50 protein-coding genes, 1 rRNA gene and 2 pseudogenes are annotated in these 48,680 nt (G+C 39.8%); 22 read left to right on the forward strand and 31 right to left on the reverse strand.

What is annotated here, in order from left to right; all coding sequences use genetic code 11:
- The 5 genes from FTV03_RS08295 to ftsY form a co-directional block, all read right to left on the reverse strand.
- Window positions 1-113, reverse strand: a 16S ribosomal RNA gene (locus tag FTV03_RS08295); the annotation flags it as partial.
- Between the two features lie 511 nt (window positions 114-624).
- Window positions 625-1,302 (reverse strand): DUF2057 domain-containing protein, encoded by a 678-nt coding sequence (locus FTV03_RS08300; RefSeq protein WP_180041014.1) that lies wholly within the window; start codon window positions 1,300-1,302, stop codon window positions 625-627.
- 182 nt (window positions 1,303-1,484) lie between these two features.
- The gene (locus FTV03_RS08305) at window positions 1,485-2,078 is read right to left on the reverse strand and encodes a nitroreductase family protein (protein WP_180007270.1); all 594 of its coding nucleotides are present in this window, start codon (window positions 2,076-2,078) and stop codon (window positions 1,485-1,487) included.
- A gap of 214 nt (window positions 2,079-2,292) precedes the next feature.
- Window positions 2,293-2,979: a nitroreductase family protein gene (locus tag FTV03_RS08310; RefSeq protein ID WP_180027252.1), complete on the reverse strand. Its 687-nt coding sequence runs from the start codon at window positions 2,977-2,979 to the stop codon at window positions 2,293-2,295.
- Between the two features lie 175 nt (window positions 2,980-3,154).
- Complete coding sequence (gene ftsY / locus FTV03_RS08315) at window positions 3,155-4,261, reverse strand: signal recognition particle-docking protein FtsY (RefSeq protein WP_180040974.1); 1,107 nt, start codon at window positions 4,259-4,261, stop codon at window positions 3,155-3,157.
- Window positions 4,262-4,502: 241 nt separating this feature from the next.
- Between ftsY and FTV03_RS08320 the strand changes: the two are divergent.
- Together FTV03_RS08320 and FTV03_RS08325 are read left to right on the forward strand one after the other, a co-directional pair.
- Window positions 4,503-5,825, forward strand: a pseudogene (locus FTV03_RS08320) (M16 family metallopeptidase); the annotation flags it as partial.
- A 126-nt stretch (window positions 5,826-5,951) separates the two neighbouring features.
- Window positions 5,952-7,520 carry a pitrilysin family protein gene (locus FTV03_RS08325; RefSeq protein ID WP_180040977.1) on the forward strand — a complete coding sequence of 523 codons (1,569 nt, stop codon included), beginning with the start codon at window positions 5,952-5,954 and terminating at the stop codon, window positions 7,518-7,520.
- Here the strand turns inward: FTV03_RS08325 and FTV03_RS08330 are convergent.
- Together FTV03_RS08330 and FTV03_RS08335 are read right to left on the reverse strand one after the other, a co-directional pair.
- A complete protein-coding gene (locus tag FTV03_RS08330; protein WP_180011239.1) occupies window positions 7,444-7,767 on the reverse strand; it encodes a hypothetical protein in 324 nt (107 codons plus the stop codon). The two genes, FTV03_RS08325 and FTV03_RS08330, sit on opposite strands and share 77 nt — an antisense overlap.
- Before the next feature lie 109 nt (window positions 7,768-7,876).
- A complete protein-coding gene (locus FTV03_RS08335) occupies window positions 7,877-8,236 on the reverse strand; it encodes a hypothetical protein (protein WP_180040979.1) in 360 nt (119 codons plus the stop codon).
- A 222-nt stretch (window positions 8,237-8,458) separates the two neighbouring features.
- Between FTV03_RS08335 and FTV03_RS08340 the strand changes: the two genes are divergently transcribed.
- From FTV03_RS08340 to FTV03_RS08350, 3 genes are all read left to right on the forward strand, one after another.
- Window positions 8,459-8,692 (forward strand): hypothetical protein, encoded by a 234-nt coding sequence (locus tag FTV03_RS08340; protein ID WP_078188494.1) that lies wholly within the window; start codon window positions 8,459-8,461, stop codon window positions 8,690-8,692.
- A 139-nt stretch (window positions 8,693-8,831) separates the two neighbouring features.
- The gene (locus tag FTV03_RS08345) at window positions 8,832-9,209 is read left to right on the forward strand and encodes a DUF2750 domain-containing protein (protein ID WP_078188495.1); all 378 of its coding nucleotides are present in this window, start codon (window positions 8,832-8,834) and stop codon (window positions 9,207-9,209) included.
- A gap of 106 nt (window positions 9,210-9,315) precedes the next feature.
- Complete coding sequence (locus tag FTV03_RS08350) at window positions 9,316-9,747, forward strand: CBS domain-containing protein (RefSeq protein ID WP_078193901.1); 432 nt, start codon at window positions 9,316-9,318, stop codon at window positions 9,745-9,747.
- 508 nt (window positions 9,748-10,255) lie between these two features.
- Here the strand turns inward: FTV03_RS08350 and trpB are convergent.
- The 10 genes from trpB to FTV03_RS08400 form a co-directional block, all read right to left on the reverse strand.
- Window positions 10,256-11,464, reverse strand: a complete 1,209-nt coding sequence (gene trpB, locus FTV03_RS08355) for a tryptophan synthase subunit beta (protein ID WP_180041016.1) — start codon at window positions 11,462-11,464, stop codon at window positions 10,256-10,258.
- A 131-nt stretch (window positions 11,465-11,595) separates the two neighbouring features.
- Window positions 11,596-12,783, reverse strand: a complete 1,188-nt coding sequence (locus tag FTV03_RS08360; RefSeq protein WP_180040981.1) for a VWA domain-containing protein — start codon at window positions 12,781-12,783, stop codon at window positions 11,596-11,598.
- A 202-nt stretch (window positions 12,784-12,985) separates the two neighbouring features.
- Window positions 12,986-13,438 (reverse strand): hypothetical protein, encoded by a 453-nt coding sequence (locus FTV03_RS08365; protein ID WP_180040983.1) that lies wholly within the window; start codon window positions 13,436-13,438, stop codon window positions 12,986-12,988.
- Window positions 13,439-13,517: 79 nt separating this feature from the next.
- Window positions 13,518-14,369: a MoxR family ATPase gene (locus FTV03_RS08370; RefSeq protein WP_180011248.1), complete on the reverse strand. Its 852-nt coding sequence runs from the start codon at window positions 14,367-14,369 to the stop codon at window positions 13,518-13,520.
- Between the two features lie 21 nt (window positions 14,370-14,390).
- Window positions 14,391-14,774, reverse strand: a complete 384-nt coding sequence (locus FTV03_RS08375; protein ID WP_078193907.1) for a hypothetical protein — start codon at window positions 14,772-14,774, stop codon at window positions 14,391-14,393.
- Between the two features lie 21 nt (window positions 14,775-14,795).
- Window positions 14,796-15,104: a YcgL domain-containing protein gene (locus tag FTV03_RS08380; protein ID WP_078188503.1), complete on the reverse strand. Its 309-nt coding sequence runs from the start codon at window positions 15,102-15,104 to the stop codon at window positions 14,796-14,798.
- Window positions 15,105-15,228: 124 nt separating this feature from the next.
- Window positions 15,229-16,371, reverse strand: coding sequence for an HRDC domain-containing protein (locus tag FTV03_RS08385; protein WP_180040985.1), 1,143 nt, complete (start codon window positions 16,369-16,371; stop codon window positions 15,229-15,231).
- A gap of 201 nt (window positions 16,372-16,572) precedes the next feature.
- Window positions 16,573-17,169: a recombination mediator RecR gene (gene recR, locus FTV03_RS08390; protein ID WP_180040987.1), complete on the reverse strand. Its 597-nt coding sequence runs from the start codon at window positions 17,167-17,169 to the stop codon at window positions 16,573-16,575.
- A 12-nt stretch (window positions 17,170-17,181) separates the two neighbouring features.
- Window positions 17,182-17,511: a YbaB/EbfC family nucleoid-associated protein gene (locus FTV03_RS08395; protein ID WP_078188506.1), complete on the reverse strand. Its 330-nt coding sequence runs from the start codon at window positions 17,509-17,511 to the stop codon at window positions 17,182-17,184.
- Window positions 17,512-17,543: 32 nt separating this feature from the next.
- Entirely contained in the window at window positions 17,544-18,731 is a 1,188-nt protein-coding gene (locus tag FTV03_RS08400) for an O-succinylhomoserine sulfhydrylase (protein ID WP_180040989.1), read from the reverse strand.
- 142 nt (window positions 18,732-18,873) lie between these two features.
- On the opposite strand from FTV03_RS08400, the gene FTV03_RS08405 reads away from it, so the two are divergent.
- The 10 genes from FTV03_RS08405 to FTV03_RS08450 all read left to right on the forward strand — a co-directional run bounded on the left by FTV03_RS08405 (window position 18,874) and on the right by FTV03_RS08450 (window position 26,928).
- A complete protein-coding gene (locus tag FTV03_RS08405; RefSeq protein ID WP_180011252.1) occupies window positions 18,874-19,968 on the forward strand; it encodes an alpha/beta fold hydrolase in 1,095 nt (364 codons plus the stop codon).
- A gap of 18 nt (window positions 19,969-19,986) precedes the next feature.
- Window positions 19,987-20,859: an NAD(P)-dependent oxidoreductase gene (locus FTV03_RS08410; RefSeq protein WP_180040991.1), complete on the forward strand. Its 873-nt coding sequence runs from the start codon at window positions 19,987-19,989 to the stop codon at window positions 20,857-20,859.
- An 88-nt stretch (window positions 20,860-20,947) separates the two neighbouring features.
- The gene (locus FTV03_RS08415) at window positions 20,948-21,217 is read left to right on the forward strand and encodes a YARHG domain-containing protein (protein WP_078188510.1); all 270 of its coding nucleotides are present in this window, start codon (window positions 20,948-20,950) and stop codon (window positions 21,215-21,217) included.
- Window positions 21,218-21,248: 31 nt separating this feature from the next.
- Window positions 21,249-21,662 (forward strand): HIT family protein, encoded by a 414-nt coding sequence (locus tag FTV03_RS08420; protein ID WP_078188511.1) that lies wholly within the window; start codon window positions 21,249-21,251, stop codon window positions 21,660-21,662.
- Between the two features lie 312 nt (window positions 21,663-21,974).
- Entirely contained in the window at window positions 21,975-23,054 is a 1,080-nt protein-coding gene (locus FTV03_RS08425) for a porin (RefSeq protein WP_180040993.1), read from the forward strand.
- Window positions 23,055-23,576: 522 nt separating this feature from the next.
- Window positions 23,577-23,768 (forward strand): cytochrome oxidase putative small subunit CydP, encoded by a 192-nt coding sequence (gene cydP, locus FTV03_RS08430; RefSeq protein WP_078188513.1) that lies wholly within the window; start codon window positions 23,577-23,579, stop codon window positions 23,766-23,768.
- A complete protein-coding gene (locus FTV03_RS08435; protein ID WP_078188514.1) occupies window positions 23,768-25,354 on the forward strand; it encodes a cytochrome ubiquinol oxidase subunit I in 1,587 nt (528 codons plus the stop codon). The genes cydP and FTV03_RS08435 overlap by 1 nt, the downstream gene beginning before the upstream one ends.
- Window positions 25,351-26,496 (forward strand): cytochrome d ubiquinol oxidase subunit II, encoded by a 1,146-nt coding sequence (gene cydB, locus FTV03_RS08440; RefSeq protein ID WP_180040995.1) that lies wholly within the window; start codon window positions 25,351-25,353, stop codon window positions 26,494-26,496. The genes FTV03_RS08435 and cydB overlap by 4 nt, the downstream gene beginning before the upstream one ends.
- A gap of 24 nt (window positions 26,497-26,520) precedes the next feature.
- Window positions 26,521-26,622, forward strand: coding sequence for a cytochrome bd-I oxidase subunit CydX (gene cydX / locus FTV03_RS08445; protein WP_002120988.1), 102 nt, complete (start codon window positions 26,521-26,523; stop codon window positions 26,620-26,622).
- Window positions 26,623-26,625: 3 nt separating this feature from the next.
- Entirely contained in the window at window positions 26,626-26,928 is a 303-nt protein-coding gene (locus FTV03_RS08450; RefSeq protein WP_078188516.1) for a cyd operon YbgE family protein, read from the forward strand.
- Window positions 26,929-26,948: 20 nt separating this feature from the next.
- On the opposite strand, the gene FTV03_RS08455 is transcribed toward FTV03_RS08450, so the two are convergent.
- From FTV03_RS08455 to FTV03_RS08485, 7 genes are all read right to left on the reverse strand, one after another.
- Window positions 26,949-27,620, reverse strand: coding sequence for a hypothetical protein (locus FTV03_RS08455; protein ID WP_257220720.1), 672 nt, complete (start codon window positions 27,618-27,620; stop codon window positions 26,949-26,951).
- 68 nt (window positions 27,621-27,688) lie between these two features.
- Complete coding sequence (rodA, locus tag FTV03_RS08460; RefSeq protein ID WP_180007840.1) at window positions 27,689-28,825, reverse strand: rod shape-determining protein RodA; 1,137 nt, start codon at window positions 28,823-28,825, stop codon at window positions 27,689-27,691.
- A gap of 85 nt (window positions 28,826-28,910) precedes the next feature.
- On the reverse strand, window positions 28,911-29,636 hold the full coding sequence (ispD, locus tag FTV03_RS08465; RefSeq protein WP_180040997.1) for a 2-C-methyl-D-erythritol 4-phosphate cytidylyltransferase: 726 nt from the start codon (window positions 29,634-29,636) through the stop codon (window positions 28,911-28,913).
- A complete protein-coding gene (locus FTV03_RS08470; protein WP_078188520.1) occupies window positions 29,599-29,991 on the reverse strand; it encodes a septum formation initiator family protein in 393 nt (130 codons plus the stop codon). Before FTV03_RS08470 ends, ispD begins: the two co-directional genes overlap by 38 nt.
- Window positions 29,992-30,007: 16 nt before the next feature.
- Window positions 30,008-31,297, reverse strand: a complete 1,290-nt coding sequence (gene eno / locus FTV03_RS08475; protein ID WP_180040999.1) for a phosphopyruvate hydratase — start codon at window positions 31,295-31,297, stop codon at window positions 30,008-30,010.
- Between the two features lie 64 nt (window positions 31,298-31,361).
- Window positions 31,362-32,219, reverse strand: coding sequence for a 3-deoxy-8-phosphooctulonate synthase (gene kdsA, locus FTV03_RS08480; protein WP_078188522.1), 858 nt, complete (start codon window positions 32,217-32,219; stop codon window positions 31,362-31,364).
- A gap of 31 nt (window positions 32,220-32,250) precedes the next feature.
- Window positions 32,251-33,891, reverse strand: a complete 1,641-nt coding sequence (locus tag FTV03_RS08485; RefSeq protein ID WP_180026261.1) for a CTP synthase — start codon at window positions 33,889-33,891, stop codon at window positions 32,251-32,253.
- A 229-nt stretch (window positions 33,892-34,120) separates the two neighbouring features.
- On the opposite strand from FTV03_RS08485, the gene FTV03_RS08490 reads away from it, so the two are divergent.
- Complete coding sequence (locus FTV03_RS08490; RefSeq protein WP_180041001.1) at window positions 34,121-34,534, forward strand: internalin; 414 nt, start codon at window positions 34,121-34,123, stop codon at window positions 34,532-34,534.
- Between the two features lie 112 nt (window positions 34,535-34,646).
- On the opposite strand, the gene FTV03_RS08495 is transcribed toward FTV03_RS08490, so the two are convergent.
- Window positions 34,647-35,531: a LysR family transcriptional regulator gene (locus FTV03_RS08495; protein ID WP_180041020.1), complete on the reverse strand. Its 885-nt coding sequence runs from the start codon at window positions 35,529-35,531 to the stop codon at window positions 34,647-34,649.
- Between the two features lie 107 nt (window positions 35,532-35,638).
- On the opposite strand from FTV03_RS08495, the gene dkgB reads away from it, so the two are divergent.
- Complete coding sequence (gene dkgB, locus FTV03_RS08500; RefSeq protein ID WP_180041022.1) at window positions 35,639-36,448, forward strand: 2,5-didehydrogluconate reductase DkgB; 810 nt, start codon at window positions 35,639-35,641, stop codon at window positions 36,446-36,448.
- 1 nt (window position 36,449) lies between these two features.
- Window positions 36,450-37,625, forward strand: coding sequence for an MFS transporter (locus FTV03_RS08505; protein ID WP_180041003.1), 1,176 nt, complete (start codon window positions 36,450-36,452; stop codon window positions 37,623-37,625).
- Window positions 37,626-37,663: 38 nt separating this feature from the next.
- On the opposite strand, the gene FTV03_RS08510 is transcribed toward FTV03_RS08505, so the two are convergent.
- From FTV03_RS08510 to FTV03_RS08520, 3 genes are all read right to left on the reverse strand, one after another.
- Window positions 37,664-38,755, reverse strand: coding sequence for a YheT family hydrolase (locus FTV03_RS08510; protein WP_180041005.1), 1,092 nt, complete (start codon window positions 38,753-38,755; stop codon window positions 37,664-37,666).
- Between the two features lie 203 nt (window positions 38,756-38,958).
- Complete coding sequence (locus tag FTV03_RS08515) at window positions 38,959-39,363, reverse strand: nuclear transport factor 2 family protein (RefSeq protein ID WP_180041007.1); 405 nt, start codon at window positions 39,361-39,363, stop codon at window positions 38,959-38,961.
- A gap of 122 nt (window positions 39,364-39,485) precedes the next feature.
- Window positions 39,486-41,510, reverse strand: coding sequence for an NADPH-dependent 2,4-dienoyl-CoA reductase (locus FTV03_RS08520; RefSeq protein WP_180035779.1), 2,025 nt, complete (start codon window positions 41,508-41,510; stop codon window positions 39,486-39,488).
- 181 nt (window positions 41,511-41,691) lie between these two features.
- On the opposite strand from FTV03_RS08520, the gene FTV03_RS08525 reads away from it, so the two are divergent.
- Together FTV03_RS08525 and FTV03_RS08530 are read left to right on the forward strand one after the other, a co-directional pair.
- Window positions 41,692-42,231, forward strand: coding sequence for a PadR family transcriptional regulator (locus tag FTV03_RS08525; protein ID WP_078189188.1), 540 nt, complete (start codon window positions 41,692-41,694; stop codon window positions 42,229-42,231).
- A 25-nt stretch (window positions 42,232-42,256) separates the two neighbouring features.
- Window positions 42,257-43,165, forward strand: coding sequence for an alpha/beta fold hydrolase (locus FTV03_RS08530; protein ID WP_180041009.1), 909 nt, complete (start codon window positions 42,257-42,259; stop codon window positions 43,163-43,165).
- A 133-nt stretch (window positions 43,166-43,298) separates the two neighbouring features.
- On the opposite strand, the gene FTV03_RS08535 is transcribed toward FTV03_RS08530, so the two are convergent.
- A complete protein-coding gene (locus FTV03_RS08535; RefSeq protein WP_078188530.1) occupies window positions 43,299-44,210 on the reverse strand; it encodes a LysR family transcriptional regulator in 912 nt (303 codons plus the stop codon).
- A 279-nt stretch (window positions 44,211-44,489) separates the two neighbouring features.
- Here FTV03_RS08535 and FTV03_RS08540 point away from each other — a divergent pair, with 279 nt between their 5' ends.
- A complete protein-coding gene (locus tag FTV03_RS08540) occupies window positions 44,490-45,404 on the forward strand; it encodes a LysR substrate-binding domain-containing protein (protein WP_180041011.1) in 915 nt (304 codons plus the stop codon).
- A gap of 321 nt (window positions 45,405-45,725) precedes the next feature.
- Here the strand turns inward: FTV03_RS08540 and map are convergent, their stop codons facing one another.
- Entirely contained in the window at window positions 45,726-46,520 is a 795-nt protein-coding gene (map, locus tag FTV03_RS08545; protein WP_078193926.1) for a type I methionyl aminopeptidase, read from the reverse strand.
- A gap of 349 nt (window positions 46,521-46,869) precedes the next feature.
- Between map and brnQ the strand changes: the two genes are divergently transcribed.
- On the forward strand, window positions 46,870-48,162 hold the full coding sequence (gene brnQ, locus FTV03_RS08550) for a branched-chain amino acid transport system II carrier protein (RefSeq protein WP_180041013.1): 1,293 nt from the start codon (window positions 46,870-46,872) through the stop codon (window positions 48,160-48,162).
- Window positions 48,163-48,569: 407 nt separating this feature from the next.
- On the opposite strand, the pseudogene FTV03_RS08555 reads toward brnQ, so the two are convergent.
- A pseudogene (locus FTV03_RS08555) lies at window positions 48,570-48,680 on the reverse strand (IS701 family transposase); the annotation flags it as partial.

Here is a 48,680-nt window from a genome sequence, read left to right on the forward strand (position 1 = left end):
ACTCACCCGTCCGCCGCTAGAAATCGGTAGCAAGCTACCTATTCCCGCTCGACTTGCATGTGTTAAGCCTGCCGCCAGCGTTCAATCTGAGCCATGATCAAACTCTTCAGTTTAAAATCAATAGTACCTTAAAGGGTACCAATCTTGGCTCATCAATTACTGACAAAAATTTGCTCAAATAAACTTCGAGTAATTTCTACCATTAATCAATGAAAATAATTTCGATCGATCAATCAGTAAAAATCCACACAAGTTGTTCTTCATAATCTCTTAATGATCTTCTTAATGCTTCGTCAGCAAATAAGAAAACAACATCAAACAACTCAAAACCTTATGTTTATAGCTGTCTGCGTCGGTATGCAGCGTATTCTATAGAGTTTCAAAACAAACACAAGCCCCTATCATAGAAATTTCTACGATATTGCGCTTGAATGTATATTTTTTAAACTAAAAGCAATTTATTGCTTATTTAAAAATCAATATATCCGTATATTTTGCTTTATGAAAGACGAATTTTATAATTCTTGGTGATTTTTATATTCTTCAATCTAAAAAGCCCGTAATTCAACGGACTTTTCAAATAACGCGGATTTCAAGAAAACTAATAAAGTTACGAAAGTAACTTTAGTTTGCTTGCTCAGCCAACCAACTCATGAATTTTTGTCGTTCAGCTTTACTAGCCTTCTGCCAAAGCTGAATTAATTGTTGATCTACTCCATTTTGATGAACAGCTATATTTTTTGGAGCAGCTACAGGAACGGCTACGTTCGTTGGCTTTACTGTTACGGATTGTGCATAAACAGGTGCCGGTTGATTTTCTGGCACAGCTTCTTTCTTCGTAAAATCTACGGCATTACCCAATACACCATTGGAGAAAATCGATTTTTGTTCTTTCTTTGCCCCAGCTTGCTGCACAAGTAATTGATTAGATTTGTCATACAACCCAAATATTGGTTGGTCTTTATATTTTTGCGCAGCATCAAAATCTCTTGGTGCATTGACTAGACCTAAACGGTACTCTTGACCATCAATCAGTGCTGGAGTGCGAATAGCAGCAACTCCTGATTTTAATATATCGTGCGAATTATCAGCATGTTGAAAAAATTCGCTATAACGTACAGTTAATACGTTTTCACCTGCATCTAGCTTATATTTCTCTGTAGATCGAAATAAACCACCTGTAACTTCTTGATCATTAACTGCAACTATTTTGATTTCTTCCGGAACAGTCAAAGTTACAGCTGCAAATCCGGCACTACTTAACATCAGCGCTGCAGCAGCAACAGTTAATCTTAAAGTCATCATTATCACTCTTTATCAATTATTTAGTTTCGAATGCACTATGCAATGCATATATGACAATCTTATGACATCTAACAATCACTGTATATTTTGTTTCAAGACATTATTTTGATATTCATTCAAGAATTTTGCATATAAAAAAAGGATGCTCAAAGCATCCTTTTTAATTCATCACACCATCATTACTTGAATGTTTTGAATCGTTCTTCATCTGCAATAAAGGTTTTTTCACCTGCAGGTGCTTCAATCGAACCAAAAACAAGCTGTGCGCGTAGTTTCCATTGATCTGGCACATCAAATGCCGCAGCTGTTTCAGCATCAACAATTGGATTGTAATGTTGTAATGACGCACCAATATTTTTTTCAGCCAAAGCCGTCCAAGTAGCAAATTGAGCAATCGCTGTTGAGTGTTCAGACCATACTGGGAAATTATCTGCATAAAGTGCAAATTGTTCTTGGAGGGCTTTTACTACAGCCTGATCTTCATAAAATAATGCTGTACCAAAACCTGCTGCAAAACTATTAATCTTGCCATTGGTTCCTTCAAATGCATCTGCAGGTACAATTTTACGTAAAGTTTCACGTACGATATTCCAGAATTTTTGATGTGCATCACCAAACAGAATAACGACACGAGACGTTTGAGAGTTAAATGATGACGGACTTAAACGTACTGCATTTTTAATGGTTTGCTCAATTTCATCTTGCGATAAACTCACGTTATTACCAATAGAATAGATTGTGCGACGTTGTTCGATTTGATTCAAGAATGACATTACAAGACCTCTTTTTATTTTCAATTAGCTGACTAAGTTGAGATTTATAATAGGTGATGTTTTTAACAGTTGCATGACTATATTTACAACATTGTGTCTTATTTCTAGAACAATCAGTTGCAAGCATCTAAATACCTACAACCCACTTACATTCAAATATTGGTTCACAGTCTTTAGGACAGCAGAAATCAAAGCAACCTACAGAACATAGAAATTACTCATAAATTCTAAACTGATCTTGATCTTCTGGTTCTAAACGTTCAGGCGCTTGACCTTCAATTGAACCAAAGACCAACTGCGCACGTAGCAGCCATTGTTTTGAAATATTAAAGTGTTCGGCAACGGCATAATCAATGTGTGGATTATAGTGTTGTAAACATGCGCCTAAACCTGCATCTGCGATCGAAGTCCATACTGCGAATTGCGCCATGCCAGACGTTTGCTCCGACCACACTGGAAAATCTTCTGCACTTAATGGCACTTTCTTTTGTAATTGTTGAATCACAACTTGATCTTCATAGAAAAGTACAGTTCCCAGGCCAGCTGCACACTGATCTATTTTGAGCGCCACACCTTCAAAAATATAACTCGCAACATTCTTGCGTTGTACGTCTTTTACAATGTCCCAAAATTTTTGATGAGATTCGCCAAATAAAACTACAATACGTGTGCTTTGCGAATTATATGCAGATGGACAACTTCTTACGGATTCTTGAATCAGTTCCGCCAAATAAGCCTGACTGTAATGCACCTTCTTTCCAAGCTCGTAAATACTGCGACGTTTCTTTAATTGATCAACAAAGGACGCTTCTATTTCTTGGTCGGTATTTTTCTTTTTTAATTTAAAATCTTTAGTGATATCCGCAGTCAATACATGACCAATTTTATCGAGTAACGCCACCCTAAACACCCCAAAGCAATTTTTATATATAAACAACAATTCCTTACTTATTCTAAGGGTATATCAGGCTGAATTTTGATTATGATTTATTCACATGTTGCTTTTTAAATCAATCAGTAAGCTCAAAAACAAAAAACTCCGCATTTTGCGGAGTTTATGTGACATTTAACGCAATTTATTTATCAGTTTCAAATAATGCTGCGACAAATGATTTAGCTGAGAATGGACGTAAGTCATCAATTTTCTCACCTACACCAATAAAACGAATTGGCACATGGGTACGGCTTGCAATATTAAATAACACACCACCTTTCGCAGTACCATCCAGTTTAGTAATGGTTAGACCTGTAAGCCCTACTGCCTCATCAAACATTTCAACTTGGTTAATGGCATTTTGACCTGTACCTGCATCAACCACCAACATCACTTCATGTGGAGCTGTAGCGTCAATTTTTTGCATTACACGTTTTACTTTATACAACTCTTGCATGAGGTGTCCTTTGTTATGTAAACGACCTGCGGTGTCTGCAATCAGCACGTCTACGCCTTTTGCACGAGCACTTTCAAATGCATCAAAAATAACTGAAGCAGAATCTGCACCATGACCTTGAGCCACAACGGCAATATTATTACGTTCACCCCAAATTTGTAATTGTTCTGTGGCTGCTGCACGGAATGTATCACCAGCAGCCAACATTACTTTTTTACCTTCACCTTGTAAGCGTTTCGCTAATTTACCAATCGTGGTGGTTTTACCCACACCATTCACACCAACAACCAAAATCACATACGGATTTTTATTGCTGTCGATATGTAGTGGTTTAACACGTGGTGCAAGTAATGCCACCAGTTCTTCTTGAAGCGCTTTATATAAAGAGTGCGAGTAAATTAAATCGCCACGTTCAGTACGTTCAGTTAAGTTCGCAATAATCGTTTTGGTTGCATCGACACCAATGTCAGCAACCAAAAGTTGCTCTTCAACTTCCTCTAAAAGTTCATCGTCAATTTCCTTCCCACCGATCAGGATATTCACCATGCCGTCTGCCAAGTTCTTACGTGACTTTGCTAGACCTTCTTTCATACGACTAAAGAAGCCGCCTTTCACCTTCGAGTCTTCAGTTTCTGACTCTGTTTCTTGTAATGGTGCAGCAACTTCTTGCTGTACTTTCGGTGTCTCGATAATCGGCACATTTACCGCAGGTAAACTCGGTAGCGTGACATCGTCATCACCGATATCAGCATCAATCAAAAATTTATTCTGCCCATGAGATTGCTGTTGCATGCCGAATCCTTGAAAAGCACTGCGTTAAAAAAACCGATTCTATCATAAGTTATCTTAAATTGAGTCGCTACACGCCTGTCAGAGCGAAGCACACTAAAAAACAACATGTTGAACTTGCAATCAAAATTAACTTTAGGAAAACTAGATAACTATAAAATGCATTTTAATGGATTCCTTTGTGTCCCATAAAAACAGATTTTCTCCTTGTTTTTTTAAAACTTTATTTCGCTCTGCGCTTCCTATCTGTGTCATCACTAGTTGCTTTTGGTGTGCACCCAATCTACATGCTGACACACGCACCCAATTAACGCGAAGCACCTTTGAAACCACACTTAAAAATGGCTTAAAGGTCATTATCCGTGAAGACCACCGTGCGCCGATGGTAATGACCCATATTTGGTATCGTGTTGGCAGTAGTGATGAGTCGGGCAATCTATTAGGGATCTCCCACGCGCTCGAACATATGATGTTTAAAGGAACCACCAAAGTTCCTAATGATGAATTTACACGTCTCAGCCGTATCTATGGCGGCAGCATCAACGCTGCAACCTTCACCAATTACACCAATTATTATCAGTTGTATCCTAAAGCCTATTTTCCTATGGCACTGGAGCTCGAAGCGGATCGTATGAGTAATTTACGATTGCAACAACAAGATTTCGAACCTGAAATTAAAGTGGTTATGGAAGAACGCCGACAGCGCACAGATGACAATCCTCGTTCTTTGGCTTATGAACGTTTCAAATGGATTTCTTATCCAACCAGTCACTATCGTCAACCCGTCATTGGACACATGAAAAATCTGCAAAACATCAAATTGGCAGATTTAAAACAATGGTATAAAGATTGGTATACCCCGAATAACGCCATTTTGGTGATTGTCGGTGATGTCGATGCCGAAGCAGCCATTCGTCAAGTTCAAAAATACTTTGGTGATATTCCATCACGCAAAACACCTGATCGTAATGATGTGATGGAATTCGAACGTGTGGGCTATCGTCATATGGAACTAAATTTACCCGTACAAGTGCCTAATTTGTATATGGCGTGGAATGTACGCTCACTGGCTACTGCAAAAAACCCACAAGATGCATATGCTCTCAATATTATTCGCAACATTTTAGATAGTGGTATTTCATCGCGCCTACAAGACAAACTGGTACGCGATAAAAAATTACTCACCGCTGTAAGTGTTTCTTATGATCCATACAATCGTGGTGATAGCTTGTTTACCATTTCAGCACTCCCTGCCGATGGCGTCAAAATGGAACAAGCTCAAAAAGCCATACAAGATGAAATCGAAATATTAAAAACAGAATTAGTCAAAACACCTGAAGTTGAACGTATCACCACACGTTTTGTCTCCAATTTAGTCTATAACCAAGATGACATCAGCAGCCAAGCCAAGACTATCGGTAACTTAGAAGTCAATGGGCTCAGTTTCAGGCTAATGGACGAATTACCAAAACTATATGAAAACGTCAGCGCACAGGATATTCAACGTGTCGCCAATGCGTATTTTGTCCGAGAAAATTTAAGCACCATGTATTTACTTCCGGAACAAACGGAGACCCCTACAGCTGCAAATAAAGCAGATCAAACTACAAAACCTGCAAAAACAGAAGTTGTTATTCCAGAGCAACAGACCAGCTCAACCCAAAACACAGATAGCGTCTTGTAAGGATTAGTGATGACTATTACGAAAATTTTATCCCTAAGCTTACTCACTGCGTTTGGCTCAATCCTCCATGCAGAAACATATACGGAAAATGTTCCTGACCTCAACGATAATCCGAGCCAATTACAATCTATCCCCATGCTGCAAAGTTTAAAGAATTTACAGATTGATAAAGACTACCGTGCTCCACTTGTTCAAGTACTGAAAAACCGAAATGGCGTAAATAGCCTGTTTGTTGAGTCACAAGATCTACCTATGGTGGATATTCAACTGACCTTTAATGCAGGTTCTGCTCGTGATGAAGAAGTCGGAAAAGGCTTGTATGGTGTTGCCAACATGGCTGCACGTTTAATCGATGAAGGCACAGAAAAATACAATGCAACGCAAATTGCCTCGGTTTTTGACCAAACAGGTGCTCAATTTAGCGTGCAAGCACATCGAGATATGTTTGTCGTTCGGCTACGCGTATTGTCAGACCCTAAAAAATTAGAACCTGCTTTAAGCATGATGATGGACGTGATTAAAAATGCGACTTTTAAAACCTCTAGTCTAAACTTAGCTCTCAGTAATAACCAAGCTGGTCAGAAGCAACTCCAAGAAAGCCCAAGTCGCTTAATGAATATTCGATTCTATCGGGCTGTATACGGCACACACCCTTATGCAGAACCGATTACGGGAACCAATGGCAGTATCAAAAAGATCACCCCAGACATTTTAAAAAAGTTTCGTGATCAATTTTTAGTTGCTCAAAACATGAATATTGCCATTACAGGTAAACTAAGCAAAAAAGAAGCACAAAACCTTGCAGAACGTATTTCTGGAAACTTAAACCAAGGTGAAAAAGCTAAGGCACTTGCACAACCAGAAGAAAAACAAGGCTTTGATATTATCCATCTTCCCTACAATTCCACCCAAGCCAACGTCATATTTGGACATTTAGGAACGACACGCGATAACAAAGATCGATTAGCCTTAGAAGTAGCCAATCGAGTGTTTGGTGGTGGAGGTTTTAACTCAGTCCTCATGCAAGAGCTTCGCGTTAAACGTGGCTATACTTATGGTGCCTATAGTGCATTTAGCTTTAGCCAAGCACCCGGTATCTTTAGCTTTAGCTATGGAACACGTCAAGATCAGCTTATAGATAGTATTCGAGTGGCACATAAGGCTTTTAATGATTTTGTCAAAATGCCTATTGATCAAAAACAAATGGAAGAAACCAAAGCCGGTATGCTGCGTGCTTTTCCAAATAATTACAGCAGTAATGCAACGATCAATGCACAGCTTGGTCTATTGGGCTTTTATCAACAAGACCCAGATTATTTGACCCAGTACCCTAAATTATTGGAAAAAATAACTGTAGCTGATGTACAAAATGCGGTTCGTACCTACATGCACCCTGAAAATATGACGGTGATTGTGGTCAGTAAAACCTTAGATAAAAATGAAGTACAGCAGATATTGGAGGAGAATGTACAAGCAGCTCCAACCAAGATAATCCCTGCGACTAAGGCTGTTCCTCTGCCAAAGCCGGAAGTTGATGTGCCCGCACAGACTCCATCTGATAAGCATGCATCAATTTAAGATAAGCACCCACACGGATGCGATCTTGCTGTCTCAGCAACATCGCCATTTCCTGAGTTTCAGGATAACTTTGCTGAAACGCAAGTCGTGATACGTTTTGGTATTGCTGTACAGAAATAGGACGATATAAGGCAATCACAGCCAATACCAAAATCACCACGATCATGACTGAAACAAAGATATTATAAATTTGCTCTAGCTGTATTTTAGATTTGAATTGAATAATTTTTTCTAAATCAATAGTCATACACTACCTCAGGTTCAAAGTAGTGTATGGCTGACGTTCAAGAAGTTCAAGTCACAGCGCTTAAAACTGCATCAGTCCACTGTTTCAGTCTGTGAGTTAGCTAAACAATTTACTGAATAATGGTACGTATCACCGCAAAATAAAGAATCAATGCAATAATCGCCAAAACGATAAATACTGCAAAAATACTCATTCCACCCTCTGCATGCGCAGGATGTAAATCATCATCATCGGCGATTTTGAGTAATTCACCATTGTATGCATTGTAAAATTCTAAGCGCTGTCCCTTATCTAAATCCCGTGTGAAATCATATACACGTTTGCGCTGTGCCAAACCAAAATCCCCTAAATGAATCTCCTGATGAAAAATTGCTTCATCAAGATTGCGACGATGTAGATGTGCCAACTCCACAATTTGCGCTAATGTCGGAGGATAATCTAAAGTTAAACCGTCTAAAACTCTTGTCATTTTACTTCTCCTTATTATCTACAACTTCTTATGATAGTATTTTACTCACGAAAACAATTGTCCATTGTTTAATCATGTAAACCATAGCAAATTAGAAATATTTACGTGAATAGTTGACAATTCAAGATAATTGTAATATTAGTTTAATAATACTTAGTTAAATTAGTTAATAGGGCTAAAGAATGGGCCCTTAATGATCATAATTAGAATAAGGAGTTAAATATGATTCAACAATTCTCTCAACATGAACTCGAACATGTATACGCAAATGCGGTAAACACAATTCAATCTCAAATGAACTTCAGCGATGCAGTTCACGAATTGGAAGATGCAGCTCGTGCTGGACATGGTAAAGCAGCGTTATTTTTGGCTGAACTTTATTATCAAGGCTTCCGCGTAGAACGTGACTCACTCAAAGCGCAATATTGGCAGAACATGGCCACCTTGCAAGCATAAAAAAACGTCACTAAGGTGGCGTTTTTTACACCCTTCAACTTTTAACTACATAAATTCTTACAATCCAGTTCAAAGCTTACACAGCTTTTTCATAAGAATTTCCTACAATAGGAGCAACATCAACAACACGCTGCATATGATGTCTAAATTAAAGCAATATAAACCTATTCCAAAAGATTTATTTTTCAAAATTAGTATTTTAAAAACCATGATGTACTGTGGAGTCCTTTGGGGTCTCTACCACCAACAAGGTTGGGCAATGACCAGCGATCAAGATCATATTATCTTCCCGTTTTGGCTAAATGGCATTCAAGCGCATAAATATGCCAAAAAGCATTGGCCCAACTACACTCCACGACGCATTACACCAGAAGATTTTGAGGCATCGCTATTACCGACATTAACACGCCTTAAAGTCATCCCTGCGTTGCATAGCTCTAGCCATATCCGTCTCAAGCTCACAACCTCGCAAATGCGTTTATTCTTTTTTAACCAAGATAAGATTCAAATGGCATAAAACCCTCAGTGCATGCTTGACCTCAGCATGCACTGAAAAGTATTTGCTTTTTTCAAATTTCGCGTTAATTTAAATTAAACAAAAACTACTATAAAGGAATGAAAATATGACTACAGTTGCCCAAGTACTTAAAGACAAAGCTTATCAAGAAATTTACACCATCACCCCAGATGCGACTGTACTCGAAGCCATTTCCCTGATGGCACAAAAAGGCATTGGTGCCCTCGTCGTGACCCATGAAGGCACAGTCGTTGGGATTTTGTCTGAGCGTGATTACACACGTAAAATCGCACTCATGGAAAGAACCTCTTTCGATACCTCCGTCAGTGAAATTATGACGGGTAGTGTCATCACTGTAACAAGTGCAGCGACTGTCGAAGAATGTTTAGAACTCATGACAGATCGCCATTTACGTCATTTACCTGTCGTTGAAGAACAGAAATTAACAGGCTTAATCTCCATCGGTGACCTTGTAAAAGCAGCAATGGATGATCAACGCAAACTGATCGAACAACTTCAACAATATATTTCTGGCTAAACTCAAAAATCCCCCTTAACAAACTTTAAGGGGGAATTCTAAATATCAATAATTTTATATAATTCATAATACGTAATGACATACACATTACATATTAATTACTTTTATCAATTTCTTTTCTTATGTTGAAGCCCGCTTTAGATAAATTAGACCAACTGGATGCCATCATTTTGGAATTAGAACGCTTGATGGTTTCGATGAAAGACGATGAGCTGCTGCAATACGAAAGACGATGAGCTGCTGCAATACCACCGACGTACGATCAATTTAGAGATTGCATCTTCTATCACAGAAATTTTAGATGCAAAGGCAATTATTTATGCACTACATCCTGAGTTAATTTCAATTTCATCAAGCTTTGACCATATTTTTTATAAAAATTACGTCAAAAAAAATATCCCAGTTAAAAACCTGGGATACTTCGAATATAGATCGGGCTATACAACTGCAAAAGATTTTTGCATCATCAACAGATGATGAGCAACTTAGTCTTTTTTAATGGTAGTAATTAATTTAAACCTAATTTTTCAGCCACATAGTCTGAGTCTTTATCGCCACGGCCTGAAACGTTAACGACAATCTTCACATCTTTAGCAAGATTTGGCGCTTCACGAATTGCCCAAGCAACCGCATGTGAACTTTCTAGTGCAGGAACAATACCCTCCACACGTGAAAGCGTCATAAATGCATCTAAACATTCTTGGTCTGTCGCTGTTGTATATTCAACACGGCCTAGGTCTTTTAACAAGCTATGTTGTGGCCCCACTCCTGGATAATCCAAACCCGATGCAATTGAATGCACTGGCAATGGCCCACCTTGTTCATCTTCAAGGACATAACATGCCATGCCATGAATTTGACTTGGCTTACCCAATGTCAACGTCGCAGAGTGCATATTGGTATCTAAGCCATGACCAGCCGGCTCTACACCTACGAGTTTGACATCTGTATCATTCAGGAATGCTGTAAATGCACCAACGGCATTGGATCCACCACCCACACATGCAACCACATAGTCAGGATTTGCACCAAAATGCTCGTTGGTCTGAACTTTAATTTCATCACCAATAATGGACTGGAAGTCACGAACCATTTTCGGGAATGGGTGTGGGCCAACCACTGAACCAATCGCATAAATAAAATTGGTTGGATCTTTTAAGTATTCTTCAAAAGCGCTATCTACTGCATCTTTAAGCGTAGCTGTACCACGAGTAACAGAGATTAGGTTGGCACCTAAAATCTTCATTTTCACTACGTTTGGATGTTCTTTTTCAATATCCACTTGCCCCATGTGAATTTCACATGGAATGCCCACCAAGGCACAAGCCGTTGCCAATGCTACACCATGCTGACCTGCGCCAGTTTCTGCAATCACTTTGGTTTTACCCATGTATTTTGCTAACAAAGCTTCGCCAAGGCAGTGGTTAATTTTATGTGCGCCAGTATGGTTAAGGTCTTCACGCTTGAGGTAGATCTGTGCCCCACCTAATTTGTCAGACAAGCGCTTCGCATAAAACAATGGGCTTGGACGTCCAACATAATGTGCAAACAACTCTTTCAATTCATTTTGAAATTCTTCTGTATGACGAATTTGCTCATAAGCAACATTAATGTCATCCATTGCCTGTTTTAAATCTGGTGGAATGAACTGCCCACCGTATTCACCGAAGAAACCTTCTTCATTAGGTAATGCGATACCATTAATTTGATGATCCATCATATTTCCTTCATGTTGTATGCAAAACAAAGACTTTTAAATATTATCCAATTTTAAAAATAAGAAACAATGCAAAATTGGAGTAAGTAATATAAACATCATTGATAAGAAAAAGTATCGTTTTTAACGCTTTAGCGCGCTAAATATTTCGTCATATCTTCCACTCCTTTTAGAGTCATCGGGAACATATGATCTTCAAAGATTTGTTTAATCGCAGCAATGGTTTGGGTGTAATGCCAATAACTTTCTTCTTCGGGGTTTAACCATGCTGTTTTATCAAAATGATTGCGTAAGCGCTGTAACCACACCTGACCCGCTTCATCATTCATATACTCCACAGAACCACCTACAGAGTTCAATTCATACGGTGCCATACTCGCATCACCGACAACGATGACACGGTAATCTCGCCCATAGGTATTGAATAGATCCCATGTATTCATACGCGTGCTTGAACGGCGAATATTATCTTTCCATACATAGTCATATAAACAGTTATGAAAATAGAAATACTCTAAGGTTTTAAATTCAGTTTTAGCCGCGGTAAAGAGCTTCTCACATTGGGCAATATGTGAATCCATCGAGCCCCCAACATCAAACAACATCAATACTTTAATGCGGTTACGTCGTTCAGGAACCAACTGTACATCCAAAATTCCTTGTTTGGCCGTTTCACGAATGGTTCCGTCGATATCCAGCTCTTCTGCTGCACCTTGGCGAGCAAATTTACGCAAACGACGCAATGCCATCTGCATCTGACGACTACCGAGAATCTGCTCATCATCTAGGTTTCGGTATTGACGTTGTTCCCAAACTTTCACCGCAGATCGTTTACGACCAGGCCCACCAATACGCACACCTTCAGGATGGTCACCATAGGCACCAAAGGGCGAGGTACCGCCCGTACCGATCATCCGATTACCACCTTGATGCTTTTTATGCTGCTCGCGCAAACGCTCTTCAAGCATTTTCATCAGTTCTTCTAAGGAACCAGCTTTTTTTAATTCTTCTCGTTGTTCCGGTGTTAGATGCTTTTCGATGAGCTCTAGATCAAACCAATCCTTTGGCAGTTTATGCACCTGATTTAATAGCTCGTCTAAATCAAAGGTCGATATACCGTCAAAATAGTCCTTCATTGCACGGTCAAACTTATCAAAGTAACGTTCATCTTTGACCATGACGGTTTTTGCAAGCTGATAAAATTCATTCTGATCCGCAAAGACTAGCCCTGCTGCCACTGCTTGGTTCAAGTCAATCAATTCACGAGTTGAAACAGGAACACCGTATTTTCGAAGGGTATAAAACAATCGCACAAACATAGGCGAATAAAATCCAATAAAAATTAAATATCAGGAGGTCAAATCCAGTGTTAATGCATGTGATCTTGTTATTTCATCTGCAACTGAGTCTTGCCTTACATCCACCATTATGAAAAATTGATCCCTACAAGTAAAGCCAAAAGCTTTTACTGCGTGTTCATATACGTTGCCCTACTACCCAAAGAAACACATACAGCATGATTTATTCGCAAGTCGCATTTCTATTATTAAGCGATTGTTTAAGAGTTTCATATTTGTGCTGAACATCGAGACGATCTTGCTGTAACTTTTCAATGGTTACGATTTTATGAAAACCTTGATGGTTTCTATAGCGGTTAAAGTCACTTAGATTCAAGATCACAAAATCATAGTATTTCAGCTCGAGTACAGTTGCAGCACAGGTCTTTTGTTGAATGGCTGTGTGAGTTTCGGGATGATCTGATTGATCGATGAGTTTTTCTTTAAGTTGATGTTCTGCAACTCGCGCCCAATACGCATCCTGGAGTAGCTGTTGATGCTGCTGTTCAAACTGAGCATCATCCATCGCATAGCTATACCCAGATAAATACAAGCTCGCAGCCAACAAGAGTACGGTCGGCTTTAATCTCTTAGTTACAGCTATGTGTACTTGAGATAAGTATGCGCTTGTCTGCATAATTCACCTTTATATTTTTTAGTGCTCAAAATAAAAGCCGGATAACCGGCTTTTAAATCTTTTAAAGAATTAATATCAATTAACGACGTGACATAAATGCTAGACGCTCAAGCAATTGCACATCTTGTTCGTTCTTAATCAAGGCACCATAAAGCGGTGGAATTGATTTTGATTTATCTGTGTTGCGTAAAATATCTTCTGGCATATCATCCGCCATCAGCAAACTCAACCAATCAATCAACTCAGAGGTTGAAGGCGGTTTCTTTAAACCCGGAATTTGACGTAATTTAAAGAAGATTTGTAGTGCTTCAGAGACCAAGGTATTTGAAATATTTTCAAAATGTACATCGATGATTTCACGCATGGTTGCTTCGTCAGGGAATTCAATATAATGAAAGAAACAGCGACGCAAGAAGGCATCTGGAAGTTCTTTTTCATTATTTGAAGTAATGATCACGATTGGACGTTGTGTTGCCGTAATCGTTTCACCCGTCTCATACACAAAGAAGGACATTTTATCGAGTTCGTGTAGCAAATCATTAGGGAATTCGATATCTGCTTTATCAATCTCGTCAATTAGAAGTACACAACGTTCTTCACTGGTGAATGCTTCCCAAAGTTTACCCGGCTTAATATAGTTTTTGATGTCATAAACACGGTCATCGCCCAACTGACTATCACGCAGACGGGATACGGCGTCATACTCGTACAAACCTTGTTGAGCCTTGGTCGTCGATTTGATATGCCAAGTAATGAGCTTAAGGCCTAAACTTTCAGCCACTTGTTCGGCTAAAAGTGTTTTACCTGTCCCCGGCTCACCTTTAACCAAAAGTGGCTTTTGCAATGAACGTGCAGCTTTTACTGCAAGTTTTAAGCTATCGGTCGCAATATATTGATCTGTACCAGTAAATTGTTGAGTTTCAACAGACATGACATAACCTTATTTTTTTATTTAAAGCGGTGAAATTTTCTTGTTTACAACGTGCTGTGGTTTCGCTGCATTGTATTTGGTCCAAAAATAACCGAGGACTAAACCAATACCCACCACAAAGAGAATCAACGATAGATTCAACCAAACCAATGGCTGATCTTTTGTTAATACACCAAAAATCAAACCAAAAATCGCAGGTGCGATTGCTGCATTTGAACCTTCAGAAACAGTTGGTGTTAATAAAATAGCAAATACGATAAGCCAACCAATGGCACCGATCGTTTTGGGTAAGCGCTTCATCAGCCCATACCAACACAACAAAGCAATTACAGCCCCACCTAGGTAAACCGTAATTGCAATACTGCTTTCAGGAATTGAGTCCAATACCGATACTACACCATTCATTTTCACAACTCCTGAATTAACTTAAGCGCCGCGCAAGCCTTCTGGCTCAACTGCATTTGGGTCAATTAAACCTTCTGGAGGCATTTGAATAAAGAACCCTTTTGTTTCAATTGAATCTAATACATGCAATACGTTCACACGTGCAAGTTTGCGTGATTCACTGAGTTCTAGATCCATGACAAATGTGGCACGACCAAACGCTGTACGTAATGCATCAGGCATTACTGCAAGCGGATCTGTCGCTTCAGTTTCGTTTTCATTAACTTCAGGACGAGCAATATAAAGATACATTTCATCTTTTTTGCTCGATTTGTAGATAGAACAGTACATAATTGAATCAATACTCATTAAACGCAAGGCAAAGGATACATCAAAAAAAAGACTGATACATTAGTGTTTATTAACGCATCAGTCGTGAATTTGTATAAGTGATAGTTCTTTAATCAATCAGAACTTATTCCAACACTTTCATTTGACCAGAAAGATAGCTTTCATCGGCATGCAGTACTTCAATTAAAGGCTTCGTCAGCAAATCATAGCGCCAGCCCAATAGGTAGCTCGGTAAATCCTGTTCATCATTATGAAAAACCACATGCTGATACAAGGCATTTAACCATTTTTTGCGCATTAAAACTTCTTTAGGCACAGAGGTTTCTTGTACTGCACGCTGAATAACGGTATCGACGCGCGAACCAATATCCTGAGAAGAATGACGAATTGGACGTGCCATACGCAGCGGCCATTCAGCTTGTTCTGGTAAAAACTTCAACAAATCTAAAATAATTTTACCATGCTCACGCACAATGTTCGGACGAATGTCTTTCACCGCGCTCAATTGAAAATTATTTTTTGGATTTTTTTCCACCATATCAATGATGGTTGAGTTTTTAAGAATAAAACTACGTGGCTGATTTAAGGCTTTCACCATTTGCTCACGCCAAACGGCCAATTGCTGAATTTGCATGAGCTGACGACGTGAATGTCGATAATTACCAACATCGTGATACAACAAATGGATCGGCGTTTCAGTGCCGATTTCATATGTTAAATTTTTGCAGTCCTCAAGCACACAATTTAATAAACTTTTCGCAGCCAACTCATTTTGAATCGTTTGGCTTAAATTCATTAAATAATGTACATCATTCGCTGCATAGTTCATTTGCTCGGCACTGAGTGGGCGAGCCAACCAATCTGAACGGGTCTGATCTTTATCAATATCGACATCGAGCATGGTTTTTAAGGCATTTTGATAGCTGACTTGTAAGCCATGCCCTAAAAATGACATCCCAACTTGTGTATCAAAGACATTTTCTAAAGACTTATGCTGTGCATAGTGATAAATCAGGTCGATATCTTCACTACAAGCATGAAAAATGTTTTGCTGGGCCACAAATAATTTTTGCCAAAATTGGCTTAAATCGAGGGTTGTACCATCAAGTAAATACACCTGATTTTGTACATTAATTTGGAAAAGTCCAAGTTTGGGCCACAGGGTATCTACTTTTATAAACTCGGTGTCGAGTCCGTAAATCGAGCTTTGGTCCATAAGATTTAAAACAGAATTTAAATCTGGCTGATTTTGAATGAATTGATACATAAGTTGCTGAGTCTAATTTTAGATGCTCTATGAGCTTATATTAACTGATATATATTATTTATCTATAAGGAAAAACGTTATTTTAGTGACTTATTTTCTTTATTTGGCTTTTTTATTCATTATAAATAAAAACTTTAATCGTTATTAAGTATAAATAATTAGGTGAAAATTATACAAAGCGAAACGAGTTTCGCTCTATAGTTACTTCATTCGCATTCGGTTATGCACGGCCTGACTTAAGGTATGACTATCCACATATTCAAGCTCACCACCCTGTGGTACACCCTGTGCAATACGGGTCATTTGTATTGGTAAATGTTTAGTCGCTTCAAGCAAATAATGTGCTGTCGCTTGACCTTCAACCGTTGCATTGGTCGCCAAGATCACTTCCTGCACTTTACCATCACTTAGTCGTTGAATTAAATATGGGATACCAATTTCGTCGGGGCCAATACCATCGAGTGGCGACAAATGCCCACCCAATACATGATATTTCCCTCTAAAACTGCCACTTTGCTCGATTGCCATGACATCTGCAGGAGATTCAACCACACAAAGCAGTTGATCATCACGCTCTGACGAGACGCATATGTTGCATACCTCATCTTCAGTCAATGAATGGCAAATGGAACATTCATGAATATAGTTGGTTGCTTCAGTCAAGGCATGTGCCAGACCAACAGCACCCTCCCTATTTTTCATGATTAAGTGCAGTGCCATACGTTGAGCCGACTTTGGCCCAACGCTTGGCAAAATACGCAATGCCTGTACAAGTTGATCAAAACGATCACTAAACATTCAACGTATTCCTTAGAATAAACCTGAAAGACCTGGTGGAAGCCCCATACCAGAGTTTGCAGATTTCAGTTTTTCTTCTGAAATCACTTCAGCTTGACGTGAAGCATCATTCATTGCCGCTGCAATTAAGTCTTCAATCATATCTGCATCATCTTGAAGTAGTTCAGGATTAATTTCGATACGTTTCACTACATGACGTGCAGTCATAGTAACTTTAACCAGACCACCACCTGCTTCAGCGTGAACTTCAACTTGTGCAAGCTCTTCCTTGGCTTTTTTAATGTTGCTCTCAACTTCTTTTTGCATGCGTTGAGCTTGCTGCATGAGCATATTAATGTTCATAAAAATCTCCGAACAAAACTGATGAATTCACTTTAGATAAGATCTAAACCGCGTGAAAGATCGCGAATAATATCATTAATATCTTCTAAACCAACAGATACGCGAATTAAACCTTCGCTAATCCCTGCTGCTTTTTTCGCTTCTGCTGACATTCTGCCATGAGAAGTCGTTGCAGGATGAGTAATTGTTGATTTTACATCACCCAAATTACTTGTAATAGAAAGGAACTTAGTATTATCAATCACTGTCCAAGCGCCTTCACGTTCGCCTTTGGCAACAAACGATACAACTCCGCCAAAGCCTTTTTGTTGCTTTTTCGCCAACTCATGACCTTCGTGATTTGGAAGTCCCGCATAGTACACTTTTTCAACTTTCGGGTGTGCATCCAACCATTCAGCTAAAGTCTGAGCACTGGCACAGTGGGCTTTCATACGTAAGCTTAAAGTTTCTAGGCCTTTCAGGAAGATCCATGCATTGAATGGGCTCATCGAGTTACCCAGTGTACGAATAACACCTGTAATCTCTTCCATCAATTTTGCACTACCAACAACTGCACCACCTAGCGCACGACCTTGACCATCAATATATTTTGTTGATGAATAGATCACGAGGTCCGCACCAAATTTAATCGGTTGCTGTAACACTGGTGTACAGAAGGTATTATCGACTGCAAATAATGCGCCATGCGCATGTGCAATATCGGCAATGGCTTGTAAATCACCTACTTGAGCTAATGGGTTTGACGGTGTTTCAATAAACAATAGGCGTGTAGTTGGACGAATCGCTTGTTTCCAAGCATCTAAATCTTCCAAATCAACAAAAGTAACATCAACGCCAAATTTGATGACATATTTTTCAAACAGAGAAATGATCGAACCAAAGACAGCACGTGAACACACCACATGATCGCCAGCTTTTAAATATGCCAAAGTGATCGCGTGTACGCCTGCCATACCCGAACTTGTCGCAACTGCGGCTTCAGCACCATCCAAAACAGCTAAACGTTTTTCGAAAGCTTGTACAGTTGGATTGGTATAACGTGAATAGGTATTGCCTTCAATTTGACCTGAAAATTTTGCTGCGGCATCTGCTGCACTTTCACAAACAAATGATGAAGTCAGGAAAATTGGCTCGCTATGTTCACCCTCAAAAGTACGAGTATGACCTGTACGAATCGCTAAAGTCTCTAATTGGTATTCGATGTCGTCTTGTTGGCTCATCTGTATTACTCAGTCGCGAAGAACTGCCTTTGTGAAGAATTGCCAATATTTTGAGCGTCTAAGCTATTTAAGGTCAAGGTAAAATACGAAATTATCGCTTAGACTTCGACCAATCCTACAAGGACTTAGGCAATTGACAGTTATGCATCCTTTCAAACAGAAATTTCTGGCGCAGCAAAAGAAAATTAAACACCTGTCTACACGTGTGTTTAATGCAAAATCGCTGGTCCTTTCTCAATCAACACCCTATGAAGTAATTACTGAATATAAACATGCAAAAGTTCGGTATTACGCTTCGCCTGATCGTAAATACAAAGAACCCTTAGTGTTTGTTGCACCACTGGCCATCAATATGGCAATTTATGATTTGTATCCATATCGCTCATTGGTGAAACATTTTCAACACAGTGGCTTTGATGTCTATTTGTTGGAATGGGGAAAGTTGAACTATCAAGATCGATTCTTAAATTTTCTATCGTTTATTGATGATGTGATTCCACATTGTATTGATCAAATTTGTGAGCATGCAGATAGTCAATACATCTCGCTACACGGTTGGAGCATGGCTGGAGTCTTTGTCACGCTGTATACCGCATTACATCAACCTGAACATGTTAAAAATCTCATGGTGATGGGCGCACCGATTGATAGCTATGCCTCAGGTCGTATCGGAAAGTTATTTCAAAAAACCAATCGCTTGCTTTCACGTAGTAAGAATTTACAAGAAAAGGTCTACACAGGGAAAATTCCTAAACATTTTATCCATACACCGGGCGTACTCAATGCAATTGGTTTTAAAATCGTTGATCCAATGGGTTGGTTCAAAAGCCAAAAACAATTTCTATCTAACTTAGACAATCTACATGACCTGTATGAGCATGCAACCATGGGCGATTTTCTCAATCACATGATTGACTATCCGGGTGGCATTAACCAAGACATGGTATTCAATGTTTGGCTACAAAATCCACTTAAAAATGGCATTATTCAATTGAAAGATAAAGTTATTCAATTAAAAAATATCCACTGCTCTTTGTTGATTGGCGCGGGTTCTACCGATCAAATCGTTACTGCCGATGCAGCAAGTCCTTTAGGCGAATTGACAAGTAGTCAAGATGTCACGTTTACTCTCATTCCCGGTGGTCACCTCGGCCTGATGTCGAGTCAAAAAAGTGCCAATCAATTTTGGCCAACTTTGACCCAGTGGCTTACACAAAGATCCAGTTTATTGAAATAAAAAATTTAGAGGGTAAAGATGATTCAGTCAGTTGCATTTATCGGATTGGGCGCAATGGGTTACCGTATGGCAGCGCACCTACCAAAACAGTTCGACACGGTTTATGTCTGGAATCGAAACTTTACCAAGGCAGAGCAACATGCTGCTGAATTTGGTACGCAAGCGGTTGTATTAGAGCAAGCAGTGCAAGCGGACATTATTTTTTCATGCCTACCCATCAGCCAAGATGTTGAAAATTTAATTGCGAGTGTGACGCTGAAATCAGGCTCGATTTGGGTCGACTGTACCAGCGGTGTGCCAGAATCTGCAAAAAAACTCGCTTCAGCCTTAAAGCAACAAAACGTTTCGTTCTTAGACGCCCCTGTGAGTGGACAAACCATTGGCGCTGAAACTGGAACATTAACCGTCATGATTGGTGGTGACGCAGCAGCCTTTGAACGTGCATTACCTGCGATCCAAACATTTGGCAAACTGATTAAACATGTGGGTGAACCGGGTGCGGGTTTTGCCGTTAAAGCTGTAAACAACATGTTAATGGCTGTAAATCTTTGTGCAGTTGCTGAAGGATTCACCACCTTAAAAGCGCATGGCGTGGACTTACATGAAGCACTCGATTGTATTAATGCGTCGAGCGGTAAAAGTAATGTGACTGAAACAGTTTTACCGCAGCGCGTACTGAATCGTAGCTTCCCATTAACCTTTGCGCTTCCATTACTTGCAAAAGATACGGGAATTGCTGTTGATCTGGTACGACAAGCAAAACTTTCAGCCCCTGTGCTCTCTTTGACGCAAAATTTAATCCAAGCAGCAAGCGATCAAGCTGAAGAAAACAGTGATTTTTCAAGCGCTATGATTATGTATGAAAAATGGAGTAAAATTACAATTGAGTAATAACTCGCCATTGAATAACGATAAATAACCATCATATTGTACTCTAGTGTCATAACACACATTGTTACAAATGACAGAGGAAACTCGCATGAACAAATTTACCCTTGCAACTTTGCTAGGTGCTGTAACTTTAATCGGGGCTTCTACTGCTGTTTTAGCATCTGAGCAAGAATGCCAAAAGTTGAAAAATGACCATGACGTGATTTATGCATCGAAAGGTTTCTGCTTTAAAGATCCTGATGCTAAAGCGAAGTTTGGCAATGACAATTGCTACACAACTAAGCCTAAATTTTCAGAAAAAGAGCAACAACGACTTGACGCGATCAAAGATCGTCAGAAAGAATTGAATTGTAAATAATTACGATTCAATTCGCACAAGGAATTTAGCAATGACTTATGATGATCAAAATATTTTTGCTCGGATTTTACGCGGAGAACTTCCTGCGTTTAAAGTCTATGAAGATGATCAAGTACTCGCTTTTATGGATGTCATGCCACAGGCCGAAGGTCATACGCTCGTAATTCCTAAAACCCCTGCTATTACGCTGCTTGATTTAGATCCAGAAGCGGCTGCTTATACCATTCAGGTAGCTCAAAAAGTTGCAAAAGCAATGGAAAAAGCCTTAGACGTGAAAGGTATCGTATTGATGCAGTTGTCTGGCGCTGCTGCGGGTCAAACTGTTCCGCATGTGCATTTCCACCTAATTCCGACTTCAGTGCATGAATTAGGTAAACATGCCGCACAAATGGGCGACATGGAAAAAATCAAAGCCATTGGCGAAAAAATCAAAGCAGCACTTTAAGTTCAATTGAGTTTAAAGTGATGATCAATGGAGCTTCGGCTCCATTTTTTTATGTTTAGAATATTGTGCCAAGTCATTTTAACTGCAAAATTTAATATTTAAAAATAACTATAAATATTTAATAAATATCAATCTTTATAAATAAAAATACAATTTAAACCAAAAATCACCTTTCACCGTTTTGAAATATTTCCTTAATAGAACTGTCTTATTTGTAATGAATACTTAGCGCCATTAGATAGCGAAATTACTTCTAGCCAAGCTACTGATAAAACATATTGATATGACTGGAAAAGTCTTCTGGAGCTTCAAATGAAAAAAAATCTATGTGCATTAGCAATCGGGGCAACAATTCTTACACCAATGATGGCATCTGCTGCAGATGTAAAAATTTATGGCCGTGCACATGTCTCTCTTGACTATCTAGATGATGGTAAAGATTACAACGAAGTTGGTCTTTCTTCTAACGCTTCACGCTTAGGCTTCAAAGTAGATCAAAAAATTAATGATGACCTCAACGTATTCGCTCAAATTGAGCAAGAAGTAAACTTTGCAAGCGGTAGCCAAGACAGCAAAGGTGTAGATTTTTCAACACGTGACACATTCGTGGGTTTAAAAAGTTCAACTTATGGTCAAGCACGTGTAGGTCGTTTTGACAGCCCATTTAAAGTCGCACGTAGCCCTGTGAACTTCTTCGGTGACATGGTTGGTGACGTTCGTAACGTAACACGTGTAGGCAACTTAAAATTTGATGAACGTAATGAAAACACCATTGAATATAAATCGCCAAAATTTAGCGGTGGTTTCAATGTATTGGCTGCAATGTCAATGCATTCAGGTACACAAATTGACCGTGAAGCAGATGGCGAAGGCAAAGATGATAACAAAGCCTATGATCTTGCTCTAACTTATAAAGAAGGCCCTATTGATTTTGCAGCAGCTTACGAAAAGTATGATGAAAATGCAGCAAACGCAGCTGGTGGTGCAAGTCGTGATGCATTGCGTATTGCTGGTGCATATAAGTTAACTGAAGAATTTAACTTGGGTGCGTTATACCAAATTGCCAAACACGACAACAATACAGCCAACCCAGATGCGCAAGTTTTCGGTGTAGCTGGCGAATATAAAGTAACGCCTAAAACCTCAGTACGCGGTGAATACTTCTACCGTGACGTAGATGCTGATGATGCCAATGCAAGCTTGATCGGTGTGGGTGTAGAACATAAGTTGGATAGCACATTACGCGTATACAGCAACTTAGCAACTGTGCTTAACGACAAAAACTCTAAACTCAATCCTTGGAAAGAAGGTCGTAGCTTCGGTAACGGTATTTCAGGGATCGGTGATGAAAATGCAACTGCACTTTCTCTTGGTCTACGTTACGACTTCTAAGCTGCAATATCTCCCCCAAAAGACATACTCCGGTATGTCTTTTTTTACTCAAAAGAAATGTTTCAGGACTAAAATAAGCTAAGTTCATCATGTATCAAATATTTAAAAAGTATTTAAAAAACTTAGTCCAGCCTCTTTAACATCAACCATATAGAGATCGTTTAACAGCACTACATCAATAGCCCATTTTTTTTAGCAAAACTTAAACATAACAAATAAAAATCTTATTCATTCAATAAAGATTCTCATTATTAACAATATAACTTTTAGTAAATATAGTAAATTAGTCAGAATTTAAAATATAAATATAAGCGTTTTAGTCGGATTTAAAATATTTAAACACAAGTGTTTTAGTCAAGTATTTAAAATAAAAAATTAGTTTATTTTTTAACTATCAAACACAATAAGTCTTTGTATTTACTATGCTTAATAATATATTTTTATTTTAACTGTTCAACCTATTTGCTTTTTGTATATATTTGTTAATAATATAGTACAAGTTTAAAGAATAGGCTTATCTCCATGAGCTTAAAATTCAAAGATTTAAATCGTCGTGTGGTCAGAGAAATAACCGCAATACTAATAATTAAAGTGATTATTTTAATGATCATTAAGAACATCTGGTTCGACGCCCCTACTATCCCTAAAAACTTTGACAATCAAGTTGCCGAGCATATTGCTGGCAGTCCTTCCCAAATCAAGGAGACACGTTGATGATTTCTGAAAGCGTGGTCGATCTTTCGCGGTTCCAATTTGCAATGACCGCGATGTATCACTTTATTTTTGTTCCGCTGACTTTAGGTCTGGCTTTTATTCTTGCCATTATGGAAACCACCTATGTGATTTCTGGCAAAGAAATTTATAAAGACATGACTAAATTCTGGGGAAAACTCTTCGGTATTAACTTCGCATTAGGTGTTACTACTGGTTTGACCATGGAGTTTCAGTTCGGTACTAACTGGGCGTATTACTCGCACTATGTCGGTGATATTTTCGGTGCACCATTAGCCATTGAAGGTCTGATGGCATTCTTCCTTGAATCAACATTTATTGGTTTATTCTTCTTCGGCTGGGATCGCCTATCCAAAGTTCAGCATTTGGCTGTCACTTGGTTAGTTGCTCTAGGCTCGAACATGTCTGCACTATGGATTTTAGTGGCCAATGGTTGGATGCAAAACCCTGTTGGTTCTGCTTTTAACTATGAAACCATGCGTATGGAAATGGTGGACTTCGGTGCGCTGATTTTCAACCCCGTGGCTCAGGTTAAATTCGTGCATACCGTATCTGCAGGTTATGTGACTGGTGCTATTTTCGTACTGGCAATTTCAAGTTACTACTTATTGAAAAAGCGTGACTTGCCATTTGCGCGTCGCTCATTCGCCATCGCTGCTATCTTTGGTTTAGCGTCTACACTTTCGGTGATCTTACTGGGTGATGAATCTGGTTATGAAATTGGTGACGTACAAAAAACTAAACTAGCTGCGATTGAAGCTGAATGGGACACTCACCCAGCTCCAGCGCCATTTACTTTGTTCGGTATTCCAAATAAAGAAACCATGTCTACTGACTACGCGATCAAAATTCCTTATGTCATGGGGATTATCGCAACACGTTCAACTGACAAAGAAGTGACAGGTATTAAAGACCTGATCGTACAACACGAAGCGCGTATTCGTAACGGTATGGTGGCTTACTCGCAGTTAGAACAACTTCGTGCAGGCGATACTTCTCCTGAACTTAAAGCAGCATTTGCTGAGTCTCAAAAAGACTTGGGTTATGGTCTGCTTCTGAAAAAATACACAGACAAAGTTGTCGATGCTTCTGACGAACAAATCAAAGCAGCTGCAAAAGACACTATTCCACATGTCCCAAGCTTGTTCTGGGCATTCCGTGCAATGGTTGCTTCTGGTTTCTTAATGCTCCTTCTGTTCGTACTTGCTACCTTTGCTGTCGGTAAACGTAATGCAGAAAACAAACCTTGGTTATTAAAGTTTGCTTTATTTGCCCTGCCATTACCTTGGATTGCAGCACAAACAGGTTGGTATGTTGCCGAAGTTGGTCGTCAACCTTGGACTATCGGTGAAGTTCTACCTACACATCTTTCAGCTTCTAGCTTAAGTACAGGTGATGTATGGGGTTCTATCCTTGCATTGGCAGCGTTCTACACTGTACTGCTGATCATTGAAATGTACTTAATGATTAAATTCTCACGCCTTGGCCCAAGTTCTCTACATACTGGTAAATACCACTTCGAGAAACTTGAAGCTGCAAAAAAGGCAAATGAGGAGGCTCAAGCATGATCGAATATGAATTACTCAAAATCATTTGGTGGGTATTAGTCGGTGTCCTACTGATCGGCTTCGCCCTCACCGATGGCTTCGATATGGGCTCAATGGCGATCATGCCATTCGTAGGTAAAAAAGACGAAGAACGTCGTGCGGCAATCAATACGATTGCCCCACACTGGGACGGTAACCAAGTGTGGTTTATTACTGCCGGTGGTGCGCTGTTTGCAGCATGGCCAATGGTATATGCAACTGCATTCTCAGGCATGTATTGGGCGCTGTTACTGGTACTCTTCGCTCTCTTCTTACGTCCAGTCGGTTTTGACTACCGTTCTAAACTTGAAAATACCAAGTGGCGTAATTCTTGGGACTGGGGTTTAGCAATTGGTGGTGCCGTTCCTGCCCTCGTATTTGGTGTTGCGTTTGGTAATATGTTCCTTGGTGTTCCATTCACTATGGACGAAACTGTTCGCTCGACTTATACAGGGAGCTTCTTTGCACTGCTTAACCCATTCGCTTTAGTTTGCGGTATCGTGAGTTTATCTATGCTTTGCGCTCACGGTGGTGCATGGCTCATGCTTCGTACAGACGGCGATCTGCGCGCACGCTCTGCAAAAGCAACTCAGCTTATGGGTATCGTATTCTTAGTTTGCTTCTTACTGGCAGGCGCATGGTTATACTTCGGTAATATCCAAGGCTACACATTAGCTCAACCGTTTGACACTAATGGCGTTGCAAACCCATTAGCTAAAGAAGTGATCACCAATGCCAACCCAGGTTGGATGAACAATTATAGTATTTATCCTATTACTATGATTGCGCCAATCATGGCTATTTTAGGTGCGCTGATCATCATCCTTGCCGCAGGTAAAGGTAAAGCAGGTTTCAGCTTCCTTGGTTCAAGCTTGGCAGTCATTGGTGCAATCTTAACTGCTGGTTTTGCATTGTTCCCTTTCCTTATGCCATCGAGCATCAACCCAACTGTAAGTTTGACTATGTGGGATGCGGTATCAAGTAAAAATACCCTAACTGTGATGACAGTTGCAGCATGTATTTTTGTCCCACTTATCCTGTGCTACACAACTTGGTGTTACTACAAGATGTGGGGTGTAGTCACTAACAAACATATTGAAGAGAATTCACACAGCCTATACTAAGGCTGTGTCTAAGGAGAAAAGACGATGTGGTATTTTGCTTGGATTCTCGGTATTTTGATGGCATGTTTTGCAGGTGTACTTAGTGCGCTTTACATCGAACATCATCAAGATCTAGATGAGGAATAACAAATGACTGATGCTGCTGTAGAAAAATCACTTGTAGAAAAGAAGCCAAATAAATTTGCAATGGTCATTTCCTGCCTGTTAGCTTTTCCTTTGGCAGCCGTGTTACTTGTACATCCTGCTGCCATGCTGGATGACAATGGTGGATATAGCCATCGAGCGCTGATGTTCATCATGATAGGTATTTCAGGTGGTTTTGTGCATGGTGTGGGTTTTACACCACACCATTGGTTCTGGAAATGGCTTTTTAGCCCCTTCCTCGCTTGGCCACTCATGTTATGGGGCTACTACACATGGTTCCTACATTAATTAATATCTAAATAAAGCCCTCACTTGAGGGCTTTATTATATTTACGATCAATTTCGGCTTTTTTTTCTGCTGTAATATCGTCTTGCATTTGAAAACAGCCTCTAAATTTTTCATGGATATGATGAATATATTTTTCTTTAGCGGCATGCCTTAGCAAAATTTGAGCTGCCATTATGATAAATCCATTGACTTGCTTCACTATTATTATGCGCTGAGCATCCGCCAACCCAGCTTTTCGCTGAATTAATGAGTTTCGACCAGTATGCACAATCGAATGCAAATGCTTTAACGAATAGAACTTAAACTCTTTAAACATTTCAACAATATGCTTAATTTCTACAACATTTTCTAACTTTGTAATCATTTCAGCTACGGTAGGAATTTTCACATTCTGAAGCAACTCTTCTTCTCGTTGAATTTCAAATTTCTGAATTTCTATATTAGAGGCAACCATTAGTAACCAATATGCCCTCACCACAGCTTCAAATTGAATTCGAAATAATGCGAGTGCAGATATATCTTGGCGTGATTCTAAAAGTTGTAAAATGGCTTCACCATGCTCCATGGATAATTCACAACATTCATAGACTAAATCAAGTCGCTGCACGCCACCAATAAATGCTGAATGATTTAACTCGTTATATAGCTCATCCAACATCGATTCAGAATCACGAAAAATATCTATCAACATCAGCTTCCATTTTTTAAATGCCAAAATTTTAAATATAAAAAAAGCCGGATTAATTCCAGCTTTAAAATTTAACGATGCGTATGAATCGACATCACAATCCCCATACCTGCAAGCATGGATATGACTGCCGTCCCCCCATAACTCATCAAAGGTAATGGATCGCCTGTTACAGGCAAAATCCCACTAACCATACCTGAGTTCAAAAATACAAAGAAGAAGAAAGTTAAGCCCATCGCCCCTGCATAAAGTCGTCCAAAATTATGGAAAGAATTTAGTCCAATAATCAGACAGCGAACAATAATTGCTGTAAACAAACTAAATAAAAGGAAAACACCAATAAAGCCAAATTCTTCTGCATAGGTCGACATAATAAAGTCAGTATGATGCTCTGGAAGATAACCCAAGTGCGACTGTGTCCCTTCGGTATAACCCTTACCCATTAAACCACCTGAACCAATGGCAATTTTAGACTGAATAATATTCCAACCTGCACCAAGCGCGTCAGACTCCGGGTCAAATAACGTCAGTACACGTTTTTTCTGATATTCCTGCAAAAAGAACATCCAGAGTACAGGTGCTGCAATCGCAAAGGCTGTTAAAGCACCTGCAATCAAACGCCAAGACATACCACTTAAAAATAAAACAAAAATACCCGGAATAATCAAACCAATATTCAAGTCGGGCTGTAAAGCGACCAATGCAAATGGAATCAATAATAAAATTAATGCCCCGACGATTTGTAAAAATTTCGGTGGAAATGGTTTTCGCGCAAAATACCACGCCATCATCAGTGGCATGGCAAATTTCATAAACTCACTCGGCTGCATACTGCCGATACCCGGCAAGCTAATCCAGCGTTTCGCCCCCATCCTTTTTTCACCAATAACCAAAACCAACAACAGTAAAAATATACCGATGGCATATAAGTACGGACTCATAGATTGGTAAACTTTGGGTGGAATTTGCGCGCAGATCAGCATCACAATAAAGCCCACGCCAAAACTTGTGGCTTGACGCAGCACCATTCCCGAGTCTTCTGCGGTCGCACTATAGACAACCATCAGCCCCAATATTGCATTGAGTACCAAGAAGCAAAGTAACCACGGGTCTAAATGAAGTTTAGCCCATCGAGAAGAATCGTGTTTTATACTGCGGCCATCGCGTAATGACTGACGTAAAAAACGATACTGTTGAGAAGGGATCATTGCGAAACAGATCTAAAAAGGATGCGGGAATTATAGATTAAAGCGACAGTAAAAATCACTTTCCCTTAAATATTCCTTGAAATAATCATCTATTAACTTGAGACGCTAAAATTAAACGTGCCAATTCCAAGTCATCAGGATAGGTAATTTTAATATTGTCCGAACGACCCTGCACGACATTGACATGCTCACCGAAAAATTCTAAAGCACTTGCCTCATCTGTGATGGTCGCACCAGCGGCAAGCGCTTGTTCAATGGCATTTTTAAGTACACCCAATTTGGCAATTTGTGGTGTCTGTGCTTGCCATAAAGTTGAACGATCTACCGTTGTTGATATAAGTGGCGCCGTTTCAACTCGTTTTAATGTATCGCGTACGGGAATGGCGAGAATCGCACTTTGCTCAGTTTCTACTGCCGATTGAACTAAATCTTCTAAACTCAACTGTGAGACACATGGTCGTGCTGCATCATGAACAAATACCCAATCATCATCATTGGCAATCTTAGATAGATATTGCAATGCATTGAGTACAGAATGCACACGCTCTGCACCGCCTAAACAAAAATGAGCCTTCTCTTGATTAGTGAGTGCCAAGGTCTGCGCAACATTATCTTGCTCGCCTATAGCCAATACATAGCCTGTTAAAGGCAATTGGTTGAGACGTGCAACTGTGTGTTCAAGCACCGTTAGACCCGCAATGTTTTGATATTGTTTTAGTTCAGTTTTAGAAAATCGACTTCCTGAACCAGCAGCAGGAATAATGGCCCACAATTTAAGGTTCGGGTGGAAGTTCGGCGGGTTCTGACTCATTGGTACGTAGGTCTACTTTTGCGTTTGGATCAATATAAATTGGTTTGTACTGAGTACTGATCGTACTCATCTGTACGAAAGTTTCATGCGGTTTAATTAAACCTAAATCTAGACGAGCATGCTCTTCAATAGCTTCAACGCCATTTTTTAAATCGTATACCTCAGCGGCAAGCACACGATTTCGTTCTTTTAATTCGTCATTGAGTTCGACTTGTTGTTGTATTTTCTGACTCAGTTGTTGATGTTGATGATAACCACCTTCACCGAACCAGTATAAATATTGAAACCCTGCGATCAAAAAGATCGCAAGGCCCAACAATGCTTTACTCGCTTTGGAGTCAAATACATTTAACATAGATAGCATGATCTGCTTAGTTCAAACCTTTGAACTCAGCTTTACCGCGATATGCAGCATTAGTCAATTCTTCAATACGAAGTAATTGGTTATATTTCGCTACACGGTCAGAACGGCAAAGTGAACCAGTTTTGATTTGACCCGCTGCTGTACCTACTGCAAGATCCGCAATTGTAGAATCTTCAGTTTCACCAGAACGGTGTGAAATTACTGTAGTGTAACCATTTGCTTTCGCAAGGTAGATTGCATCTAGAGTTTCAGTCAACGTACCGATTTGGTTGTACTTGATCAGGATCGAGTTACCCACTTTTTCGTTGATACCACGTTGAAGAATCTTAGGATTCGTAACGAATAGGTCATCACCAACCAATTGGATTTTGTCGCCAAGGATTGAAGTGAGGTAAGACCAACCTTCCCAATCAGACTCGTCCAAACCATCTTCAATTGAGATGATTGGGTATTGTTTCGCAAAACCAGCAAGGTAGTCAGCAAATTGGTTGCTTGTGAATGCTTTATTACCTTCACCTGCAAGGATGTATTGACCATCTTTGTAGAATTCTGAAGATGCACAGTCAAGCGCAAGCATAATGTCTGAACCTGCTTTGTAGCCAGTTTTTTCAATTGCTTCAAGAATTACTGTAATTGCTTCTTCGTTAGAACGTAAGTTTGGCGCAAAACCACCTTCATCACCCACTGCTGTGTTTAAACCTTTTTGATTCAATACAGATTTTAATGAGTGGAAAATTTCAGCACCAGCGCGTAAAGCTTCAGAGAATGAAGTGAAGCCAACTGGCTCGATCATAAATTCTTGAATGTCTACGTTGTTGTCTGCATGTGAACCACCATTTAGGATGTTCATCATTGGAACAGGCATAGTCAAAATGCTGTTATTACGAAGGTCTGCGATGTATTGGAAAAGTGGAATTTTCTTTTCGTCAGCAGCAGCGCGTGCAGCAGCTAGCGATACCGCTAAAGTTGCGTTCGCACCTAATTTTTCTTTGTTTTCAGTACCGTCAAGCGCGATCATTGTGTTATCAATGTCTTTTTGTTCGAATACTGATTTACCCAACAATGCATCACGAATTACTGTGTTAACGTTGTTAACCGCAGTTTTAACGCCTTTACCTAAGTAACGAGCTTTGTCGCCGTCACGAAGTTCTAAAGCTTCACGAGAACCAGTTGAAGCACCAGATGGTGCACATGCACGGCCTACAACGCCAGAGGCTAAGGTTACGTCTGCTTCGATGGTAGGGTTACCACGAGAGTCCAAAATTTCACGTGCACGAATGTCAACGATTTGACTCATGAACAATTCCTCAGTTGATTAATAAAAATGATGCGTCAAAAGTGACGCATCAATGTGTATCGAATTAGTGTGTGTCTAACTTTGCGAAACCTTTAACTAAGGTATCGAGCTCTTTTAACTGTGCCAAGAAAGGTTCCAACTGTGACATGCGTAGCGCACATGGACCGTCACATTTGGCATTTTCTGGATCTGGATGAGCTTCTAAGAACAATCCTGCTAAACCAGTCGCCATACCTGCTCGTGCCAGTGTCGTGATTTGCGCACGACGACCACCTGCAGAATCCGCACGACCACCCGGCGTTTGAAGCGCATGCGTAACATCAAAGAACACAGGGACATTCATTTCTTTCATGATGTCAAAGCCCAACATGTCTACAACTAAATTATTGTAACCAAATGCTGAACCACGTTCACAAAGAATCAGTTTGTCATTCCCTGCTTCCAAACACTTATGCAAAATATGACGCATTTCGTGTGGTGCGAGGAACTGTGCTTTTTTAATGTTGATGATGGCATCAGTTTTCGCCATCGCTTCAACAAGGTCAGTTTGACGGCTTAAAAATGCAGGAAGCTGGATAATATCCGCAACTTCAGCAACAGGCGCAGCTTGATATGGTTCATGTACGTCAGTAATAATCGGCACATTAAAGTGTTTTTTTATGTCAGCTAACCACTCGATTCCTTTTTCCAGGCCTGGGCCACGGAAAGAGTTCAAGCTTGAACGATTGGCTTTATCAAAACTTGCTTTAAACACATACGGAATATCCAAGCGTTTGCAGATATCCACATAGGTTTCAGCAATTTCAAAAGCAAGGTCTTTTGACTCAAGTACGTTCATGCCGCCGAATAGTACAAATGGCAAATGATTTGCCATTTGTATATCGCCTAAACGTACAATTTCCTGTGGTTTTAATTGTGACATTTAAACTCTTCCTGGTTTAGTCAAAAACACATTATTTCGCTTTTTGGTACTGCTTTTTAGCAGCATCAATAAAGCCTGCGAATAATGGGTGTCCATCACGTGGTGAACTTGTAAATTCCGGATGGAATTGTACAGCAATAAACCAAGGATGTTCAGGAATTTCAACAGTTTCAACGAGACGCTGTACTGGAGAATAACCTGAAATCTTCATGCCTTTTTCTTCAAGCACTGGGATATAACGGTTGTTCATTTCATAACGGTGACGATGACGTTCAACGATCTCTTCAGAACCGTAAACTTGTGCAGTTTTTGTTCCCGCAACCAATTCAGATTTTTGAGCACCCAGACGCATTGTGCCGCCTAAGTCAGAATCTGCATTACGTTGTTGAACTTCGCCGCGCTCATCTAACCATTCAGTGATTAGACCAATCAATGGTGATTTTGTAGAACGGTTAAATTCAGTTGAAGTTGCATCACTAATACCCGCAACGTTGCGCGCATATTCGATCACAGCCAGCTGCATACCTAAACAGATGCCGAGGAACGGCACACCGTTTTCACGTGCAAAACGAATCGCTTTCATTTTGCCTTCTGTACCGCGCTCACCGAAACCGCCCGGAACTAAGATTGCATCCGCGTCTTTTAATACGTCGGTTACATCTTGGCTTTCAAGTTCTTCAGCATTGACGTAGTCGATTTGAACTTTCACACGGTTTTGAATACCCGCATGTAAAAGTGCTTCGTTTACAGATTTGTATGCATCTGGAAGTTCAACGTATTTACCAACCATCGCTACACGAACTGTGTATTCAGGGTTTAGTAATGCATCTACAACGTTATCCCAGTCTGTAAGATCAGCTTCTGGAAGATCGTTATAACCAAAACGTTCACAGATTAAATCATCAACGTTTTGTTCATAGAATGTACGTGGAATTTGGTAAATCGAACGCGCATCTTTACACACCACAACTGCACGTGCTTCAACGTTCGTAAATAACGCGATTTTACGTGTAGTATCAGCATCAACATCATGCTCTGTACGGCAGATCAGGATGTCTGGTTGAATACCAATCGACAAAAGCTCTTTTACAGAGTGTTGAGTTGGTTTAGTTTTTAATTCAGCAGCTGACTTAATGTATGGGAGTAAAGTTAAGTGCATTAACATTGTTCGCTTATGACCTAGTTCGACCATAAGTTGACGTACAGATTCCATGAATGGGAGAGATTCAATGTCACCTACTGTACCGCCGATCTCAACGATCGCAACGTCATAGCCTTCACCTGCGCGAAGAACACGTTCTTTAATATTGTCAGTAATATGTGGAATAACTTGAACTGTACCACCGAGGTAGTCACCACGACGTTCTTTATTCAAGACATCTTGGTACACTCGTCCTGAAGTAAAGTTGTTCAGTTTGGTCATTTTCGCACGACGCAAGAAACGTTCGTAATAACCCAAGTCTAAGTCAGTTTCAGCACCATCCTCTGTGACAAAAACTTCACCGTGTTGGAATGGACTCATAGTCCCTGGATCGACATTAATGTATGGATCCATTTTTACCATGGTTACTTTTAAACCACGGGCTTCTAAAAGCGCAGCCACTGATGCAGCTGAAATACCTTTACCTAGTGATGATACAACACCACCAGTAACGAAAATAAAATGGGTCATTAAGTTTCTCGTACAATGGAGCCTAAATTGGCCTACAATGTTGTGCGATTTTACTTTACTCTGTACCAAGAAAGCAAAGTCATTCCGCATCAATTCATAGAACAATTAACAATTGGCTATTGTAACAGCAATTATCATAAAAATTTAGAGTAAGTTCTTATCATTTCTATATTCTTATTTGCTGTTATAATGCATTTATCCAATCCACACTTTTTTGTTTTGTGTAATTATGAATAAGAAACTTTTAATCTGCGGTGCAATCGCAACAGGTCTACTTCTTACAGCATGTGTAAAAAAAGAAGCACCAAAAGAAGAAGAACAGGAACAGGTTGAAGTTGCAGCATCTGAACCAACAGCATCTGTACCTACACAATTAGAACCAGTTGAAGAACAACCCGTTGTTGAAGAAACGACTCAACAGCAAGTTGAAGTGATTCGTGAAGAAACACCGAATACAACAACTGAAATTCGTCGTGAACCTACTCCTCCTGCAGAAGCTCCAGCTCCAAAAGCAGAAGCACCTAAAGCTGCAGAAAAACCTGCACAAGCTGCTCAACCTAAACAAAACTCAGGTTCTGCACAGTCTGAAGATGACGCCGTAGCTGCTGCCATTGCTGCTGCAACACCAGCCTTAGAGAACTAAGATCGAAGTTTTATCAAACAAATGATCAAAAAAACCCGGCAAAAGTCGGGTTTTTTATTGTTTCTATGTAAATAAAAATCTGTACCCGACGATGCACTGTTTTTTCTCACAACTATTCTTGTAATTTTTCAGCTAAATATTCAATAAATAAACGAACACGTTTCGGTAAATGCTCTTGTTGATAATAGACAGCATGAATAAGCTGTTCATGCGGTTCAATTTGATCGTCTAAAAATTGTACCAATCGCCCTTCTGCAATATCTTTTTCTAACATAAAAATCGAAAGACAAGCGATGCCCATCCCATGAATCGCAAGCTCCCGTAGTGTTTCACCATTTGATGCCTTAATATTTGGTCGGATCGTCAAAGGTTTCCCTGCGACTTGGATCGGCCAAGTATTCATATGGGTAATTTGACTAAATCCAAGTAAAGCATGTGCAGTTAGCTCTTCAGCATTTTGCGGACGTCCATGCTGCTGAAGGTATTCAGGACTCGCCACCAAACACAGTCGACTCTTGTAAATAAGTTTTGCGTGCAAACTGGAGTCGTTTAATTTTCCAAAGCGAATTGCAACATCCGCTTTATGCTCTAATAAGTCAATCACTTGATCATGATTTACTAATTCAATCTGTATATGCGGATAACGTGCATTAAATTCTGGAATCAAGGGAACGATCATATGCAGAATAAAAGAAATTGCTGAATCGACTCGCACTAATCCCGAAGTATCTGCATCTAATTTCAGCAGAGAATCTTCCGCTTCGCTCAAATCATTCAATATCCGCCGTGTTTTTGCTAAAAACAATTGCCCCTCTTGCGTGAGCTTAATTTTGCGGGTAGTTCGTTCCAACAAGGTTACATTTAATTTAGATTCCAGACGCTGTAATGCGCGGCTGACACCAGATGCTGTTTGATCTAATCTTTCTGCTGCTTTGATAATAGAGCCACTATCTACAATAACAGTAAAAGCCTGAAGCTCCTCAATGGTCGATTTCATTGCATATTCGAATTCGTGATTTTTAATCAATAATATATCCCAAACTCATGCATTTTTCTTCAATAAAATTAGCAGCACAATAGCATCAACTCAAAAAAAGAGAATTCCTGATGATTGTTCCTCAATTTGGTGTCGGCACCTTCCGTTTGACAGGTGACACTGTCATTCATTCTGTTAAAACTGCCTTAGAAGTTGGATATCGTGCTGTAGACACCGCACAAATCTACGGTAATGAAGCAGAAGTAGGCCAAGCAATCGATGAAAGTCAGGTCAATCGAGCTGATATTTTCTTAACCACGAAAATTTGGACTGAAAATTATGCTGCCGACAAACTAATACCCAGTCTAAAAGACAGTTTAATTAAATTGAGGACTGATGCAGTTAACCTTACACTTATTCATTGGCCAGCACCTGCACTTGGAGTCGATATTCCTGAATTAATGGGACATTTACTTGAGGCAAAAAAACAAGGATTGACTGAGCATATTGGTGTATCTAATTTTAATATAGAGCTCACTCAACAAGCCATTGATCACATTGGGCTAGAAAATATTGCAACCAATCAAATTGAACTGAGTCCATATTTACAAAATCAAAACTTGGCCAATTATCTACAAGCGAACAATATAGATGTCACATCCTATATGACTTTGGCCTATGGCAAAGTTTTGCAAGACCCAACGCTGTTAAACATCGCGACCGAACACCAAGCTACTTCAGCTCAAATTGCACTCGCATGGGCACTGCAAAAAGGTTATGCCGTGATTCCATCTTCAACCAAACCTGAACATTTAATCAGTAATTTAAAAGCTCAAGAGATTCATTTAACACCTGAACAGATGCAGGCCATTGCCACACTCGACAGAAATGCGCGTGAAGTGAACCCACCTGAACTTGCTCCAGTTTGGGATATTTAATATGAAATTCAATTTTCCATTAATTGCATTAGCCGTAGGTGCTTTTGCAATTGGCACAACAGAATTTTCACCGATGGGTTTTTTGCCTGAAATCGCAGCAGATTTATCGGTATCTATTCCTCAAGCGGGCTTACTGATTAGTGCCTATGCCGTTGGCGTCATGATTGGTGCCCCATTGATGACCTTATGGTTAGCACGTTTTCCAAAACGTACATCACTCATGTTATTAATGACAATTTTCACCCTTGGCAATCTGCTTGCCACAGTTGCGCCAGATTATTTAGGTTTAATGGCTGCGCGTTTAGTGACGAGTTTGAACCACGGCGCCTTTTTTGGCTTAGGCTCTGTCGTCGCAGCAAGTGTTGTTCCAAAAGATAAACAAGCCAGTGCCGTTGCTATGATGTTTATGGGCTTGACCATTGCCAATATTGGCGGCGTGCCACTCGCAACATGGGTGGGGCAAAATATCGGTTGGCGTATGTCTTTTGCGGCCATCACCTTACTTGGCATCATCACCATGTTGGCATTATGGAAAGCACTGCCCCATCGGCAACAGACCGAAAAACCTGATGTACGAGCAGAGTTAAAAGTATTAACACGCATGCCTGTTGTTTTAGCACTGCTCACCACGGTAATGAGTGCTGGAGCTATGTTCGCGCTCTATACCTATATCGCACCGAGCTTAAAAGTCTTTACCCATGCAAGCCCTGAACTTATCACTTTCATGTTGGTTTTAATCGGGATCGGATTTTCAATTGGTAACCATTTCGGTGGTAAGTTTGCAGATCAATCCTTAGATAAAACCTTGATTGGCTTTTTAGTCTTACTCATGCTGATGATGCTGTTATTTCCAATTTTAGCAACATCCACCATTGGCGCGGCGATTGCATTAATCATCTGGGGAGCAGCAGCCTTTGCCGTTGTACCACCTTTACAAATGCGTGTTATGACAGTCGCTCACGATGCACCAGGCCTCGCTTCTTCAGTGAATATTGGTGCATTTAATCTTGGAAATGCTTTGGGCGCTGTTGCAGGTGCCGCAGTGCTAAATCTTAACCTCAGCTATGCTGCAGTGTCTTATGCAGGCGCTACACTGAGCGCTATAGCGTTGATTTTAGTATTGATACAGATGAAGCTTAAACCTCAAACAACTGCATGTTGCCCACAAGCCGAGTAACACACACTTAAAATAGCCTACCCAAAGTAGGCTATTTTTTAGTTCGCATATAACTTTAAAAAATCTGCCATTAATTTGGTTGCCCATGAATGGGTTTCCACTAGACCTTCATAATAACCACAGTGACTGCCTTTTTTGGTGGTTACCACCACAACATTCGGCAAAGAGCGGATTAATTCTTTATAGGGCTCAAAGTTTTGAATGTGGCAAATAGGATCGTCTTCGGCATTTAAAATCATCAAAGGAATTTTAAGATTTTCAAATACATAAATTGGATTGGTAGATTTTGCATAACTTTCATAATCAGTAAAACCAGCCATTTGGAAATAAGCACGCTCAAACTGCGCCAAATTTTTACTTTTTAGTACTTCTATTAAAGATGGTGTTGTTGACCATGTTGCAGAATAGGGTTCTACAAATTTCTGAAAGAGCTTCTTGGTCATCATTTTACTGTAAAAAGGATGGACATTTTTAAAACCAAGTTCGGTGTCATAGCCCGGACATAAAGCAAAAGCCGCTTTAAGTGGTGTTTCCTCACCTTGTTCGCCTAAATAGCGGACCAATAGCCCCGTTCCTGCAGATGAACCGACGCCATACAAACACGATTCGGGAAATTTCTGCTGAATACAGGCAATCTGTTCACGTAAGTCATCTGTTGAACCAAATAAATTTATTTTGGCAACTGGCATAGGTAAATTGGCATGGCCACGTCTTAAACAGAGTGCAATGCGCCAACCTGTATATAGATGAAGATCCCGAACCACTTCTCGCATACTTTCAGGCGTTCCCGTAATCGTATGCATGAGCACCACAGTTGGCACATCCGCAGGTAAATCTAAACCCAACCATGCAATGGCTGTGATCCCTCCATCAGCCATGGTCAGTTGCTCTATAGCGTCGTATTTAAGCTTCACTTGGCGCTTTTTAATGACATCAAAATACAGTAAATGTGCATGAGTATTCGACAGCCAAGGCGTAGGACGATATTTTTCATGTAGTTGCTTTAACTTCCGCACCACATGTTTCATTTGCCCTTCAGGATGATAATAAAGCTGTGGTATTTCCGCACCGATGGCATGATCTACAAAATTTAAAAGAGCCAGACGCCCTTTATGCATCACATTATTCATTGACCTTACCTTCACCTCGCTTCGCACTACAGCAAATCATTTCAATCTTTTCACTTTGACCAACAAGGCCCATTAAACAAACGTATCTACAAAACCATATCTCACTAGCAATATTTGTTTACTTAAACCTCATAAGCAAAAAGCATGACAATATCCATCATGCTTTTTATCATTCTGTGATGAGCATTTAAAAATCAGCAGATTCAAGGCTGATATTGCATAATGCGCTCACCCATTTTCGCCGCCAATACTTCCAAGCCACTTTTCGGACGGAGCATGACTTCAAAATCAATCATCTGTCCTTGTTCATTAAACTGAATCATGTCGATCCCTTTTAATTTTTTCTCGCCAACATTGGCAGAAAACTCAAGCACCACATTTAAACCATCTTCTGAGTAAAACTCACGGTGATAGGTAAAATTTTCAAAAATTTGAATCACATTGGTCAAAATAAAAGTTACTACAGGCTTACCTGGATATGGGTTAAACGCGACAGGTGAACGAAACACCACATCCTCTGCCAAGAGTTCATTTAAAATATTCATATCCCGTGTGTCGAGCATTTCGTGCCAACGTGCAACAGATTTTTTTGTTGTTTCAATAGTCATGTTTATGTCCTTTTTTTTGATGAATCATTTCCCTTTCCTCAAACTCCTCTCCCAAATGGAGAGGAAGCACGACAACTGCATATTAAATTGAATGAAGTTGTCGTGGTTTAGTATGAGGCTGATTAAATCACCGCAGCCAAATCTGCACCTTGACGAATGGCACGTTTAGCATCCAACTCACCGGCTTCTTTCGCACCTCCAATCAAATGCACATTTTTGCCATCTGCTTGTAGCTGTTCATACATCGCGGTATAGGATTCCTGACCTGCACAAATCACCACATGATCAACATCTAAAATACGTGATTGACCATCAACGGTAATATGCAAACCTTGATCATCAATTTTGTCGTAGCTTGCACCCGCAATCATTTTCACATCGCGGTGTTTCAAACCTGTACGGTGAATCCAACCCGTGGTTTTACCTAAGCCAGCACCAACCGATTTAGCCTTACGTTGCAATAAATACACTTCACGCGGCGATTCTTCGACGTCTGGATGTTTCAAGCCACCGACTTGCGCATAAGTGGTATCAATACCCCATTCATCATAAAATTTCTCAGGATTGAGGCTACCGCTTTCACCTTCATGCGTTAAATATTCAGCCGTATCGAAACCAATACCGCCTGCACCAATGATCGCTACACGTTTGCCCACAGGTTGACGTTCACGTAAAACCTGTAAATAACTCAATACTTTTGGATGATCAATACCATCTATATCTAACTGACGCGGCGTTACACCCGTCGCCACCACGATGTCATCAAAATCAGACTGAGCTAATTCTTCATACGTTGCCGTATGGTTCAGTACCAATTTAATCTGAGGCAATAGTTCTATTTTACGTTTGAAATAACGCAGCGTTTCATAAAACTCTTCTTTACCAGGAATCGTTTTCGCAATATTAAACTGTCCACCAATTTGGCTCGATGCTTCAAAAATAGTTATGTTATGACCACGCTCTGCAGCATAAGTTGCAAAGCTTAAACCTGCAGGTCCCGCACCAATCACAGCAATATTTTTCACCTGTGCAGATTCTTTAAAAATCAGTTCAGTTTCATAGCAAGCTTGAGGGTTAACCAAACATGTTGCAATTTTCATCGAGAAAATATGATCTAGACAGGCTTGGTTACAACCAATACAGGTATTAATTTCATCACTACGACCTTGTTCTGCTTTTTCTACAAAACGTGGGTCAGCCAGCATTGGACGTGCCATGGACACCATATCTGCATCACCCGAAGCAAGTACGTGCTCAGCCATTTCAGGAGTGTTAATACGGTTTGAGGTGATTAAAGGAACATTCACAAGACCTTTTAATTTCTTGGTCACCCATGTAAATGCAGCACGTGGCACTTTGGTTGCAATGGTCGGAATACGCGCTTCATGCCAACCAATACCGGTATTGATAATAGTTGCACCGGCTTTTTCAATGGCTTTTGCAAGTTGCACAACTTCTTCGAAAGTCGAACCACCTTCAACCAGATCCAGCATAGAAAGACGGTAAATAATAATAAAATTTTCACCGACTAATTCACGCGTACGACGCACGATCTCGATTGGAAAACGAATCCGGTTTTCATAACTGCCACCCCATTCATCATCACGGTGGTTGGTACGTGCAGCAATAAACTCATTAATTAAATAACCTTCTGACCCCATGACCTCTACACCATCATAACCCGCTGTCTGTGCTAACTGAGCACATTTGGCAAAATCATTGATCGTGCGTTCGACGTCTGCTGTGCTTAAAGCTTGCGGTTTTACTGGGTTAATTGGTGCTTGAATAGATGAAGGTGCAACATTATTGGCTTGATACGAGTAGCGACCTGTATGCAAAATCTGCATCGCAATTTTACCGCCAGCATCATGTACCGCCTGCGTAATCACTTTATGTTTTTCTGCTTCTTCTAAAGAGTCTAATTTTGAACCACCAGCAAATGTCACACCATCATCATTGGGAGAAATACCACCAGTTACAATCAGACCTACACCACCTTTCGCACGCTCAGCGTAAAAAGCTGCCATGCGTTCATAGCCACCCGGTGCTTCTTCAAGGCCGATATGCATAGAACCCATCAATACACGGTTCTTTAGCGTTGTAAAACCTAAATCTAGTGGTGCCAATAAATTTGGATAATTTGACATTTTTTCTCCTTAGCGTGCTGAAAAGCTGGCTATTTTTATCTTCGCTTGTATACGAGCTTTCTATTTCCATCTACGCATACAAGATTTTTGCAACTTGTTGCACTAATTTATATGCGAGATTTGATTTTTATGCAACATGTTGCATAATAAAAAGTACAAAACTATTTTGACTGAGCCATATATGTCTTTAGCCCATGTTTTACTCACGAGCTTACTTGAAAAACCGAGTACAGGAATTGACCTTGCACGCCGTTTTGACCGCTCTATGGGCTTTTTTTGGAATGCGACACATCAGCAAATCTACCGTGAACTCAGTGGTATGCAGCAAAAAGGCTGGATCAGCACCATTGAAGATGAGCACAGCACAACCCGTAAAAAAACCTACCAAGTTGAACAGCTTGGACGTGTTGAATTAGCCAATTGGATGGTTGAGCAAAGCCCTCCGGCTCAGTTACGTGAAGAGTTAATGGTTCGTTTACGTGCTGAAGCTCAACTGGGCACAAACGGCGTATTACCCGAATTAGAGCGCCATCTAGACATTCACAAAGAAAAACTAAAAGTGTACCAGTCTATTTTTGCAAAAGACTTTGCACATGCGCATGATGAAGACCGTACTTTGTACATTCATAAAATGATTTTACAGCTTGGGATAGATTTGGAAATCGGTTGGATCAAATGGCTCGAAACCATCATTCCACAATTGCATAAATTTAATCGCTAAAACAAAAAAATAAATAGGAAGCCGCATGCCACACTATACAATGCCCGATCAGCAACAACTGTATGTTCGTGAATATGGTCAAGGAGAACCCATCCTGGTTTTATCTGGACTGGGCATGCAAAGTTGGCAATGGCACCCTTTTCTATATCAACACCGAAAGCATTTTAAATTTATCATTCCAGACTGGCGTGGATTTGGCGGCTCTAAACTTTGTCAAATTCCCAATATGGACACCATTTCAAGCCATTGGCGAGATATTGACAGCTTAGTTTCCCAACTTGGTTACGATAAAATCACGGTGATTGCCTACTCCATGGGGGCAACGACCACCATGCACGGTTTAAAATACGGTCAGTTTGCCGAAAAAATTAAACGCTATTTACACATCGATCAAACGCCTAAAATACGAGTAGATGCAGATTGGCAATATGGTTTATATGGCAAACGCCACAATGAGTTTTTAAGTATTTTAGAAGACATCTCGAAGGTACTTGCAACCAACCTCTCCGTGCCATTTGCACAGCAGATGAATAAACATGACCGTCAAGGTCTAGTCGACGCTTGGTTAAGGTTCATAGACTTACAAAATAGCAATCCTTATGCATTATCCGCTTTCCGTATTGCATATCAACAACCAACTTTACAGAAGCTGATGTTACCCTCACAAAGTGTGGCGTATTTATATTGGTATATTCAAAATTATTTAAACCATACTGAAGATTATCGTGAAGCCATTGCAGCACTCACCGCGCCAACAACTTTTTTCACAGGGGTAAAATCGATCCTCTATCCTGCTCAAGGTCAAAAAATTATTGCTGACAGCCTAACCAATGCAGAGCAGATTATTTTTAAAAAATCGGGACACACGCCATTGCTCAGTGAACCGGTCAAATTCAGCCGTGAAATCACCAAGTTCTTAAAACAAGCGCTCTAATAAGACTGAATAAAAAAATAGGCTCAATACTTTCAAGAATGAGCCTATGTTTTATGCAGAAAGGTGTTACTTAAACGTTTGCTTCAAAATTGAATTTCAAATTTAACGTTATTATTACTTTTTAAAATAAGCACTAGAAAACCCGACGATCGTATTCAATTGCTTCTAAATCATATACTTGGTAAACGCAGTCAAATAAAGGACGCGCCAACTCCCCTTCATCATCATTCCGCACGATCAAGTAAATTTGGCTAATGGCCGCACTATCCGATAATTTCACATAATTCACATGCCTAAACTGCATAATTTGTACAGATTCAGGAACAATACAAATACCTTCGCCTGCTGCAACCATGCCTAGTGATTGCTGCAAATCTGCTTGGGTGTTAAAGCGTTTCGGCTCCATACCGTATTCTAAAAACAACGACTTGATCAGCGTTGCATAACTTTGACCATCCGTTGCTGGATAGATAAAAATCTGCTCATCTTTGAGATTATTTAATGCAATCTGCTGCTGTGAAGATAAAGGATGGCTCGAATGCACCGCAACAATTAGCGGCTCTTCACGCAATAGCACACGTTTAACCGCCTGATCCGACACACGAACTCGGCTAAAACATGCATCAACCCGACCTTCTTTTAATGCCTGAATCTGATCAACTGCACTCAGTTCGATTAAATTTACATTTAAGTGTGGGTATTGCTGGCGGAACAAATAAACAATTCGAGGTAATAAACCACAGAGTAACGAACCGCCATAGCCAATATTAATAGTACGTTCAGTGGCACTGGCCCGCTGCGTAATGAGCTTAATCTCTTCTGCATTGGAGAGTAATTTCACGGCTTGCTGATAAAAGAAACGGCCGATGGTGGTGGTTCTTAAAGGACGGCTGCCACGCTCAAAAAGCTGTGCACCCAACTCTTCTTCTAAATTTTGAATTTGACGACTTAAAGGAGGTTGAGCAATAAATAGCTTTTCAGCAGCCTTCGTAAAACTCTGTTCTTCTACAACGGCGACAAAGTAACGTAAATGTCTTAATTCCATGACATTGTCCTTTAATGTCGAATTTCTTTCATAATGGTCTTGTATTTGAATATATCAGGACGACACTCAAATCACATCCTTCAAATTCGGTTATTTAAAAGATATATACACCACATTTATTGTTTGGTCATGCTAATGTGAAACGATTACAAGGTTAACCCGACTTTAGTCTTGGCAATTTTGCTCAACTTTCTCACATGAAAAACTACAAAACGTGATTGACTTCATGAAACAATTCAAGTTAATTAGCTAAATCGTTGCAAATATGGAATAAGAACAGTGCTGAGTGATCTAGATGATTTTTATTGTTTTGCCCAAGTGGTCGAGCATGGTGGTTTTAGTGCAGCAGAACGTGCAACAGATATTCCAAAATCAAAACTGAGTCGTCGGGTCTATAACTTAGAAGAACATTTAGGTGTCCGCCTAATTCAGCGTAGCTCACGACATTTTGCTGTTACTGATATTGGTATGAATATCTATCGACATGCACAAGTCATGATGAATGCAGCTCAAGCCGCACACGATTTGGTTGATCATCTCAGTACGCAGCCGCGCGGCTTAATTAAAGTCAGCTTACCGGTTTCCATCGCACAAAATGAAATGACCAAAATTTTGCCTGAATTTTTAAAGCAATATCCAGAAATTAAAGTGCAAATGATGGTGACCAATCGCCGCGTAGATATCATTAATGAAGGCTTCGACCTTGCGCTGCGTGTCCGTTCAAATTTAGACGATGACCCCAATTTAGTCATTCGTAAATTTGAAACAATTGAGCAGCACTTATTTGCCAGCCAGGCGTATCTAAATAAATTTGGTGAACTCAAACAGCCCGAAGATTTATCACAGCATCAAATATTAAGTATGGCGGATGAGCATCTCGATCAACATATTATTGTGACCGATGCACAGCATCATCAGAAAAAAATCAAAGTTAACCCAACCGTGATGGGCTCTGACCTGTCTATGTTAGCTGCACTGGCCTGCCAAGATTGTGGCGTGGCGTTATTACCCGACAGTATTGTGTCCGATCACGTGAAATCAGGTGCTTTGGTTCGTGTACTACCTGAATGGAAAGCTGCACATGGTATTTTCCATGCAGTTTATCCATCTCGTCGTGGCTTACTACCTGCTGTACGTGTATTCATTGATTACTTAGTTGAAAAACTCAGCCAACATGAACACGCTAAATTTTAAGCAAAAAAAAAGCTTACCCATGTGATGGGTAAGCGAAAACTTAAAAACTAAGTAAAATCAGAAACTACAGCAGAATCTGTAATCATATTATATAAATAAAATACATCTTTATTAAATCGTTAATAGCTCTAACTGATTTTCAGAGTTATAAGCAAAACCTTATAAATTAAGCTATAGAGAAAACCTCTTAGTCTTAAAACCTATAACGCTCATACACACTACAACTTATTAGACTAAAGTCAAAAAATATACAACTGTATAATTCTATTTAACTTCAATCATTTGAACACAGCAGATATGGCATTAACAACACTACAGAGCTTAGATCGCGGGATATTCGCCTGTACCCTCTGGCCATGGAGATAACAACTCAAAACCAGTATCGGTTACAACAACCATATGTTCCCACTGTGCCGATAAAGAACGGTCTGCGGTAATTACTGTCCAGCCGTCTTTTAACTCTTTAGTTCGCGCTTTACCGCTGTTAATCATCGGCTCAATGGTAAAAACCATGCCTTTTTTTAGAATTACACCTTGACCCGGTTGACCATAGTGTAAAACGCTCGGTTGCTCATGATAAACTTTACCAATCCCGTGACCACAGTATTCACGTACAATGCTGTAGCCTTCACGATGTGCAACTTGTTGAATGGCATAGCCTACATCACCCAATGTTGCTCCCGGTTTAACTGCATGAATCCCAGCAACCATCGCTTCGTAGGTAGTTTCGACTAACTTTTTAGCCGCAGGCGAAACCTCACCCACATAGTACATACGACTGGTATCACCAAAATAACCATCTTTAATGATGGCGACATCAATATTGATAATGTCGCCATCTTTCAATACGGTTTCTTTCGAAGGAATACCATGACAAACCACTTCATTCGGTGAAATACAGGTGGTTTTAGTATATCCATAGTAGCCAACATTGGCAGGAATCACTTTAAGTGTGTTGACGATAAAATCATTACAGATATCGTCCAGATATTCAGTGGTCACGCCCGGCTTGACATACTCCCCGATCATCTCTAAAACCTGAGCAGCTAAACGACCTGAAATGCGTAATTTTTCAATATCTTGCTCGGTTTTAATCGTGATTTTGGAAGCTTTCATCTGAATATCCTCAAATTTGAATACACCGAATTATAGACCTTTTAGATTTTTTTTGTTTTATTCAGCCAATATTTCTGCATTTATTCGGCTTATAGCATCCTATTTAGTGCTGAAAATTAGAACAATTGATTTATATCTGATAAATCTTAATCGCTAAACATATTTCTATAAAAAATTTATATACAATAAATTTCTTTTATTTATCATAAATATAAATAAAACATTATTTTATCTGTCAATATATTCATGATTCGTATTATAAAAACTATCTATACGATTTATAAATTTTGCTCCAAAAACGAGCTTAATTGCACTAAAATTGCCTTTTTTCACAGTTCATCTCCCCTTTATGACAAGTCTTCGTACACGGGATATTGTTGCCTTAGGTTTTATGACCTTCGCACTGTTTATTGGTGCAGGCAACATTATTTTCCCACCAATTGTCGCACAGCAAGCGGGTGAACATGTTTGGTTAGCTGCATTTGGTTTCTTAATCACCGCAGTTGGTCTACCTGTCATCACGATTATTGCTTTGTCGCGTGTTGAAGGTTCTATTCAAGTTTTAAGTTCACCTTTGGGTAAAGCAGCCAGCATTATCCTTACTGTCGCGTGTTACTTAGCTGTTGGACCTTTATTTGCAACACCTCGTACAGCTACCGTTTCTTATGAAATTGGTTTCTCTTCTTATTTTGGTAACGGCACAAACAGTCTGCTAATTTATAGCGTGATTTATTTTGCATTAGTGACCATTGTTTCACTTTATCCAAACAAAATTTTGGATACTGTGGGTTATTTCCTTTCACCACTCAAGATCTTAGGTCTCATTGTACTGGGTATCTCTGCGTTCTTTATCCCTGCCGGTGTGATTCCACCTGCTATTGGTAATTACGTGGCTGCACCAGTTTCAGAAGGTGTGGTCAATGGTTATTTAACCATGGATACTTTAGGCGCTTTAGTTTTTGGTATCGTGATCGTAAAAGCCATTACTTCACGCGGTGTAACGGATAGTAAGCTCGTCACTAAGTATGCTGTCATTGCCAGTATTATTTCTGGTATTGGACTTACACTGGTTTATATCAGCTTGTTCAAACTCGGTATGGGCAGCCATGATATTGCTCCAAATGCAACAAATGGTGCAGTGATCCTGCATGCATATGTACAACATGCTTTTGGTGATATGGGCGCTTATTTCCTATCTGCAATGATCTTTGTTGCATGTATGGTGACCGCGATTGGCTTGACCTGCGCATGTGCTGAATATTTCTCAGAATTGACTAAAATTCCATACAAAGTTTTTGTGTTCATTTTAGTTGGTTTCTCACTGCTGATTTCAAACTTAGGTTTAACCAAACTCATTGCAGTTTCAGTGCCTGTTTTAAGTGCGATTTATCCACCTGCGATTGCAGTTATCCTACTGAGCTTCTGCTCTAAATGGTTTATTTCACCATCACGAGTTATTGCTTCTGTTACCGCATGTGCGTTTATTTTCGGTATTTTTGATGGTTTAAAAGTGGCTGGTTTCGAAGATGCACTTCCAAGCTTTATTGCCAATCTACCACTTGCTCAACAAAATTTAGCATGGCTGATCCCTTCTGTGATTGTGCTGATTATTGCTGCTGTAATTGATAAAGTTAAAAAATAACCTTTTTTGACTTGTCTAAAATCGGAGTTTTACCCGAATGACGATTTTACCTGCGACCAATAATTGTCGAGTTTTACCCAAACTGACTTTTATTTGTCCTACTACAGCGCAATAACCCTAAGTCATTGAACTTTTAAATAAATTTTTATTTTCACAATGAGAAACAAAGCCAGCCCTTTGGCTACAAAATATAATAATAGTTAAAATACAAATACTTTCTGCAAAATACACCGTACACAAAATCCATGATTAAGCCCGATTATGACTGTAAGCTAGGCGGTTTCGTGTCATAAAGCCGATATACCCGTGTTGGTATATATATTGCTTATTCATACATAGATATTATGCATTGACCCTTTTACTCACCAGTCAACACCTTTAGATTCATAATTAGGACTTACGCACTATTATTTAAAGATTCTCTGTGGTAGCAGATGATTTTTATCGAGAATAAAGTCATCAATGAAGCTTTTGATAATTGGTCTAAATAATTTCTTCTGCCAACGATATACATTTTC

The sequence above is a fragment of the Acinetobacter sp. YH12218 genome, from assembly GCF_013417925.1.
GTDB classification, from domain to species: domain Bacteria; phylum Pseudomonadota; class Gammaproteobacteria; order Pseudomonadales; family Moraxellaceae; genus Acinetobacter; species Acinetobacter amyesii.

What these genes read in the sequence shown, in the direction of transcription:
- FTV03_RS08455 (WP_257220720.1), bottom strand. Translation starts at nt 27,620, where the DNA reads ATGTTGATAGATATTTTTCGTGATTCTGAATCGATGTTGGATGAGCTA.
- FTV03_RS08470 (WP_078188520.1), bottom strand. Translation starts at nt 29,991, where the DNA reads ATGTTAAATGTATTTGACTCCAAAGCGAGTAAAGCATTGTTGGGCCTT.
- FTV03_RS08350 (WP_078193901.1), top strand. Translation starts at nt 9,316, where the DNA reads ATGACTACAGTTGCCCAAGTACTTAAAGACAAAGCTTATCAAGAAATT.
- FTV03_RS08515 (WP_180041007.1), bottom strand. Translation starts at nt 39,363, where the DNA reads ATGACTATTGAAACAACAAAAAAATCTGTTGCACGTTGGCACGAAATG.
- brnQ (WP_180041013.1), top strand. Translation starts at nt 46,870, where the DNA reads ATGACAAGTCTTCGTACACGGGATATTGTTGCCTTAGGTTTTATGACC.
- FTV03_RS08525 (WP_078189188.1), top strand. Translation starts at nt 41,692, where the DNA reads ATGTCTTTAGCCCATGTTTTACTCACGAGCTTACTTGAAAAACCGAGT.
- FTV03_RS08425 (WP_180040993.1), top strand. Translation starts at nt 21,975, where the DNA reads ATGAAAAAAAATCTATGTGCATTAGCAATCGGGGCAACAATTCTTACA.
- kdsA (WP_078188522.1), bottom strand. Translation starts at nt 32,219, where the DNA reads ATGTCACAATTAAAACCACAGGAAATTGTACGTTTAGGCGATATACAA.
- FTV03_RS08530 (WP_180041009.1), top strand. Translation starts at nt 42,257, where the DNA reads ATGCCACACTATACAATGCCCGATCAGCAACAACTGTATGTTCGTGAA.
- FTV03_RS08370 (WP_180011248.1), bottom strand. Translation starts at nt 14,369, where the DNA reads ATGTCTGTTGAAACTCAACAATTTACTGGTACAGATCAATATATTGCG.
- FTV03_RS08330 (WP_180011239.1), bottom strand. Translation starts at nt 7,767, where the DNA reads ATGACTATTGATTTAGAAAAAATTATTCAATTCAAATCTAAAATACAG.
- FTV03_RS08400 (WP_180040989.1), bottom strand. Translation starts at nt 18,731, where the DNA reads ATGAGCCAACAAGACGACATCGAATACCAATTAGAGACTTTAGCGATT.
- FTV03_RS08420 (WP_078188511.1), top strand. Translation starts at nt 21,249, where the DNA reads ATGACTTATGATGATCAAAATATTTTTGCTCGGATTTTACGCGGAGAA.
- recR (WP_180040987.1), bottom strand. Translation starts at nt 17,169, where the DNA reads ATGTTTAGTGATCGTTTTGATCAACTTGTACAGGCATTGCGTATTTTG.
- trpB (WP_180041016.1), bottom strand. Translation starts at nt 11,464, where the DNA reads ATGGATCATCAAATTAATGGTATCGCATTACCTAATGAAGAAGGTTTC.
- rodA (WP_180007840.1), bottom strand. Translation starts at nt 28,825, where the DNA reads ATGATCCCTTCTCAACAGTATCGTTTTTTACGTCAGTCATTACGCGAT.
- FTV03_RS08395 (WP_078188506.1), bottom strand. Translation starts at nt 17,511, where the DNA reads ATGAACATTAATATGCTCATGCAGCAAGCTCAACGCATGCAAAAAGAA.
- FTV03_RS08490 (WP_180041001.1), top strand. Translation starts at nt 34,121, where the DNA reads ATGAATAAGAAACTTTTAATCTGCGGTGCAATCGCAACAGGTCTACTT.
- FTV03_RS08535 (WP_078188530.1), bottom strand. Translation starts at nt 44,210, where the DNA reads ATGGAATTAAGACATTTACGTTACTTTGTCGCCGTTGTAGAAGAACAG.
- cydX (WP_002120988.1), top strand. Translation starts at nt 26,521, where the DNA reads ATGTGGTATTTTGCTTGGATTCTCGGTATTTTGATGGCATGTTTTGCA.
- ispD (WP_180040997.1), bottom strand. Translation starts at nt 29,636, where the DNA reads ATGAGTCAGAACCCGCCGAACTTCCACCCGAACCTTAAATTGTGGGCC.
- FTV03_RS08510 (WP_180041005.1), bottom strand. Translation starts at nt 38,755, where the DNA reads ATGAATAATGTGATGCATAAAGGGCGTCTGGCTCTTTTAAATTTTGTA.
- FTV03_RS08340 (WP_078188494.1), top strand. Translation starts at nt 8,459, where the DNA reads ATGATTCAACAATTCTCTCAACATGAACTCGAACATGTATACGCAAAT.
- FTV03_RS08345 (WP_078188495.1), top strand. Translation starts at nt 8,832, where the DNA reads ATGTCTAAATTAAAGCAATATAAACCTATTCCAAAAGATTTATTTTTC.
- FTV03_RS08505 (WP_180041003.1), top strand. Translation starts at nt 36,450, where the DNA reads ATGAAATTCAATTTTCCATTAATTGCATTAGCCGTAGGTGCTTTTGCA.
- FTV03_RS08375 (WP_078193907.1), bottom strand. Translation starts at nt 14,774, where the DNA reads ATGAATGGTGTAGTATCGGTATTGGACTCAATTCCTGAAAGCAGTATT.
- map (WP_078193926.1), bottom strand. Translation starts at nt 46,520, where the DNA reads ATGAAAGCTTCCAAAATCACGATTAAAACCGAGCAAGATATTGAAAAA.
- cydB (WP_180040995.1), top strand. Translation starts at nt 25,351, where the DNA reads ATGATCGAATATGAATTACTCAAAATCATTTGGTGGGTATTAGTCGGT.
- FTV03_RS08385 (WP_180040985.1), bottom strand. Translation starts at nt 16,371, where the DNA reads ATGTATCAATTCATTCAAAATCAGCCAGATTTAAATTCTGTTTTAAAT.
- FTV03_RS08365 (WP_180040983.1), bottom strand. Translation starts at nt 13,438, where the DNA reads ATGCAGACAAGCGCATACTTATCTCAAGTACACATAGCTGTAACTAAG.
- FTV03_RS08380 (WP_078188503.1), bottom strand. Translation starts at nt 15,104, where the DNA reads ATGTACTGTTCTATCTACAAATCGAGCAAAAAAGATGAAATGTATCTT.
- ftsY (WP_180040974.1), bottom strand. Translation starts at nt 4,261, where the DNA reads ATGCAACAGCAATCTCATGGGCAGAATAAATTTTTGATTGATGCTGAT.
- FTV03_RS08335 (WP_180040979.1), bottom strand. Translation starts at nt 8,236, where the DNA reads ATGACAAGAGTTTTAGACGGTTTAACTTTAGATTATCCTCCGACATTA.
- FTV03_RS08495 (WP_180041020.1), bottom strand. Translation starts at nt 35,531, where the DNA reads ATGAAATCGACCATTGAGGAGCTTCAGGCTTTTACTGTTATTGTAGAT.
- FTV03_RS08435 (WP_078188514.1), top strand. Translation starts at nt 23,768, where the DNA reads ATGATTTCTGAAAGCGTGGTCGATCTTTCGCGGTTCCAATTTGCAATG.
- FTV03_RS08300 (WP_180041014.1), bottom strand. Translation starts at nt 1,302, where the DNA reads ATGACTTTAAGATTAACTGTTGCTGCTGCAGCGCTGATGTTAAGTAGT.
- FTV03_RS08325 (WP_180040977.1), top strand. Translation starts at nt 5,952, where the DNA reads ATGACTATTACGAAAATTTTATCCCTAAGCTTACTCACTGCGTTTGGC.
- eno (WP_180040999.1), bottom strand. Translation starts at nt 31,297, where the DNA reads ATGAGTCAAATCGTTGACATTCGTGCACGTGAAATTTTGGACTCTCGT.
- FTV03_RS08410 (WP_180040991.1), top strand. Translation starts at nt 19,987, where the DNA reads ATGATTCAGTCAGTTGCATTTATCGGATTGGGCGCAATGGGTTACCGT.
- FTV03_RS08415 (WP_078188510.1), top strand. Translation starts at nt 20,948, where the DNA reads ATGAACAAATTTACCCTTGCAACTTTGCTAGGTGCTGTAACTTTAATC.
- FTV03_RS08520 (WP_180035779.1), bottom strand. Translation starts at nt 41,510, where the DNA reads ATGTCAAATTATCCAAATTTATTGGCACCACTAGATTTAGGTTTTACA.
- cydP (WP_078188513.1), top strand. Translation starts at nt 23,577, where the DNA reads ATGAGCTTAAAATTCAAAGATTTAAATCGTCGTGTGGTCAGAGAAATA.
- FTV03_RS08360 (WP_180040981.1), bottom strand. Translation starts at nt 12,783, where the DNA reads ATGTTTGTGCGATTGTTTTATACCCTTCGAAAATACGGTGTTCCTGTT.
- FTV03_RS08450 (WP_078188516.1), top strand. Translation starts at nt 26,626, where the DNA reads ATGACTGATGCTGCTGTAGAAAAATCACTTGTAGAAAAGAAGCCAAAT.
- FTV03_RS08305 (WP_180007270.1), bottom strand. Translation starts at nt 2,078, where the DNA reads ATGTCATTCTTGAATCAAATCGAACAACGTCGCACAATCTATTCTATT.
- FTV03_RS08405 (WP_180011252.1), top strand. Translation starts at nt 18,874, where the DNA reads ATGCATCCTTTCAAACAGAAATTTCTGGCGCAGCAAAAGAAAATTAAA.
- FTV03_RS08485 (WP_180026261.1), bottom strand. Translation starts at nt 33,891, where the DNA reads ATGACCCATTTTATTTTCGTTACTGGTGGTGTTGTATCATCACTAGGT.